Source organism: Bacillus sp. D48C, assembly GCF_053345735.1.
The window spans coordinates 57,672-115,342 of record NZ_JBKFAQ010000005.1; the positions used below are offsets into that span (position 1 = coordinate 57,672).

Sequence of the window (57,671 nt, forward strand, 5' to 3'; positions counted from 1 at the left end):
AGTAACAGTTATTGTATCGTCAGAGAAGTTCAGAATTTTAACTGAACCGACTGGAAAGATAGACTTGCCAGCATGTGATGCTGAAGCGAATTGGGTAGCTTTCCAAATATCTTGCGCAAACGTATCATCGTTAGATAACCAGGCACGAGCGCTGTATATTGTCGCATTAATGGAAAATTCTTGGTCAAGTGAGAGGGCGGGTTTCGGTTCTTTTGGTTCTTGCGGTTCATCTGGAAGCTGGGCGAGAAGGCCGGCGCACATATATTTCACCTACTTTCAATAGTAACTGTTATAGCATATTAAACATGTTGTTTATGAGACACGACGGCTACCTATTTAGGCATAGGTTTGTGCACCAAATTTGAAGATAAAATCCTCTTTCTTTACAATGGAAGTAGGTGTTATTTTTATAAAATATGGAAAACGTAAAGAGTATGTAAAAAAAGAAGGAGTGGTAAAGTGAACTATGTCATTATTGGCGGAGATGCAGCTGGTATGAGTGCAGCTATGCAAATTGTTAGAAACGATGAAAATGCAACTGTTGTAACGTTAGAAAAAGGTGAAATTTATTCATACGCTCAGTGTGGATTACCGTATGTCATTAGTGGTGCTATCGCTTCAACTGAAAAGTTAATCGCGCGCAACGTAAAGACGTTTCGTGAGAAATATGGAATTGATGCGAAAGTGCGTCATGAAGTAACGAAAGTAGATACAGAAAAGAAAATGGTGTACGCAGAGCATACGAAGACGAAAGAAGTTTTTGAATTTCCGTACGATCGTTTATTAATTGCAACTGGAGTGCGTCCTGTTATGCCAGAATGGGAAGGTCGAGATTTGCAAGGTGTTCACCTTTTAAAAACAATTCCAGATGCTGAGCGTATATTAAAAACGCTAGAAACGAATAAAGTTGAAGATGTAACCATTATTGGCGGTGGTGCGATTGGACTGGAGATGGCAGAAACATTCGTCGAACTTGGTAAGAAAGTAAGAATGATTGAGCGAAATGATCATATCGGTACGATTTATGATGCAGATATGGCTGAATATATACATAAAGAAGCAGATAAACACAATATTGAAATTTTAACGAATGAAAATGTGAAAGCATTTAAAGGAAATGAAAGAGTGGAACAAATTGAAACGGATAAAGGTACGTATAAAGCAGATCTTGTTTTAGTATCGGTTGGAGTGAAGCCGAATACTGATTTTCTTGAAGGAACAAATATACGTACAAATTATAAAGGGGCAATCGAAGTAAATGCATATATGCAAACGAATGTGCAAGACGTATATGCAGCCGGTGATTGCGCAACACATTACCACGTTATAAAGGAAATTCATGATCATATCCCGCTCGGAACGACTGCTAATAAACAAGGGCGACTTGCTGGACTGAATATGCTTGATAAACGAAGAGCATTTAAAGGTACGTTAGGCACAGGTATTATTAAATTTATGGATTTGACGCTCGCAAGAACAGGCTTAAATGAAAAAGAAGCAAAAGGGCTACATATCCCGTATAAAACGGTCAAAGTAGATTCTACAAATATGGCGGGCTATTATCCAAATGCAAAACCACTTTACTTGAAACTACTATATCGCTCTGATACGAAACAATTGTTGGGCGGGCAAGTAATTGGAGAAGAAGGCGTAGATAAACGTATTGATGTGATCGCGATGGCACTTTTCAATAAAATGAGCATTCATGATTTAGAAGATGTCGATTTAAGTTATGCACCACCATATAACAGCGTTTGGGACCCAATTCAGCAAGCGGCAAGGAGAGCAGAATAGCACTTTTTAAGTGCTATTTTTTTGCAAAGGTAGGTAAACTTTTTTAGCGAATAATAAAGAGGGAGAAACAGTTACATATAGGGAAGGGGATTATTAAAAATGTTTGTAGCACTTCAAACCGTTCAAGAATCTGAAAAAGAAATATTACGTAATTTGTACGCACTATATCTTCATAATCTCTCTACATTCACTCCTAATATAAAGATTGGGGCAAATGGATTTTTTGAATACGAAGATTTGCACATGTTTTGGGGAAATGACGGAATCACTCCGTATTTTATAAAAGCTGAAAATAGTATTGTAGGATTTTTAATATTGTTGGAACGCCCGTTTTTGAAGAAGGAAAACGACTTTGGCATAAATGACATTTTCATATTGAATCAGTACAAAGGAAAAGGAATTGGTAAACAAGTTATTGAGAATGTACTAAAAGAGAAACGAGGACAGTATTTCGTTATCGAACTTGTGAAAAATGTACCAGCTGTTTCTTTTTGGAAGAAAGTATATAGGGAGCTAAACATCGTATTTGATGAGAAAACACAGTTAATCGATGATGAAGAATGTCTCGTTCAAACGTTTAAAATATAATGAAATCGGTGCCTCTAGTAGATTACTTTGAAATTTAACTTTATTTTGAATATACCGTTCACCCTTGAAAACATAGTACTTATCGCTTATATTTTCATATAGTATTTATTTTTAAAAAAAGCAATGAACGAACCAGGGGGCACAGTATGGCAATTAACATGAAAACAATCGAAGAATGGATTGCTGAATCAAACGCAAGACAAGAAGAAGACTTTGGACACGTTGTGGAAGAGATGAAAGAAGTATGCGTCGGACTTGATAATGCGACATTAATTTATACGAAAAATGTATTTTGTTTCGGTAAAAAAGTAGAAGTGTTTTTCTTCTTCCAAGACCATGTCGTGATCGGACAAGAAAAAGACGAATATATTGAGATTGAAAAATTAAAGTATGATGATATTACAAATAGTAATTTAAAAACAAATGACAAAAATACAACGTTAGAATTAAAGTTTGCTAACGGACAATCTATTAATTTAGATAGTTTAAATGATAACTACGGTACGAAAAATTGGTTATTTGCTAGACAAATTAAGAGTATTTTTAAGTTAATCTAGTAAAAAAGCACGCCGTCCATCGGCGTGCTTTTAACTATGCAAAACCCCTTTTAACCAATTCCGCGCTCGATACGCCCCAACAGGAATTTGAATAAGAGACGTTTCATTCCCAGCATCAATACCGTACAATTGATCACATGAATTTGTATCAAAACTAAGTAATGGATGCCCGCCCATCCCCATCGCGGTCGCTGCAAAAACGAGTTTATGAACGAGTATACCAGCTTCCATTTGGTGAATACGATATCCTCTATAGCCTAATGCACGTGTATAGTAATCTTTCTTTCCGACTACATGTAAGCAAAGTGGTACTTGAAAAAGGTTTACGTTATCCATCGTCATACTAGATTGAAGAGGGTAACGAAGGTCTCCATACCGAATTGGTTGTATCGAATGTGTTTTACTATTATAAGCGTAAGCCCCGTTTTCAATATTTTTCACGTTATAAAAACATCCATATAAGAAGACGCGTGCATTTTCATTTGCATACTTACCGTCAAGGTCGTTGTAATAGGGGAAGGAGAGGCTCGCTTCTTGTAGTAAAGTAGCGAGCTCGGCTGCATCCCATTTCGTTAAAATAAAGTCCGCATCAGGAGAATATCGTTTTTTACAAAGTTGTAGGAAATCATACGATAACCGTTCTACTTTTGGTAGCTGTACAGCGTACGCATTATGTTGATAGTGCTCTTCATGATGTAGTGTTTGGAAGTGTGCTGTCGATTCGATCATAGAAGCTTCATTTATTTTTGTTATCATCGGATATTCACCTACATGTTTTGAGCGAACGAAATGTTCATGTGCTAACGGCGGAATTTGTTGCAACAACTCATGAGAAGTAACTGTTTTATTTTCACGGTAATCATTGTGAAACCAATTAGTTTCTGGCTCTGTACTTAAAGGAATAACGGCATACACACTTTCTTCACCTTCTGACAATCCGAGTAAATGGTTCAGTGCACGATCTAGAAATTGAAAGTATACGCCGTTCGTATAACCGAACTGTTTTGCACATTCTAGTAATTGCCCAATGAGAACCCCGCTATCTAATCCTTGAAGGCGATATGAAAAGTTATTGTATTTAAAGAAGTTTTTCCAAAACATAGTGGATACGAATGCGGCACCGAAACAATCATGTATATTACAGCGATTACCGAGTGCGTCTGCTAAATAAGAATCGAAATTTCCTTCGCGAAGTAAAATAAGTCGGTGATGCGCGGCGTCATAATGGTAAATGCCATCTGGATAATCGTCAATCTTTAAATAGATATACAATTCATTGGGATATAAAGCACCGCCTGAAGGAATGGATCTGCGTAATACATTTCTCTCGCTATTTAGCTGACATAATTGTGTTACACCAAATGAATACCAAAGGTAGTGACCAATCTCATTTAGAGTAGGTGTAGTAGAAGAGTTCGATAAAGATAACGGGATTTCTAAGGAGAGCGGGATGGTAGGTACATTTCGATATAATTTATAAGGAAGCGGTGCGTCTTTCCAGTCCACCTCATGATTCGGCATAATTTCATCAATAGAGAAATGGAGATGATGTAAAAAAGTATCTAGCTGCATGAAATCCCTCCTTTACTATGGAAACGGGTGCGGATGTGGATTTAATTGTTCATTTGTTAACGGTTCAGTGCTATATCCAAGTGTCATCGGTACGGTATAGACTCTATCTAATCCTGTAACACGAGTAAGGTGATGGCCGAATGTCATCGGTAACATGCCTGGAATAATGACTTTTACACAGTGTAGTCCGTTCTTTTCTATAAGGGGAACGGTTTGATCTACAACGATTATTTCAAGATTAGATTGATGCAAACGATTTAAAAGTTGGTGGAGATCGGATGTTAAATCCATATCAAATGACTGTGATACATTCATTTCTTGGAACGTTTGCACTGGTGCATCTTCTCGTAAAAGGAAGTGAAGACGTTCTTCCGTTTCTTTCAATCCATACAGCATACTGTGGTCTTCCATTTTATTAACGAAATAAGGATCTTGTAAGCATTTTTCATAGTATTCTCTTTTGTGCTCGAGTTCATCGTCTGTTATAAGTAACATGCCTGCTATTTCTTGAATGGCACTTTTTAAAGCTCGAATAGGATCTAAATGAGCGCCTCCCGCACAAACAACGTTCATTCCATTTTCACGTGTATTCTTTGCAATTACCCATAAGCTCGGGATGCCGTGTTCCATCGTCGCGTTAAAAGCGTGTAATTCATATCCAGTAATCGTACGTAACCGCTGGATCATTAATTGTAATTCTGTATCATTTGCTGAACTAAGATCAAGGCGGGGAAGAGGTAATTCGGCATACCAAGTGAGTAAGAAGGCATCACGCTCTACAATTTCTAAAATGCCGTGAAAAATCGCTTCTTCTAAACTACCGCCAATTGCACATCCATTTGATGTTTCATACACGAAAGCATCTCGATGACCAAGGCTATAATAAGCAATTGATTCAGGAACTAAAAGCGGTCTGTTTTGTGATAAAGAATATCCCCATACCCAGTTTTGCTCATAATCAGGATCAAACGGCTTAAATGGAAAATTATCACGATTGTAGTGTTCATTTGTATGCACACCGAGTGTAAGGGGATTTAGTGCATGTTCCTCTAAATCATGAAAACTACCATGCACATTTGTCTTTTTCCCGCGAGGCGACATACCGCAATATCGTTCTAAACCTTCTAAAATAGCAGTTGCTTCACTCACTGCAAATGAATGAGTTCGGCCTGCAACACCTTCATTTCCAAACATTAATGGCATGTTTATAATAACGTCAGCGAATGGCAATAAAGAATGCTGCATTTTGCCGTTCAACATACCGATCCGATAATCTAAATAGTCTTTCGTTAAAAATGTGTTTAATTCATGAATGGAACGGCAGCGATACGTTTCGGTGCTTACTTTTAAACTCGGTTGTAAAGAAACTTCCGCCGCATCCGCAGTATCATCAGGTAAACTACTACATACAGGACAGAGAGGATCTGGAAGAAAAGAATGCCGCGTACATTGTAATGTTTGTAAGTTTAGTAAAATAAGTTCATTTTCTAAAGAAGAATGGTTATGAGTTAATATTTTTTCTGTTTCTGCGCAAATAAGATGGCACATTTGTAACATGCCATTTTGGGTGGCACGTACATCACGCCTCGTTCCATTTTCGGCTTTAAAGGCATATTTCCGCTGTAGTTCCCACATTTCTTTTTGATCAAAGCCAGCGATAAAACGGCGTCCATCAGAACAATGGGAACATCCGGGCGTAAGAGGATGAATGTAAGGACCGATAATACCTTCGCCAAATGAAGTGAAACCACGAAGCCACGGAATATGATTTGAGCGAAAAATTAGCTCAGCATCATGATGAATAGTAGAAGGAGATCCATCATGTAATACGAGAGCGAGATAAATATTTTCAGGAAGTTCTTCTGTAAGGGTATGCTGACGAATGATGGAATATTGTTTGCATAATTGATCATGTACATAGTCTGCAAGAAGGCCATCCCCTATAAGCAATATATTTTGAGTCATAGACCGTCCTCCTTTGCAATTAATACCCCATACACACCGTCTAAGTTTTCTTTCAAAAATGGTTCGATTGCTAAATCAAACACGAAGGGATAAAAATTATGTTCTTCTAAATGCTGTAAGGCAAGCTGTAAAGATTGCACACTTGGAATTTCTTCTTCCGCTTGTATTTCCACCCTAAAAGAATCCGTGTCATATAAAATAATAGATGATTCAGGCAAGATATTAGCTCTGTAAGGAGTCTCTTCACTTTGAATGTGGAGCAGTGATAGTTGTAGTGCGCTCCGTAACGCTAACGTCATATTAATATTAGATGCACCGTACCATTTATCATTTATACCAACCCAAACGACTGGAAAACTGAGAATCTCTTCACTCATTGCGATTTTAGGTGTTTCATGAATTGTAGCAAGGGCATCGTAATAAAATCTACAATGTTTATCGTGAATATCAGTTAAATCAATCGTTGTAAGTTCTTCTAGCATATGTGACTGCCGTTCATACAATTTATTATTTAAATGTTGTTGTAGTGCCCGGTAAAATCCTTCTGTCATCGTTTCTCCAGCGCCAATACCGATATCGTTATGTTCAGGAATAAGGCGGTGAATGATTTCTGCTACATATGTTTCAATTCCTGTTAAACCAGCTTCTCGGCGTGCTTCATTATGAGTTAATCCACTGCGAGTCATAAGAGGCAGAAGGGGAGCTGGGCCATCTGATAATGGATTGGCTACTTGAATATAGCATTGTGATAACGGTAATTGATATGAATCTTGTTCATCCCATACATGGAATATACCGGCTTCTTTAGAAGTTAATGAGTCGAAAAAGCGGAATACATCAGTTGAAGTATGTTGGTTGGACCGATGCTCAAGTTTTTCAGAAAGATTTTCTATCGTATCAATTGTAAAACTTTCATCAGTTGCAAGAGGGTGTTTTATAAAAGGATGCCACGTTCCTTCAAGTGTTTCATAGTTTAATAAAAAGAATTGTAATTCTTTTTCACGATATAAATCATCCGCGACATGTTTAAACAATTCAAAAACGATTACATTTGCTAACATTGCAGATGTAATTGGTGAGAAGGAATCTGATGAATTTTCATTTTGCAAAGTCGTTTCATGTAGCCGATGCCATGCGGATTCCCAGCATTCATCACGATTTTCCGTTACGACAGGTCCAGCTATACCGAGTGTTGATAAACAAATAGCTGGTATAAAATTCTTTTTCGTTTCTCTACAAATAGTGTGAACTGTTTTTAAACCGTCAATGTCTCCATTTTGAGAAACATATAAAATCCAATCAAAAGGTTCGAATACTTCATGCAAGGGACGGTCAATTGTAGTATCGATTTCTTGAATGAGTACACCGTTATCAACTTCATATGCACGTTCTATTAGCTCATGTATTCTTTCATAGTTTGTTTCATCTCGATCTGTAACGAGGTAATGAAATGTAGGTAAACCAGATTCTAATAAAGAAGAAACTAAAGAAGTAAGCATATCTCCGGAGCCAAGTACAAGGACATTTGCTCCGCGGTACGTTTCAAATTTTAAAGCACCTGAATGAGAATCAGCTTCTAAAAATTCAATTTGTGAAGCATATCTGTCGAGTAATGTACTGTTTAATTCATGAGGTGCATCTTGATTTGCATCGCGAACGAAACCATTTTCATATAAAACCTCTCCAATTTCAAATACACGATTTTGATAGGGGAGAGGGAGACCATCAGTTATTTCTGCTAAAGAATGATTACCGTTAAACATTGGCATTAATTTTTCAATCCAGTCATAAATTCCATCACCGTCCATGCGAAATGAACTGGCGTTATTTCGAAAATAGACACCCCCGTTTGAATCGGGCAGGAAGAAAGTATCCTTATTTACTTTAAGTTTTGCATGAATTGGAAGGTTATTCATTTTAATCCTCCTTACGTTTAGGCATACATTATTATCTTATGTCATGAAATTTGTCCCGTATGAACGCAAAAAAAGGCTGTAGAATGATGTATTCTACAGCCTTTATATATTAGATTATTAATCTATCAACCTTCTAATAATAATGATTTTGGATCTTCAAGCATATCTTTAACAGCAACAAGGAAGCTAACTGCTTCTTTACCATCAACAATACGGTGATCGTAAGATAAAGCAATGTACATCATTGGGCGGTTTTCCATACGCTCGTTATCAATTGCAACTGGGCGTACTTGGATTTTATGCATTCCTAAAATACCAACTTGAGGGCTATTTAGGATTGGTGTTGACATTAGAGAACCGAATACACCACCGTTTGTAATTGTAAATGTACCACCTTGTAGTTCTTTTAATGAAAGTTTGTTATCGCGTGCTTTCATACCTAAATTACGAATTTCACTTTCGATTTCAGCGAAGTTTAATTGGTTAGCATCGCGTACAACTGGAACAACTAATCCATCTGGAGCTGCTACTGCAATACCGATATCATAGAATTTTTTGATGATAAGCTCGTCACCTTGAATTTCAGCATTTAATAATGGGAATTGTTTTAATGCTGCAACAACTGCTTTTGTGAAGAATGACATGAAGCCAAGACGTACATCATGTTTTTTCTCGAAAGCGTCTTTACGCTCTTTACGTAATTCCATGATCGCACTCATATCAACTTCGTTAAATGTTGTTAACATTGCAGATGTTTGTTGAACTTCTACAAGACGTTTTGCAATTGTTTGACGGCGGCGGGACATTTTCACGCGCTCAACTGGTTTTTCGAATTCCGTTTTTGCAACTGGAGCAGGAGCTGGGCTCTTTGGAGCAGCTGGTGCTTCTTTTGGTGCTGCAGCATGAGCTTGTACATCATGTGGTCTCACGCGTCCAAGTGGATCTGTGCTACGTACGTCGTTTAAGTCGATTCCTAATTCACGAGCCATTTTTCTAGCAGCTGGTGATGCGATAGGACGGTTCGTATTTGGTAAGCCTTGTAGACTCGTAGTTTGTTCAGCATTTGGAGCCGCAGCTTTCGGTGCTTCAGCTGTTTCTTGTTTTGCTTGCTCAGCAGGTGGTGCAGGTGTACTTACTGCAACTGGTGCTCCATTAGCATCTAAAATTGCGATAGTTGCGCCAACTTCAACTGTATCCCCAGGTTCGCCTAGTAACTTCGATACAATACCTGAATCTTCTGCAATGATTTCTACATTGACTTTATCAGTTTCAAGCTCAACAACGCTGCCGCCTTTCTCAACTTTGTCGCCTACGTTGATAAGCCATTGTGAAATAGTTCCTTCGGTAATAGATTCTGCAAGCTCAGGTACTTTAATTTCGATCATTTTAAATGTCCTCCCCTTATTTGCCTAACGGTGTGTTTTTTCTTCTTTTGTCTTCGGTAATCTCCATTTGTTAGCCTGGCCTTGGGCAGAATATCTGCCCAGGGAACAAGCTAGAAACCTTCATTATTACTTTTTAGTTGCTGAAAACTTCAATTTCTTGTTTATCTTGACGGAAGTTATACTTCACATCTAAAGCGTGTGCAACAATTAGTTCTTGCTCGGCTTTGTGAGCGAATGGATCGCCGCCAGATGGACTAGAGCGATCAGGACGTCCAATGTAACCTGTTTTCACTTTATCTCCAGCAAGTTCGAACAGAATTGGAGCCATGTAATGCCATGCGCCCATATTACGAGGTTCTTCTTGAACCCAAATGATTTCTTCTAAGTTTTTAAATCGTTTAATAATAGATTGAACTTTCTCAGCAGGGAATGGGTACAATTGCTCGATACGAACGACATGAACTTCGTCTAAGTTGTACTCATGTTTACCAGACTCGATTTCTGCTGCTAAGTCAATCGCCATTTTACCTGTGCTTAAAACAAGACGTTTTACTTTATTTGGTTTCGTGCCAAGGTTTTCTTGTTCTAAAGCAGGTTGGAAACGTCCTTCGCTTAACTGACTAGCAGTTGAAAGCGTAAGTGGGTGACGTAATAAACTCTTCGGCGTCATCAGTACTAATGGTCGAACAGCTTCTGTTCCTAAGATAGATGCTTGACGACGCAGGATATGGAAGTACTGTGCCGCGCTCGTTAAGTTTGCAACTGTCCAGTTATTCTCAGCAGCTAACTGTAAGAAACGCTCTGGACGTGCACTAGAGTGCTCTGGTCCTTGCCCTTCATAACCGTGTGGTAATAGAAGAACTAAACCAGATTTTTGACCCCATTTTGCTCTTCCAGCTGAAACATATTGATCAAATAATGCTTGCGCAGTATTTGAAAAGTCACCATATTGCGCTTCCCACATAACAAGAGTTTCTGGAGCGAATACGTTATAACCATATTCGTAACCAACAACAGCAGCCTCTGATAACGGACTGTTATGAACAGAGAATGATGCATTAATGTTTGGTAAGCGATGTAATGGTGAATATGTTTCATTTGTATCAGTATCGTGTAATACGATATGACGGTGCGCAAATGTACCACGCTGTGAATCTTGACCAGTTAAACGAATTGGCGTACCTTCTTGTAAAATAGAAGCGAATGCTAATGACTCAGCAAGTGCCCATTCAATTTTACCGTTCTCTTCTAAAGCATCTTTACGGCGCTCAAGAATTTTCTTCACTTTCGGATATACGTTAAAGCCTTCTGGCCAAGATAGTAGACCTTCATTAATTGCACGAAGTGAGTCAATCTCAACACCAGTATCAATTGGTTGAATGCCTTTTGCAACAACATCTGGCACTTTAACGTGAATTGTTGCATCGCTCGTATCAGCTGGCGGTACTTGTGCATAATCGGATTTTAATTGTTCTTGCGTAAACTGAGTAATTGTTTCAACCTCATCTGCATTTAGAACACCAGCAGCTTGTAATTGATCTGCATAAATTGCTCTTACAGTTGGGTGATTTTTAATTTTTTTGTACACTTGTGGTTGCGTAACCGCTGGGTCATCCATTTCGTTATGACCATATCGACGGTAACCGATTAAATCGATTAAGAAGTCTTTTTTGAACAACATGCGATATTGAATCGCAAGGTTAGCAGCTGCAAGACAAGCTTCTGGATCATCAGCGTTCACGTGAACAATCGGAATATCGAAACCTTTTGCAAGGTCACTTGAATATTTCGTAGAACGAGAATCATAGCTATCAGTTGTAAAACCAACTGCATTGTTTGCGATAACATGAATCGTTCCGCCTGTTTGATACGCGTTCAATCTGCTTAAGTTGAGCGTTTCAGATACAATACCTTGACCAGGGAATGCAGCATCACCATGAACTAAAATTACGAATGATTTTGAAATATCTTGATCTGGAAGACCAGATTTTTTACGATTCTCTTGAGCAGCACGTGCGAAACCTTCTACTACAGGATTCACGAACTCAAGATGACTCGGGTTATTTGCTAATGTCACGCGAGTGCTAACTTCTTCGTTACTAACGACTTGTTCTCTACCTAGGTGGTATTTTACGTCGCCAGTCCAGCCAGAATTGGCTACTGCGCCTTCTATTTTTGCATGTTTGAACTCAGCAAACATGTGACTATATGGTTTTTCTAATACGTGAGCAAGTACGCTTAGACGACCGCGGTGAGCCATACCAATCATGACATCCTCTACACCGTTCTTAGCACCTTCTAGAACAATTTCATCTAAAACAGGCACAAGCATATCAACGCCCTCGATAGAGAAACGTTTTTGCCCAACGAATGTTTTATGCAAGAATTGCTCGAAACCTTCAACAGCTGTTAAACGTTTTAAAAGAGCAGTTCGTTTTTTATTTGATAGTGGTTGACGCAATGAATTTGATTCCACCATTTGATGCAACCACGTGCGTTCTTCACTATCTTGTATATGAGAAAATTCATAAGCTAAAGATTTTGTATAAACGTCTTTTAATCTATGAATTACATCAAGTGCAGTGTGAATACCTTCTGGTGCATCTTGCCATACTGTTTTCGCTGGAATCGCTTTCAAGTCAGCATCGCTCAGTTCGTTCATTGCTTTCTCAAGAAGAGATTGTCCATTTGCAGCATCTTCCATCGGGTTGATGTGAGCCAACGTGTGCCCGAAAGAACGAATCTGCTCAACAAGTTGAACGACTTTAAGAATTTTTTCAATGTTACCTGTGTTTTGAGGAGAAAAATGTGTTGCTGTGTTGTCCCCTGTTACGACATCATCTTGAAACGAAGGAGCTCCAAAAATTTCAAAAAGCTCTTGTAATTCCGGATCAACAGAACCTGCTCCAGTTACGTAAAGATCATACTGTTCAATCACATAACCAAGGTTCGGACCGTGGAACTTGGCCCAAGGGTTTGTCGTTGTATTCTTCCTCGTCATTTGTTTAAACCTCCCAATGCATATAATCCTTTTCCATACAAAAGGTGCATTTTGCTCTTTTCAATAATTGATGAACCAATAATCAATGTAAATGTTTTCTTTACTCTTATGTTATTACAATAATTTACATAATACCAAACACTATTACTTATCTGTTTTGTAAAAAAACATTCACAATAACTTATCACCCAAGTTAATCTTTCACTTTATAAAGTAATTTTACAGAAAAATGGGGTGGATATATTTGGTATACCTACATTGAAAACTAGAATTGTTACATGTAAATATAAGTATAATCATTGGAATGTTTTGATAAAAGTTGATTCGAATTATGTATATTGAAATAATAAGCGCTTTCATAGATATTATACAACAATATAACGGAATATAGTATAAAAAATAAAAAATTATGAATTTACCATAAACTTTATTTCGATAGTGTTAAATATCGAAAGGAAAATGAAGGATTTCTACAAAAAAAGTGGTTAAACATAAAAAATGCTTTATAACCCGTTAGTTTCTATAAATATGCCAAAAAACACCGTAAAACAAATAACACATTGCATCTAATAAAGCAGAGAATGAAATATTTTAAAAGGATAAAACAAATATGAAGATATTAAATTTTTAAAAAAGTGAGGAGGAAATATAGTAACGATTACATACAGTGTTCCATGTTTTATTACAAAATAGACGTGCTGAAATCGAACAAGTTTCTTCTATATAAATAGAACGAAAACTGATTGAAATAAATGTAAAGGAACCTTGACGTAAAGTTTACTTTACATATATACTCGATATATGGAAGGAGGGAGAAATTTCCTTGGAAAATAAAATGGTCGAATACCGAAAGAAATTTGGACTATCTCAAGAAAAGTTGGCTGAGAAACTTGGAGTTTCCAGACAAACCATCATTTCAATTGAAAAGGGGAAATACGATCCATCACTTCCGTTAGCATTTGAAATAGCAAAAACATTTCAAACAACGATAGAACATGTATTTATTTATGAAGGAAAAGAAGAGGGGGAATAGGGATGAATTATTCACAAAAGTACTTTGTAATTATGGGGATTATTTTTCTATTTATGAGTGGATTTATGATATTAACAGGTATAATGACGCATTCTGCACCGCCAGCTATAACGTATCCATTGCTTGGGATGATGATTATGAGTTTCTGTCTAAGCTACTTGCACCCGCAATTTAAAGAAAAAGACGAGCGAATGAAACTTATTCGTTATAAAGGAATGTTTGTAACCTTTTTTGCATTAACAGCATATTATCTTCTTTTCTCTATCGGCTTAAACTTAAAAATACTTACACTATCTGCTACTGAATTATTGAATATACTTATGGCACTTACGATGAGTACCGTCTTTATCTCATTTGTTGTTTTGGCAAAAAGATATTAAGATGGAAGAGAGAAAGGAAGATTAACATATGCAAATGATGTATGCTTTTGGCATTGGGCTTGTATTATTTTTAGCCGTATTCTTATTTATTCGTAAAGATGTTCAAGGTGGGACATTAACGAAGCGAGGATTTTATAAATTAATCGGCTGTTTAGTTGTTATGCTTATAGCGATTATTGTAATGATCGTATTAATTAATCAGTCACTATAGAATGTAAAAACGGAATTTTACTTCGGTAAGGTTTTTCTTTATTATTAAACCTGAAAATTACCGCTAAATCCATTTACTGTAAATAAATTGTGTTATATAATCCAATGAACTGATAGATAAGGAGTGTAGTATATGAATAAAAAAACTATCTTCTATTTATTAACTTGTATACTACTTGTAGCTAGTACTACTTATATAATATGTAACAAAAGAGAACAAGTGCCACCTATATTAGTATGGGACGAACAAGAATACTATGTTACGAATGAACCTGCCAAAGTAGAAGAAGTTGGGCAAAAACTTGGCGAAGTAACAAAGAAAATTAAAACAAGTAAAAACCCTACTAAAAATAGAGAATCTAATACATTACAAGAGAAAACAGAAGTGTTTACAATGATTGAGGAAGAAAAAAGTGAATATCCGCCTTTAATCATAAAGGAAGCTTATAGTGATGAATATAGGGTAGTGAGGCCGATGTTGAAGCAAGTATTATGATGAAAAGGGGATTCATATGCAGAAAGAAACTGCGTATCTATGGTTGTTAAGAAAAACTTTTTCCTTTGCTTTATTTTGCCTCCTATCGGTGCATTTTACATTGTAATGAATAGAGGGGCACTACAAAAGAGAGACTTCATTTTATATTTATTATTTGCTGCTATTAATATATCACTTTGGTTATCGCTTATGATCTTTGATCGGACTATATGGATGGTAGTAGGGAACAGAAAATGTGGTTCATTTGTGCTACGGATACAGATTGATAGAAGAGAGGCCTTGTAGGAATGCTGCAAGGCTCTTTATATTTTTGGGAATTAATAGAAAATTAATCATATAAATGCTATACTAAAAAATGTTTGTAATGTCAGTTTCATAATATTGTATGATACTGACTTACTAGAAAAGATAATGAGGAGAATGAGCGTGCAAAAGATAAAGAGATTATTGCTATTAATGATGGTAGTAGGATTAACAGCGGTTGTTTTAGCAGGGTGTGCAAATCCGAAAGATACTACAGAAGAATTTTTAACAGCGATACAAAAAGGTGATGTAGAAAATGCTCGTACATTTGTTGAGAGTGACAAGGAATTTAATAAACTAAATGAAAAAACAGATGATGCTGAGGCAAAAGCAATGCTAAGTGCAATTACAAAGAACTTTAAATTTGAAAAGCTAGAAGAAGTATCGAAAAAGGATGACAAAGCAGAAGTGAAAGTGAAAATTACATCTGTTGATCTATCTGTTGCTGTAACAAAAGCAGTGGGAGAAGTTATGCCAATGGCCTTCGCTAGCGCATTTAGCGAAGACAAAGAACAATCTGAAAAAGCGATTGAAAAAACAATGACCTCAACTATCATCAAAAACTTAACGGATAAAGATGCAGCAATGGCAACTCGCGAAGTTACATTGAACTTAAAGAAAGACAAAGATGGCGACTATAAAATCGTTGCTGACGATAACTTGAAAGAAGTATTGTTTGCCAATGCAAAGTCTTTGGAGAAGATGTTTGGTGGGAAGTGATTGAATTAGATAAAAAAGAGACACCATATCACATAGAAGGTTGATATGGTGTCTCTTTTTTATGAACCTGGAGAGGTTTGAACTCACGAAATTAATTATATAAATTAGATATTATGTTTTTTTGAATTCAAGACATAAAGCTAGTTGTAACAGAGGAGGTACTGTATTCTATGTTTTCTTATGCGGATCCTGTAACGTAGAAAGGTAAAATTTCTGGACCAGATTTTAATTAGTGTTCCTTCAGCTTTAATGAGGAGGTGTACGAAGATGTTGTGACTATGCCTGCTGGATACTATTAATTGTGAAGTTAAATAAGACAACAATTTATTAGCGGAAGATTAGTTAGTTTAAGTATCAGATTTAGGTGTTTAACAGGGGTACTAATTAATTTCAGTTCTTCCATGAAAAATTATAGAAAAAGTATGGATAAACAAATTCTTGTTTTAAGTGAATTTTGTAAATGTGGGGGCTGCTTTAAATAAAGATGGTCAAACACTATGTAAATAATTGAGAGTATTAAAATATGCAGAATTGCATATTAAATATTTAAAATCTTATGCTAACCTTATAATGCGAAATATAACATTTGTTGGTAATGATTCATTTTTGAAAGATAAAAAATGAATCATTACAGTGGTATACAATTCACTGTCCTATAGCATAAACGATAATAACGAAAGCTATTTGAAGTCCTTTGAAGGAAATAAGTTATTAAAAAAGATTCCATATAGAAAATTTGTTGAAATTTCAGATGTAACAAATGTCATTTTATTTTTAATGTCTGATAAAAGCGATGCCATTAGAGGGCAAAATATTGTGGTTGACTATGGATATACAATTGTATAAATAAATCATCTTGGGATTTAAGGGTGTGGATAATGAGTTTACTAATTAAAGATTTAACAAAGAAATTTGACGAGCATGTTGCAGTGAATAATTTGAATATCGAGATACCAAAAGGTGAAATATTTGGATTCTTGGGCGGGAATGGAGCAGGTAAAACGACTACATTTCGAATGATACTTGGACTTTTATCGAAATCAAGTGGGACCATTTCATGGAATGGTAAACCTATAAATTATGGTGTTACAGATAAAATTGGGTATTTACCAGAAGAACGTGGTCTTTATGCGAAAATGACTGTCAAAGAACAAGTTAACTTTTTTGCAAAACTAAAGAACATGAAAAGTAAAGATGCAGAAAAAGAACTTCACTATTGGCTGGAGCGTTTTAATATTACTGAGCATCTGAACAAAAAGGTAGGAGAACTTTCTAAAGGGAATCAGCAAAAAATCCAGCTGATAACAGCGATTATACATAAGCCTGAACTCTTAATTTTAGATGAACCATTTAGTGGTTTAGACCCAGTAAATGTTGAAATGTTAAAAGACGCTGTTCTTGATATGCAAAAACAAGGGTCGTCAATTCTTTTTAGTTCACATCGTATGGAACATGTGGAAGAGTTATGCCAACACATTTGTATTATGCACAAAGGTGTACCTGTTGTTCAGGGTGACATTGCCAAAATTAAAAGTGATTTTGGTAAAAAGAACGTTGTAATCGTTGGCGATCATGACTTTGACCATTTGAAAGAAATAAAAGGTGTAGAAAGTATGAAGAAACGTAAAAATGCAGTTACTCTTAAAATTTCATATGAAGAAGTGTCACATGTTTTATTTAAAGAGATAACAAAATTAGGGTATGTTAAAAAGTTTGCAGTAGAAGAGCCTACATTAAATGATATCTTTATTGCGAAAGTAGGTGCACAAAATGAGTAGTTTCTGGACAATTTTTTTACAAAACTATAAATCTAAAGTGAAATCAAAATCATATTTTGCTATTACAATAATAGTTTCTATGTTAATTATAGGATTGATGAATTTTGACAAGATTTATAACTTGTTTGTAGGTAACGAGGACGATCAAGTTGTTGTTGTAACAGAAAAAGAAGAATTATATTCAACCATTCATCAAGTGTTTAAAAATGTCGATAGTAAGATACAAGTTAAACGTAGCACGGATAAACAAAAAGCAGAATCAGGTGTTAAAAATGGTGATTATACATATGCAATCGTTGTAGAGGAATTGAATAATAAACAATTAAAGGCTACGTATATAACTGAGACGGATGTAAATCAGCAAGATGTTAGCAAGGTTCAAACGATTTTATCTCAAATACAATCTTCTAACTTCGCCCAGCAATTGAATCTATCGCAAGATGAATTAAAGGTGTTAACAACGCCAGTAGAAATTCATACCAAAACGGTTTCAGATAAGGTTAAAGATGGAGAACATACTGAGGGTGTAGGGATTTTAATTAATGTCTTTATCATGCTAAATTATCTAATGATATTAATGTATGCTGCACAATTAGCAACAGATGTTGCAACAGAGAAATCTTCTCGTGTTATGGAGTTAGTTGTTTCAAGTATTTCGCCTACCAAACATTTATATGCGAAGCTATTCTCGACATTATTGGCTGGTATTACGCAAATCATAATTTGGGGCTTGGTCGCAACTGTTGGATATAAAACAGCAATTAATGATTCGAAAAATGATATTTTAAATAGTATTGATTTAAATTCTGTTGCTCCAACTCTAGTGTTTTATGGGATTCTATTCTTCACATTAGGATTCTTATTATATGGCTCATTATCTTGTCTATTTGGCTCTATCATTACGCGTATAGAGGAATCTTCTCAAGCTGTTATGCCGCTGATGTTTATGTTACTTGCTGCTTTGTATATTGCAATTTATGGAATGTCAAATCCAAGCAGCATGGTTGTTACCATTACTAGTTATGTACCTTTCTTTACTCCTATAGTTATGCTTGTACGAATTGGATTCCTTAATATCCCAGTATGGGAGATTGCGCTAGCATTAGGGATTCTAATCGCAACAATATGTATAATGATTGGTTTAACGAGTCGTGTTTACCGCGGTGGCGTATTAATATATGGTAAAGGTGCATTTAGTAATATCAAAAAGGCAATCAAGTTAGGGCAAAAATAGGATTCGTCTATTCATTTTTAAACTTAAATTTACAAAGATCTGCATAGTTAAACTGTGTAGATCTTTTTTGTTGAGAAATTTATATAAATAAATATAAAAATTGCCGTATTAGGCTATTTTTCAAAGAGAATTTTAAAAAGCTCTCAAAAGAGAGTAAAGAATCGAGTTCTAGCGAACAACGCAGAGCGATGATTAATATAATTTATGTCTTTCTCCAAAATGGAGAAAAGAAGTAGGGAAAAAATTTAGTTTTAATAATAATCATTTATTTGCTACATAAAGAAAACCCCTTGACTATCAAGGGGTTTTTCATATGATCCCGGAGAGGATCGAACTCACGACCTCCACCCTGTCAAGGTGGCGCTCTCCCTGCTGAGCTACGGGAGAAACGTTGATTTAAAGGTATTTTTACGGGTTTGTATAAACGGAATTCTATTAAAAAAGCAGTGATTTTTGCAAGTTCTGTGACCATTTGTGACCACAAAATTATGTGCTTAGCTGTCTGTATAATGGTAAGGGGAATGAGGAGACTCATTCCTTTTTGATGTAGAGGGGGGAGAATTTCCACAATTAGAGGAGGACTTGTGGAGAGAATAGGCATAGGGTGGTTCAGACACAGGGTATGGAAATGTTGAGTGTCCGAGAAGGAAATATGAGAGCGTGGAAGCTGAAAAAGAAACTTGACAATAGAAGGACAGAAGTCGAAGAGATTTTAAATCTTGTTGATAATAAGAATCAATTAACATCAAAAGTTGATAAGCTAGGAAAAGATGTTGGGGCTAAGAAAGTCAAGATTGATATGATTTACATTCTAATAAAAAACATTTAAACTGTATAAATGAATTAATTAATAATAGATGCAAAAAGGAGAATTATCGTGAAAACAAAAAAATGGACAATTTGGGGAATTATCTTTTACATCCATTCAGCAGTATTACTTTTCTTAGGATTTGATAGACTCGGAGGATATCAAAATTCTGAAACATATACCGATTCGAATAAATATGCCTACGTAGGTGGAGATGCGTATAATTATATTATCAATACAAATGTACTTACAGGTTTCTTTGTACTTAGTGCGTCATTCTTTGTAGCAGGTACAATGTTAATCGCAACTGGTTCAATTCTAAGAGCTATCAAGGCAAAGTAAGTGGAGAACAAATACTTGAACCGCCAATAACACCATATAATTAAAAATGGATTTCCTTCGGGAGGTCTTTTTCTATCTCTACCTTTGTTTCTACGAAGCAGGACATGACTTACGGGATAGTACAGATTCAACTCTCTGCTCATTATAAGGAGAAGAATGAAGCCTCTAGAATTGTCTGCTAAAGGGTTTTTCCAACGAGAGATTATTGAAAATGTAAGTAGAGGTTAGTAAGAAGGAATGGTTATGTGACCATTTGTTGCCACAAAATTATGTGCTTAGCTGTCTGTATAATTGTAAGAGAAAGTTGTTTTGCTATCGGGAACTATACTAATTTTCGATGGAACTTTTGCTTTAGTAAGGATTGTTACAGTAGAACTTGAGAAAAGAAAAAGAACCACGATGCCGACCAAGCTGATGGTTCTTCTTCTGATTCCAAATAATTGAATTAGATAAACTACCACAATGCTGTAAATAGTTGTACGCAGAACTCGATGTTAGCGCATCGAGTTCTTTTTATTATGTGCCAATTGTATCATTAATATAATATTCTTAAAAGAAGGTGGGAAAATCAATCTTCTTTGTTGATATAGGATAGTATACTGCTACATTATTGCGTCTCTCTTACTTATGAAAAGAGGGAGGCTCTTATCACACAACATTTAATGAAATATTGCTTTTATTAGTTACTGGGATTAGGAAATCTCACAGCACTTTTTAGTATCTGGTTCAGTAGCCATATGCTTAGATATAGACAGGAAGAAGCTAGTTGTAAGGGGGTTATTTTGTTATAGTAGAAGATAGACAGCCTATTCAATAACATGCATGGATATAGATGTAATTCAAACGGAGGAAAGAACATGGAGAAATTAACATTACAACAATTGGAATCTCATTTATGGGAATCTGCGAACATATTGCGAGGAAGTATTGATTCCTCTGATTATAAAAATTACATATTTGGTTTACTGTTCCTAAAGCGCTTAAATGATGTATTTGTAGAAACAGCAAAACGTATTGAAGAAGAGGAACAAGATGACTACGGATGGTATGACCGTGATGAGCATCAGTTCTTCGTTCCAGAAGGTGCAAGGTGGGAAGATATTCGTTCAAAAACGCAAGACATTGGTAACTCTATTAACAAAGCATTCGAACAACTAGAAGAAGAGAACGTATCGTTACAAGGGGTACTAGCAACAATCGATTTTAACGATAAAGAGAAGCTATCTGACAACCTTTTACTGCAATTGATGCAGCACTTTTCCAAAATTGATTTGAGCAATGCAAGTTTGTCCGAGCCTGACATGCTTGGTCGTGCATATGAGTATCTGATTAAGAAGTTCGCAGATGATGCAGGTAAAAAAGGTGGAGAGTTCTATACACCTAGTAAGGTAGTAGAACTTATTGTAAAGCTAATTAAGCCAGAAGAAGGCATGCGTGTATGTGACCCTACTGCAGGTTCTGGTGGTATGCTTATCCAAGCGGTTGACTGCATCAAAGAAAAAGATGGAAACCCACGAAATCTGGTCCTACATGGGCAGGAAAGAAATCTTAATACATGGGCAATTTGTAAAATGAATCTCTTGTTACATGGATTAAGTGACCATCGTATTGAAAAGGGAGATACGATTCGTGACCCGAAACTCACGGAAGAAGGTGAACTTATTTTATATGACCGTGTTATTGCCAACCCTCCATTCAGCTTAAAGAATTGGGGACGTGAAGAGGCGGAAAGTGATGAATATGGTCGTTTTCGCTTTGGCTTACCACCAAAAACAGCGGGAGACTATGCGTTTATTCAGCACATGATTGCAACATTAAATCATGAAGGAAAAGCTGGAGTTGTTATGCCTCACGGTGTTCTATTCCGTGGAGGAGCAGAGGGGAAAATTCGTAAGGGAATTATTGAGGAGGACCTAATCGAAGCAGTTATTGGATTACCTTCAAACTTGTTTTATGGTACAGGTATTCCAGCGAGCATCCTTATTCTGAACCGTAATAAGACGGAAGAGCGTAAAAATAAAATCTTCTTCCTAGACAGTTCTCAGGACTATCAAGAAGATAAGAATCAAAATACATTACGTGACCAAGATATTGAAAAACTTGTAGCGGCATATGACAAATACGAAGAGGTAGAGAAGTATTGTCGTGCTGTAAACATCGAAGAAATTCGTGAAAATGACTATAACCTAAACATTACTCGTTATATTGATACAACAGAGGAAGAAGAACAAATTGATGTAGCTGTCGCATTAGCAACACTTTGTAAGTTGGAGAAAGAGCGTGAAGAGATTGAAGAGGTAATGTATAGGTATTTAAAGGAGTTGGGGTATGGTGAGTGATTACAAAAAAACACCTATAGGCTTGTTCCCAAACAATTGGACAGTAAAGAAGAATGGTGAATTATTTGACAATAAAAGTATAAAAAACTTTCCCGATGAACCTGTGTTATCGGTAACTCAAGACAAAGGGGTACTACCAAGAAATCTGTTAGAAAAAAGAATTACTATGGAAAATAGTAATTCAGCAACTTTTAAATTGGTAGATAAAGGGGATTTTATTATAAGTCTTAGGTCATTTCAAGGTGGTCTCGAGGTTTCAGAGTATCGTGGTATTGTGAGTCCTGCTTACACTGTTATCAAACCTAAATTGCCTATTGTAACAGATTTTTTTAAGTATTATTTCAAATCTAATAAATTTATTAATATCTTAGACAAGGCGGTCATTGGTATCCGTGATGGAAAGCAAATTAGCTTCTCGGTATTTTCAGAGTTGTTTACCCCGTATCCACCGCTTCAAGAGCAGTCAAAAATCGCAAAAATCCTTTCATCTATTGATGAAGCAATTGAAAAAACAAAAGATATTATTGAACAAACAGAACAAGTGAAAAAAGGATTAATGCAGCAATTTTTTGCAAAAGGAATTGGACATACAAAGTTTAAGAAAACAGAGATTGGGGAGATTCCTGAGGAGTGGGAGGTGGTAAAGGTAGGGGAATTGTGTGAGAGTATAGTTCCAGGGAGAAACAAACCTAAGGAGTTTAATGGTAGTATACCGTGGATTACTGTTTCAGATATTGATGGACCTTACATTACTACTTCGAAATCGGGGAATTTTGTTAGTAGAGAAGAATTAGAAAGAGTCGGAGGGAAAATTATTCCGCCAAACAGTGTTATTATGACTTGTGTTGGAACATTTGGAATAACAGCCGTTGTTAAAACGGCAATCACAATTAACCAACAATTACATGCATTTGTATGCCCACCAAGTGTAAATCCCTTATTTTTGTCAAAGGTACTAGAATTAAAGGAAAGCTATATGAAAAAATTAGCAACACAGACCACGATACCTTATTTAAATAAAAGCAATTGTAACAGTATACCAGTACCTCTACCAAGTTTAGAGGAACAAAATACAATCTCTCACATATTAGGAATGCAAGATGCCAAATTAAACAATGAATTAAAAAAGCTAGAGACTCTAAAATTTTTGAAACAAGGTCTCATGCAATCTCTTCTTACAGGAAAAGTTCGTGTAAAAGGCGATGAAGCTGAGGTGACGAACGTATAACGTTATCTACAGACAAGAATAAAAATACCTTGTAGGAACACGACAGTATTTAAGGAGATGTCTTTATGAAGAATTATGGGGAAGAACTTGCGTATTGGTATTTACGTTTGAATGGTTTCTTTGTATTAGATAACTTTGTCTATCATCAAACAAAACATAATCGGAATGGGGACGCCGATATACTTGCAGTACGTTTACCATATGTGAAAGAGGAAATTGGTGGTAATGAAAATGATTGGGATGAAAAATTATTTAGTTACTTAGAGGAATACGACGTAGCAGGTGTGTTATGTGAAGTGAAAACAGGACCTAGAGCCAACCTTGAGAGCGCTTTTGAAAGCCATAAAGTAAAATATGCTCTTAATAGAGTAGGATTTTCTGAACTTGAAATAAAAAAAATGCTCTTTGAACAAGAAAATCATTTTGTACTACGATGTGACGGAAAAAAATTTATGAAGCTAGTGGTTTCTGAATACGAAGTTACAAGTACAATATCTTCCTTAAATTTCGCTTTAGAGTATATTGAAGAGTTTATTTATAAGAGAATAGATACATATAGACGTCAAAAGTATACTGCTAGGCATTTTTTTCCTTCTTCTTTACTGCAATACATGATGTATAGAAAAGAAACAAGTTATCGGAGAGATGACTATGCGTAATCAAAAGTGGAACGAAAAAGAATTAGTGGAAGACCGTATGATTGCACAATTACAAGAACTGGGCTATGAACATCCTCATGGTCCTTCTCTTGACTCAGAACGAGAATCAAGAGGTGAATTTATTTTAAAAGAGCGCCTAAGCAAAGCTATCCTACGTTTAAATCCTTGGCTTTCAGACATAAACCTAGCAAAGGTTATGCGTTCTATTACACATATTGAATCAATAAGTTTAATGGAAGCAAACCAAAAATTTCATGAAATGATAGTCAACATGATTTCTGTTCAACAAGACCTTGGCAAAGGGAAGAAGAATCAAACGGTAAAACTCATTGATTTCGAAGGACCTAAGAACAATGAGTTTCTTGTCGTAAACCAGTTTACCGTTAGTAATGCTCAAAGCAATATTCGCCCTGACCTTATCATTTTCATAAATGGGTTACCACTTGTCATCATAGAATGTAAAAGTCCTATGCTGCCTCCAGATGAGCAAATTGGTGAAGGCGTACGTCAGTTACATAGATATCAAAACACACATGAGCAGCTATTTCATTACAACCAATTTATGATTGTTACGAGTAATGACCGTGCCAAAGTAGGGACAATTGGAGCAAAAGCGCAGCACTATGGGGAGTGGAAAGACCCATACCCAAGAACAGTTGCAGAACTTGTGGTTTCTCCAACACCACAGGATATTTTAACGGTGGGAATGTTAACAAAAGAGAATCTACTAGATTTAATTCGTAATTTCATTGTGTATGAGCCAGTAGAAGGTCGTATAATCAAAAAACTTGCTCGTTACCAGCAGTTTCGTGCGGTAAATAAAGCAATTGACCGTATTTTACGTACAGAGGAACAAACGCAACGTGGTGGTGTTGTATGGCATACACAAGGAAGTGGAAAATCTTTAACAATGGTGTATCTTGCTGTTAAGCTGCGACGGATTGAAGAACTGAAGAACCCTACTATCGTTGTAGTGACAGACCGTAAAGACTTAGATGACCAAATTACAAATACGTTTCGTCGTTGTGGCTTCCCAAATCCACAGCAGGCAGATTCAGTTTCACAATTACGGCAGCTGCTTCAACAAGGCGTAGGTTCTACTATTATGACATTGGTACAGAAGTTCCAAGAGGATGCAGAGACAAAGGAATTTAAGAACCTATCTACTGCTGAGAATATCTTTGTCATGATTGATGAATCTCACCGTTCACAATATGGTGGATTAGCAACCATAATGAAAAGTGCTATGCCAAATGCTTGTTACTTAGCATTTACAGGTACACCAATCGATAAGGAAGATAAAAGTACAAAGCGTACATTCGGACCATACATTGACAAATATACGATTGAACAAGCAGTAGAAGATGGGGCAACAGTACCTATTTTTTATGAAGCAAGAATGGCTGACTTACATGTACAAGGAGATTCGTTAGACGAACTGTTTGAGCGACAATTCCGTGAGTACAGTGAGGAGGACCGAGAACGTATTAAGAAGAAGTATGCGACAGAACAAGCAATTATTTCTTCTCGCAAGCGGATTAAACGTATTGTATTAGATATGATTGAACATTATGAAACACATATTCAGCCAAATGGATTCAAGGCACAAATTGTAGCAATTAGTCGTGAAGCAGCAGTTATGTATAAAGAGATGTTGGACGAGTTGAGTAATTATGAATCCAAGGTTATTATGTCAGCGGGTCATAACGATAAGGAACATCTTCAAAAAAATCATTTGTCAAAAGATGAAGAAAAAGATGTGATTGCTCGTTTCAAGAAGCCGATGTCAGAGGATAAGTTATGTTTCTTAATCGTGTGTGACAAGCTACTGACAGGCTTTGATGCTCCAATCGAACAGGTTATGTATTTAGACAAGCCAATTAAAGAACATAATCTTCTACAAGCCATCGCTCGTACAAATCGTACATATGATAAAAAGACTTATGGTTTGATTGTCGATTATTACGGTGTTTCTAGATTCCTAGAGCAAGCACTTAATATTTTCAATAAAGAAGATGTACAAGGGGCATTGCAAAATATTGATACTGAAATACCAAGATTACAGTCTCGTCATCGTTCTGCGATACGTTTTTTCAACTATATCTCGACAGATAATCTAGAGGCATGCTTACAAGTGTTAGAGCCAGAAGACGTACGAAATGAATTTGATACAGCGTTTAAACGTTTCTCAGAAAGCATGGATATGGTAATGCCTAGTTCTAAAGCACATGATTACATAGCAGATTTGAAATTTTTAGGTAAAGTACGGCAAGCAGCAAAGTCTCGATATCGTGTAGATGGGATGGATATTAGTGACTGCGGAGAAAAGGTAAAACAGCTTATAGAGGAGCATCTTGCAGCAGTAGGTATTGATGTTGTTCACGAACCAATTGATATTCTTTCGAATCGATTTGAAAAACAGATAGATGAAACGAAGATACCAGAAGGTAAAGCGGCTGAAATGGAACATGCCATTCGACATGAAATACGAGTCAAGTTGGAAGAGAATCCAGTCTACTATACATCTTTAAAGGAACGACTTGAAGAACTCCTTCAACGGCGTAGAGACCGTCAGATGGATATCGACGAGTTGCTGGAAGAATATCGTAATATGGTGAATGATATGCGGAATACAGCGCAAAAAGGTGAAGAACAAGGCTTTACTCGTGAGCAATATCCGTTTTATCAAATGCTGGAGAAAGAAATGCCTCCATATGATGATGTAGAGGATGTGAAAGCATTGACGCATCTTATAACGGACATTATTCAGCAGGAAGCAGATATAGTAGAATGGACGACTAAAGAAGACGTAAAACGTGAAATGCGGAAGAAGATTAAGAAGCAACTCCGTGTAAGTCCTTGTCCAAAAGAAAAATTGGAGAGTTTAACACAGCAATTGATTGACTTAGCAACAGTACATTATAAGAAATAAAAATGATAATGAAAAAAGCCATCTTTCTTGAGATGGCTTTCCTTCTATTCCAGTGTTAAAGTAGGTCCGTTTACACGTAACCAATCTTTACGTTGTTCATAGTCGGGGAGGATAGAGCGCACAAAGTTCCAGTAGTCATTACTGTGATTCATATATCTTAAATGTGCCAATTCATGCACGAGTACGTAGTCTATAATAGACATTGGTGACATGATAATTCTCCAGTTTAAATAAATGTTACCTTCAGATGTACAAGAACCCCAACGCATTCTTTGCTCCTTTAGTTGCACATCATTAGGTGTAACACCCATCTTAGCACAATATAGCTTTAAACGTGACTGTACTTTCGCTTTACCGTGTTCAAGATACCAAGTTTTGAACAACTCCAGCAATTGCTTCCTCTTCTCATCTTCGTCTATTCCATATGGAACAGTTGCGATGAATCTTCCTCTTACAAAGTTTAACTGCGCTTTCTGTAGTTCTTTTTCTCTATATACTTTTAATCGATAGTTTCGTCCTAGATAAGCAAATTTTTCACCACTGACAAATTCCTTGAGCAAAGGTGGTTCAGTTATCTCATTGACCTCTTTTAGCTTTTGAAGGATAGTAGGTGCTTTCTTGCGCACAACCTCCTCAATTTGCATATTAGTAATGCCTGTAGGAGCGATGAGCCGAATGCCTTCCATCCATTCAACAATAATAGATACGTCTTTCTTATCGTCGGCATATTCGATGTCATATTCAATAGCTGTAGTTCCATATTGAAAAGTCGGCATATTATAACTCCTTCCCATGTATATCATTATTTTACGGACAGGAATACATTGTGGCAACTGTAATAACAATTGTAATTTTTGCTAGGCGTTGTTGTGTATGTATCAGCGCAATTGAGGGCGTTATAAGCGATGGGTGTGTCATATAAGAGTTGAACAGAGGAGGGGGTGTTTTCCACATTTTATAGTAGTCTTTTTAGGGAAAGGGGGGGGAGCACCTACATACACACCAATACGATGTGAAAAATCTCCGATACGATATGGATAGGTTAAGCTACTTCTGTAATAGTTTACATTTAGTTTCCTTAGTTATTTCCTATACAACACTCAAAACATGCTTAAATGCTCTCTATATCTCCTTACGAAAATTACCTTTGTAGACACTAGTTTTTGTCCGATAATAATTCCATTGAAAATAAAAAGTAAAAAAGTTCTTGACACGATATTTTTGACTTTATGTAAAGATTCAATAGCTTTTTCTTAATGAATCTAGATACCAAAGTACAAATTCTTGATTTGGTATAATAAGAGTACAGCGCTGATAAAAATTTTATAGTTAGGAAGAAGAGGAATATCATAGGAATAATCAGTGGTTTTTACTTTCGTAATTGTTGTGGAGAACTATTGAATCTGCATTAAATAATATATGGGTCTAAAAAACAAACTGATTTTCTTTGTTTTTAGGAAACTGAGTTCTAATTTTGAACTTACAAATAAAAAAATGAAACTAAAATATAGAATCGGTTTGGTACTGTAATAAGAGAGAATTTTAAGAAGAGATAAAAATCTAAATAAGAAAGAAATATAACGTCCCCCACGAGGGGAGACATTAATTGATATGAATATCGAAATTTTAAATAGAAAGAGGTATCTTGAAATTGAAAAAAGAATTGACGCCTAGAGAATTGGAAAGTAAGGAAGCATTCGTAGAAGTTTCCAAAATATTTTTAAATGCGGATTATACAGATTATGAAATATTTACCTATACAATTATTGAAGGATTATCAAGGAATCCTATAGGTGCAGCACATACTGGAGTAAATCAATTAATTATGTTGATGGGAATGTTTGCTAATACAAGTTTAAAATCAAAAGTAAAAGAGACTTTAGAAGGTTTACGTGAATATGATTTAATTGAAATTTATGAGGATAATATGTTAACTAAAAAAGTTAACGAAATAAAACAAGCAAATTCTTATTTTATAAAAATAAAAGAAAAAGAAAGAAATTTAGGTTTTACAAAAGTTTTTTACTCAGATTTGCACAAAATCTTAGCTTTGGATAACACATATAGGGTGAAAATATATAGAGTATATTATGAAATTATGTCTCATATTTTTTACAACGATTCAAGTTCTAGAATTGCATTTCCGAATATAGATACTATTTCTGAAATTACTGGTATTGATAGAAAATCTGTTATGAAATATACAAAAATTTTAATGGAAAACAAGATACTAATTTGCCTTAAAATTAGAAAAGATAAAAAGAAAGACAAAAATTATTACTCACGATGGATTCATAAAGATGAAATAACAGGTACAATTCAGCAAGATAATAATGAGCATGGCGGAACAGTTTGTCCTATTTGGGCGGAGCAGGAAGTAGCTTGATATTATTTATAAATATGGTATTTCTATATGAAGAGAAGAGGAGAAACTAAGTGTTTGCTGCTCTTTTCGTATGTAAGAAGTGGCTTGTAAACACTTCTGTGATATTTCTTAATAATTCTGTATATAAGAATAAAATTATATCTAGGTAAAACCTTTTATGGTACGATTTACCTGTATTGACAATTGGATGTATCAATATTAAAGGAGGAAAAAGATTTGTCTTCATTAAAATCAGAGCCAAGAGAACTATTTTACTTAAGACATCGTTGGTCACAAGTAATGTGCGCTTGGACAAATTTTTATGCTTTATGCAATAAGGAAATTTTTGTTGGTGAGAATTGTGTTATAAAAAGTGATGAAGTATTAGATGAACTAGTAAAAAATCAACGAACAACTTGTTATTCATATTTAGCTAGTTTGTTTGATAATAGGAGCAGATATGACATGCCTGTGAATTTTATTAATATAACAGAAAGGCTAGAATTAGATAAGAAAACTGAATTGCTGCGTAAAAGGGTAATTGGAGTATGGGGAGTTCTTAAGGAGGAATTGAAACAAATTCGCAACAAGGTTGGTTTTCATCAAGATACAGATGATAGTAAAGTAAAAGATACCTATAATAAGTTAGATAACGAAACATTATCATTGGTGGATGCATTAATAATTTATTTAAAACATTTTTTTGATAGCTTAGACAATCTTTATGAACAATCGAACCCGTCCATACCTCTTGGAGCAATAAAAAAACTTTTACCATTACAATACAGTGTTATAACTATTGACCCAATGCATAAAGTGAAAAATAAAGGTTATAGTATATGAAATATTTTTGTATTATTAATATATAACGAAGTAACATCGGTATAGGTATAAAATGTTCTAAATAATATTACATAGAAGTAGACAACTATTAATGGAAATTATGTTTGCTGTGAATGCTAGTCTGCAAAAGCTATAAATATAAAAAGTTAAATTTGAAAAATTAAATTTAAATGAGGAGATTAACTTATATATATATATATATTTATTGTAATTTATACAATTGAATTAGTAGTGAGGGAAGTATAATCTGAGTTATATATGTTTATGAAGTTTTGCATCAAATATTTTATGATAGAGAAAATAATCAAGAGTATTTCCATTAGTGGTTGAGTTATAAAGTAGCAAAGGTTAAGATGTATCTCTGTAAATGGGACGATAAAAGGAATTTAATCAATTCCTACGAGATGAAATAGATTAAAAAAGCTTTTTATTTTCTGATGTGATTAATTCAACTATAGGGAAATTTATTTTCGGTTTAAAATATGTTAATGAAATTTTGATTGTATTAGTTGCTTTAATTGTGTAACTGATTTGGTATAATTTGTGTTAGTATCTTTTAAGAAAAGGGGATTTGTGATTATGGGTTTCTTGGGATTAATAGAAAGTGATATAGAACAACTTCAGTATGAAGTGATTTCAGATAAGGCTCGATTAAAGTTAACTCGTCTTATCCGAAATCTTTCTAACAGTGAAGATAACAATGATAAATTAATCAGGCAGAATCGTTTCGTAAATATAGCTAATAATGCCATTGGTAAACCTATTTATGTGTTGGAATCTGATTATATAGGAGAGTATCAATCGGCTGAACATGCTTGGCATAACGGGGAAATTGAGCTTATTATGAGACGACCAAACACTACAGAGATGACTGAAATACTTGCAGATATGATTCAAGAAGGGTTGTTAGAAATTGATGATGTTAATGAAATCCTATGTGAGGATGGAAGTTCAGTACAATTTGAAATGAATAACACTGATACTGTGTTAGTACATGTTATTCCTATTGAACAAATTGAGGCAGTTGAAGATTCACATGAGCATCCTAATATTAGGATGCTAATTCAAAGAATGGAAAATGCTCTTTCTACTGAAGATTATTCAAGTGTTTTACATGCTAGTGCTTCAGTATTTGAAACTTTAGCAAAAGATGTAGTTGGTTTAGCAACTGTGGAAAATCAGACCCTTGGAAGTTTCTTTGGAGGTTACCGTAACCGCTCAAATCTTCCAGAGCCTGTGTTAGATTATGTGCTTGAAATATACAATAGAAGAAACGCAGAACCGTTGGCTGGTCATGGGAGTACGTTACCACCTAGTATTGAACGAGAAGAAGCAATTGTTTTGACCGAAATGACAAAAACATTTGTACGCCTCGAAAGGAAGCTGGCAATGCCACAAGCGAACAATAGATAAATCAATATTTTAAATTGAGTATCATGGTGTTTATTTTGAAGTCACAATATAATGTGAACCTGTTTGGTGATTAATAATGAAATAGGGCAGCGAGTAAGGTGTACTCGCTGTCTTTTGTTTAGCCAAGTAAATTGATTATCTTTTGTTACTAATAGAGTGCATTTGTATGGTGATATTTTACAGTGAATTATAAATGGAGTGGCAGAGATGGCTTGAGGCTATCCACTTTGTTATTGTTTGAACGTTATCGAAATGATTGGTATTATTAGAATACAATAACGGTAAAGTGAGCGAATAAACAAATTGCCTTTATGTTTTCTGGTTATTTGGAAACTCATATTTTTTACTGTTTTCTTTTCCGATAAGCTGATTTATTGAGAAGATAATGCTGAATTTTCTTGTAAGTTTGGTACTTTCTATCTAGATATACGGTTGAATTGTTGTACAAGTACTCTAGTATAGAGAGCAATTGTTTTTGATTCGCTGTATCGACAGAGAAACTGCTTTTGTCCTTGTACAACACTAGTTCTGTCTCTAAGTTTAGTTCATTTTCAAGGAATTTTTTTAGTCCAATTGTAAATTTCTCTGAGTAACAAGTAAATCCAAATCTGGTTTCATATCCGTAACCATTTCCTGACGTTCGTTTTCCGAATCGTATATATCCATCTCCATCAATATAGCCACGGATAAAATGTCTCATAAGTTCTTTTGGCATAAAGTTGGGGAAATCTAGAACGTAAGTTTTGTTTAATACAACACCGTTTTCAATTAAGTGTGATACAAATCTTTGTGAGTAAATTCTTATTGAGCATATGTCTACTACACTAGTATATTTACTGAATTTATGCTCCCTCGTTCTATAGGATAGTTCAAGATTACCATTTATGCTACGATTGAATTTCTTAAGATGTTCATCATCACTAGCTTTAAGTTCAATTCCAAACTCATGATTTCTCCCATTATTATAAATTGAGACATATCCATCAGCATAGATGAATCCCAACCAGTAAGCCTTTTCCTCACAATCTATAATTTTGAAGTAGTCTTTATCGTACTCGTACTTTGTAGGGTGTTTTAAGCCTATCCTATTGGCTTTCAACTGAACCGCATTTTCAGTTCTACCAAGACTATTAGCTATGTCATAGATGGTCATATTTTTAAAATTATTTCTTAAGAACTCAAGTTCATTTTTAGTCCAAGCATTTTTAAAAAAACCTTTTAAATTTAACTGTTTAGCCTTTCCTGTTATGCTATCATAGGTTCTGTTTAGTCTTTTTGATATCTCTTCTACTCTCATGATACCGTATAAGCTTTTTAATAATTTAATTTCTTCCTCTGACCAAGATTTTTTTTTTATTTCTCTTGATAGTCCCAACGCTATGACCTTCTTTTGAATACTATTTACATTTCTCCCTAATATAACGGATATTTCTTGATACCCTTTTTGCCCTAAAGATGATTTCAATACTTCAATTTCTTTATTTGACCAAACTCCATTTACCATAATATCCACATCCTTCTTAAAGTAACTAGTTATATAGTAGCCATAGATTCCAGTTGGTATACCTCGTGATAAATCAGTGATTGTAACTGCGGTGTTACAGATTTTGTTACACTAATGAGAAATGAATCTAAGTGACAAAACTTAATAGTATTGTCACTTGTTCTTTGATGCAGTAAAATCAGGGTATAGAGTGGTGACATAACATAGTGACATAAACTAAGGGGGGAAATGGTTTGAAATATGGTTATGCGAGGGTTTCGACAGTGGCGCAGGAATTGGAAGTACAAACAGGGGTGCTGAAGCAGGAAGGGTGCGAGGTCATATACGAAGAGACGTTCACTGGTACAAAGACAGACCGTCCAAAATTTATACAGCTGCTCGAAGAACTACAAGAGGGTGACACCTTGGTAGTGACAAAACTAGACCGTCTGGCTCGTAATACAAAAGAGGGCATTGAAGTAATTGAGGGTCTGTTTCAGAAGGGTGTAAGGGTGCATGTGCTGAATGTAGGACTTCTAGAAGACACGACAATGGGGCGGTTCTTTCTCACTACGCTGCTTGCTGTGGCTGAAATGGAGAGAAACCTTATTGTAGAGAGAACACAGGAAGGTAAGGCTCTTGCAAAGCAGAAAGATGACTTTAGAGAAGGCAGACCAAGAAAGCACTCTAAGCAACAAGTAGAGCATGCCTTGAAGCTGTTAAAGAACCATACGTATAAGGAAGTTGAAGCCATGACAGGTATTACGAAAAGAACCCTTATTCGTAGGAAGAATGAACAGGAAGCAAGAGTTAAAGACTGATTTTCATCAATCTTTTTGTGTGGTGTGCATATTTTAACTCTTCAATTAAAGAGAGTTAGGTATATTAAAGGGGGCAGAATTTGATAGAATATTAATGTAGGAAAAGTTTGATTAACCCCGAAGGGTAATTACAGAATGAACAAAAAACATGGATAGGACGGCAGGAATATTGTATTTTGATATGCGTTAGACTATCCATTCATCTTAAATTTATTAGCAATAATGTAATTGGTGAAAGGAGTGTTGGTTTGAAATTATTAACTTGGAATATAAGACAAGGTGGTTCAGTGAAGCGCATCCCAAGGATTGTAGAGCAACTAAGTAAACATTCACCAGAGGTACTCTTATTAACAGAATACTGGGAAGAAGAAAAGGGGGAAGAGATTAAGCGGTTACTAAGAGAAAATGGGTATGAATATATGCTTTCTAGTAATGGAGCTATTAAGCAAAATAGTTTACTATTTGCTTCTCGTTATCCTTTTGAAGTTGTTCCATCTTTTCACAAAAAAAACAGAAATAGACAGCGCTGGTTAGAGATTAGAATACCCCAATATGAATTGCATATTATTGGAGTCCATATTCCAACTAATAACAATAATGTACAAGAGAAGTTGGAATTTTGGCGAGAATTAAATACCTTTGCAAAAGAACATTGTAACTCTAGGGTCGTGATAATGGGGGATTACAATACAGGACTGGCAGAGGATACACAAGGAACTCCGTTTATCGGACCACAGTATATGCAGGAACTAGTTGGTTTAGGGTGGATTGATGCTTGGAGATATACACATGGTTCTTTTTCTGGTTACTCATGGTACAGTACAAAGGGGAATGGATTCCGAATTGACCATGCTTTTATTTCACCAGTTTTAAAAGGAAACATACTTGAATCATATTTTTCACATCAAGAGCGTTTAAATGGTTTGTCAGACCATTCTATTTTAGTGGTAGAACTACAAATATAGTTATTCATTATATATGAATGAAGAGGGAGATACATAAATGACGAAGTGGTGGATGGTTCGAGCAGGTAGTAGTAACAATCTAGTTCCTGTTTGGAGACAAAAGGGAGTAGCTTCGATTGGATGGGCAGAGTTAGGAAATCCCAAAGGCTATTCAACTCGAGAAGCATTAATACAAAAAGCACATGAGGTATATGAAGAAAAAAAGCCACCTACTCGTCTCAATTGGGGAAGCCAAGTTTGGCGTTTTAGTCATGAGATAGAATTAGGTGACCATGTAATTACATTTACAAAGGATAAAAGGGAATATCTAATTGGAACAGTTATATCAACACATAAACATGATATAGGTGTAGTTAGTAACCACTACCCTAATGTTATTGGTGTAAAATGGGAAACTAAACAAATTCCAAGGGACGATTTGTCTCAAGGTGCAAAGAACTCACTAGGTTCAACGTTGACTGTATTCCGAGTGGACGATTGGGGTACTGAATTGGAAGGTCTATTAAAAGGGAATGTACCAACAAAATCCAATGAAGTTGAAGCGGAGGAAGAAGAAATTATTAAAGAAGACCTTGTACAAAAAGCATTAACAATGATACAGGATAAAGTGGATAAGTTAGACCCTTGGCAAATGCAAGATTTAGTCGCAGGCTTACTGCAAGCTATGGGATATAACGTAAAAGTTAGCAAAAAAGGACCAGACGGTGGAGTGGATATATTGGCACATAAAGATGCCTTTGGTTTTGAAAAGCCGATAATAAAGGTGCAAGTAAAACATCGTAAATCAACGTCTGGAGGACCAGAAGTCCAACAACTGTTAGGGGCACACCCAATAGATGCTAATTCGCTATTTGTATCTACAGGAGGGTTTACATCACAAGCAGAATCAATTGCGAGAAACAATAATGTAAAGTTGCTTGATTTAGAAGAATTGGTAAATTCAATAGTGTATTGGTATGACAAAATGCCAAATGAAACTCGTTCATTATTGCCGCTACAGAAGATGTATGTTCCAGAATGATACAGAGACAAAGGTTTGTAGAATGAATTGAACAAGTGAAGACTTTCTGTAGAATAGAGTACATACCAAAAGACAAAGAACAATGTATAATTCTCTGTCTTTTTTGATTTAGAGATTTAAGTTACAGTTAAGGGAAATTCACTCACAGCTTTTAGGTGATATTTTTGGTTGAATTTTGATTTAGATGTTAAAGAACGTAATTTATATTGCTTGCTGCAATTACATTGCGCTAAGGATAAGTTAGATGATATATTTTTTATGGGAAATATTACATTTGATAACTAGGTAGGTGAGCTAATGAGTACTATTAATGAAAGGCAAAACGATGAGAGGAATTTTCGACTGAAGATATGTTTTAGACATTTATATGATAGAGCTAAAGTTATTTATAATGTACATCTAGCAGTAAGTTTAATAATTCCAATCATTGCTCTGTCTGCTAAAACATTAGAATTAGAGTATAAGGATATTATTCTTTCTATAAGCTCATGTTGGATAATTATAGCTATGCTTTTAACTATATGGGAGCAGAAAATACGATTAAAAGCTGTTACGCTTCAAGAGAGATATGATATTAATGTTTTAGGTTTAAAAGAAAATGAGACGATAATGTATAAGAAGGTTTCAATTGAAGAAATATCGCTAATAGTGAAAAAAATGAAGCAAGGAAAAAATATTGATAGAATTTATTATGATGGGATTGAATGTAGTAATAATACCAAAGCATTGTTACTTGCCCAAAGGCAAAATGTTCTTTCTGACAAAATTTTAAGAGGGAAGTATTGCTTGTTTTTTTGGGTATTATTGATTTCAATAGTATTATTCAGTATAGTAGTTGGAATAATGTTAAATCAAACTGTTAAAGGGTTTTTAATAGAAATTTTAATTCCTTTGATATCATTGATTTCATTTATTATACAGCAGATTAAGAAGTTGTCAGAAGAGGTAAAGAGAAATGAGCAAATAGGTGGATTGATTGAGAGAGATATCCGAGAGCTAAATGGGTCGGAAAAAGAAATAGAGATAAGCTATTTAATCAAGTGTAGAGAATATCAGAATTATATTTTTACTAAAAGGCTTAATGGAGCTTTAATCCCTAACTTTATATACCGTATGTTTAAAAATAATCATGTTAATGGTAAAGAAATTAATCAAAGCTTAACTTCCGAAGCAGGGAATATTCAATGAAAAACATCTTTCAAGTTCAAAAAGAATTAAAAATAGAGGCAATAAGTATCGTTGATGAACTTGGTATTTTAGAACTATTGAATAAATTTGGGGAGGCTAAGATTGTTGGTAGTGTTGCACATGAATTAATTGTTAAAAAGGATATTGATATTCACCTTCTTACTAAATATGATTTATTAGAAATCACATTTTTCACATTAGATTTTTTAAGAGATAAAAATGACAAATTAGAAATTTACTGTGAGGACTTTAGAAATCAAAAAAGTTCAATGTTTATTGGAATTAAAGATTACCCTGGAACTACTTATAAGTGGTATATTGATATTTGGATTACAAGTAAGAGAGAATATACTGGTTTTGACCAAGTTAAATATTTTAAAAATGTTCTAACCAGGCAACAGCGAAAGTCTATATTGCAGATAAAGAAGTATTACGATGGTCTCGATATGTTGAATAATGGATTTAGCTCGATTATTTATGAAGCAGTTTTATATAAAAATGTAACAAATCAGATACAGTTTGAGCAATATTTGCACGATAAGTTTAGTTGAACTTTGTTGAGTTAACTATTTGATTTATGTTAGATGCATGTAAGGTAGTGTGATATTTTTACAAGGGAAATATATTTTTCTAAAACTATATAACTTAGTAAGAATGAGTTAAGACTATAAGCACTTGTGGCTATGGTCTTTTTTAGTTTGACTTTTTATTTGCTTTTTGTATGAATTTCTTTTATCAAGTAATTTTCCCATAGGATTTGTCGTATTGTGCAGTTCACTGAATTTAGTTCTTGTATATTGGAAGTATAGATTATTCATTGTAATATCAGTGTGGTTAAAAATTTTAATTAAGGTACTCCTTGAAGGAGGTGAAAATTTAACTAAGAAAAATGTGGGGAAGAATAAAAGCAGTTTAGCTAGAGAAAAATATGGGAATTTATTGTGTGAGAATAGCGTGCGTATTCGTTATAATAGAGATACCATAACAGAGCAGTTAAGGACTCCAAGGAGGCTCTTAACGATGAATGGAAGCGTCAAAAAAGATAAGAAAACAGGAAAGTATTTTTATATTGTAGATATTGGTATCGACTCATTAACAGGTAAAAGAAAGCAAAAGAAGAAAAGAGGATTTGCTACCAAAAAGGAAGCAGAAAATGCTTTAACTATGCTGCTCTCAGAAGTTCATACTGGAACATATGTAGAACCTAGCAAACTTCTCTATGGTGAATATCTGGAAAGTTGGTTTAATACCAAGAAGCACAGTGTTGGTATCCAAACAGTGAAAGTACTGAAAGGGTACTTAAACAGTCGTATCATCCCTTCTCTAGGCAATATCAAACTAGCTAAGTTAACATCATTGCATATGCAAAACTACGTTAATTCACTGCGAGACGAAGGTTTAAAGCGAGGAACAATTGAGAAGATAATCAAAATCATTCGGAACTCTCTTGAACATGCAATAGATTTGGAGTTAATCACTAAAAATGTTGCAGCTAAAACGAAGTTACCTAAAGGTGATAAGGAAGAGTTAACGGTATGGAACGAGCAGGAAGTACAATTATTCTTGAAAACTGCACAGGATAGCAGTTATTCTATTGTCTTTCATATGGCTCTTGTAACTGGAATGCGGCAAGGTGAATTGCTAGGGGTTCGGTGGAAAGATGTTGATTTAGAAAAAGGGCATTTAACTATTAGTCAAACGCTAAGTCATGATGGGAAGACGTTCTTACTTGGAGGAAAGACAAAATCAAGTTTAAGAAAGATACTATTGCCTGCATCAACAGTAGCAAAGCTAAAGAAGCATAGAGCAACCGTATTGAAAGAGAAGCTGAGTCAAGGTGAGGAATACCAAGACAATGACTTGGTGATGTGTACTCCTTCTGGAACGCCAATTAATCCTGCTAATGTTAGACGAAGTCTAAACACTTTGATTAAGAAAGCGGCTGTGCCAAAGATTCGATTTCATGATTTACGTCATACACATGCAACTCTGTTATTGGCTAAAGGTGTGAATGTGAAAGTGATTTCCGAGCGGTTAGGGCATAGTAATATCAAAATCACATTAGACACTTATTCACATGTACTGCCAACGATGCAAGAAGATGCAGTGAATAAAATAGAAGAGATTTTGTAGGTAATGTGACCAATTCTGTGACCACTGGTGTTGTTGAGTATGCAAGTAAATAAATAAAAACCGCATCAAACATTAATTTGACACGGTTTCTACAAATATGACCCCGGAGAGGTTCGAACTCACGACCTCCACCCTGTCAAGGTGGCGCTCTCCCTGCTGAGCTACGGGATCCCAACTATAAATATTACCACCAGCAATGTGTTTTCATTTCATTCGTGTAATCGGAGGATTTGTATAATCTGTTGAATATTGTAACATTTGATGTATTCCTATAATAGCAACAAACTTTAATAGTGTAAAGATGTAATTTTCTGAATATTATCATTCCAATTTTTATATAAAAAAATAAGCTCCGAAGAGCTTATTTTAATAATAATATTACCGCAATTATCAATGATATTATCAAAAATAAAATCATAAATAATGGAACTCAGTCATGAGCTATCGCCCTGTAACTGTCATTCCTGCTGTGTAAATTGTATCAATAGAACCGTCAGCGTCTTTTATTTCGACTTTATAACGATATGTTCCATCCTCATAAATATCATCGCCATATCCTGTGAAAGTTGCAATTTCATCATTGCTTCCAGCTGGGACCCATTGATTTTGCCAACGGAAGTTGGTTTCAAATTCTCCCCATCTATCGCCATATTTCTTTTCAAGGCTGACATTGTAATGAATTTCTTCCGCTCGGTCATTTGTAATTCTTGCAATTACGCTGTTACCAAAAGTAACTTGTGTAGAGTGTACCTGAACTGTAACACCGTTCACCGTTTCGCTAGGACCACAAATATAACGACAGAACTCGCTTGCTCCGTCAGCATGTGCCTTCGGTGTATCAATGTTCATAGCTGTTAAACCACCTAAAGCTAAAGCTCCTGTTAATAATACTTTACCAAATGTTTTCACTTGAAATTCCCCCTAAGTATATTCTCAATTCGTTCCATAGATACCACATTAAGTAGTTTTATAACATTAATCTAATCGAACGCTTTTTTCCTCGAGTGTATTCGCTATGAATCTTTCATCTTGTAGTAATCTAACCTCTACATATAATTTCATAGTTTTGATTCCATATATGTATCATGATTTACATAGAGCAAATCTGTTAATACGTTTTGGTTATTTACTTATCACACTGCTTTTTATTACCTTTTATTGGTAAAACGTTGATTTTATTATATACCATTATTATCTATTTACAAGAGAAAATCATACTGTATGCAAAAATGCATAATAAAAAACACTGCTTGTATTCTGAATTACAGAATACAAGCGGTGCTGAGTTTCAATTAATATTTGATTGGAACCTAATGCTAATTTTTTATGTTTAACAGTATACATATATCACTGTTTTTTAGTCATAATTGATAAACCTTGTTCAGAGGACGCTATTCCTGCTGGGCTACGGAATCTTCAAAAGGGAAAGTATAAGCGATTATGCTAGTAATGTATGAAGGGATAATGATAAGAAGAAAATTCAGTGAAAAGTAGTTTTTGAATGTAGCCGTTATATTATTTCCGGTATTTATCTAAAGGATTTTCATCGCTTAAATCAACAATTAAAGGGCATAAAAATAACAGTGGTAAAGCGGCGTTAGCTTGATGAAAAGTATCATTAGACATATATTGTCTTCCAAAACAATACGGACAATCTTTTTCAAATGTTATGAGAAGCGACCATACGTCTTTTACTTTCCACTTCGTTTTACAATACGTACAACGCGCCATTGAGTTCCTCCTCATTTTAAGGTGTTTTCTAATATATTCTACTTTATTGTACGAAAGTCATTTGAATTTGATGTGGCAAATTTCTGCGTTCTCTTTAATAAGTGGACTAGTTAAATCTCTACTATTCCAAACAAGAGCAACGTTTGCTTTTTGTTTTAAAATTCGTTGGCATTCAATTTTGAAAGCCTCTTTATCAAACCAATGAAATGCTTGGGCAACAGTTACTAAATCTACACTATTTTCTTTTAAAGTGGTATTTTCAGCAGTTGCTTTTATGGATTGAAAACGAGAATATAGTTTTGACGATTGCTCAGCCATCTTCCTCATATCATTATTTGGCTCAACTCCAATAACATGTAAACCACTTTCAAGCAGCTGGCGGCTAAATATCCCCGTACCCGTACCTGAACCAATATCAGCTACAATCGGATTTCCTTTCAGTTGGTTAGCTGAAAGTAAGTAATCAATATATTCATTAGGATAACTAGGACGATATTGTGCATATATATCGGCCCTGTCAGTAAAATTTTCTGTTGTTTTCACAGTACTACCTTCTTTCTTACAATATTATGTACAGAAATAGAAATTAAATATGAATTTCGGCATCAGTCTCTAAGTCTACCACTTAAGAGTCCAGCTAAATAGAAAGCCTCAGTTTCTGTATTCAAATATCCTTCATCCGTTTAGTATACTATTTTAGATAATATCTTCCAAAAGGCTATAATGGCTTACTTAAATAAATCCACATAACTGTATGTTTTTATGAATTTATTTAATAATTTATGAGCAGTTATATGTCGTATTACGTTTACGTAGGTAAGAGATTTTCATTTTTGCTATTTAAATTGGCCAATATATCCTTTTTACAATTTACTGAAAATCATGTATAACAGAGATACAAGATTATTTTATAAATATTCAGGAGTAGAGGGAGAAAAGTTATAATGGTAAGAAAAACGTTCAAGATGCGCGTGTCTAGAAATAGAACGATTTCGATTAATGGATCGATTCTTGATGTGGATGTTACACATGATGAATTTTTACAAGAGTTTGTTGAGTGGGTTGATTCTAAAGGTTGGTCGTTTATGGGGATAACGGATGAGATTACGCCCGAGGAAGCTAGTCAAAAGTTAATAGATTCGTTGATTGATGAGAAGGATAAGAAAGAGTAATTCCTTCTTATTTTTATTGTATATTTATGTTCTTTATCGTAAAAATATGATATAGTAAAAAATAGTGAAAATTCTTCCAGTTTAATACAAATTACATATGATTGGTAGATATATTATTTTGTTAAGGGATTAAATGGAAAAGGGAGAGTCATATGGTAAATTTTAAGAAAATTTTGGTTTTTATTACAGTTATTTGTTTGTTTTTGTTGACACCTATGACATTGCGTGCTGAGACGAATATTGGAGTAAATCCAGAACAAGTTGCACCACCACCTGCGGAAGGACCAAATGTTTTTAGTCAGTTTGCAACGACAATTGATGCGAAAACAGGAGATGTTTTGTATGACAAAAACGCATATCACCGCGCATATCCTGCTAGTACGACGAAAGTGTTAACAGCGATTCTACTCATGGAGCATACAAAGCCAGAGGATCAATTTACATTTTCACAATTAGCATTAGATCAAGAGAAGAGTAATTATCAAATTGAGTTTCAACCTGGAGAGACAATTAATAGAAATACTGCGCTTATGATTTTAATGGTGCTGAGTGCGAATGATGTGTCGTATGCGATTGCGGAGCGGATTGGCGGGAGTGTTGAAAATTTCGCCAATATGATGAATGAGAAAGCGAAGCAATTAGGAGCGAGAGATAGTCACTTTGTAACACCGAATGGATTGCATGATCCGAATCATTATACGACGCCATATGATATGGCTATGATTACGAAAGGTGTGCAAAATTATCCTGAAATTTTACAAGCGATGAATACGAAAAGAACGACAGTTACGACGTCTAGGCAGACGGTGTCTATTTTTAATAAATCTAATTTTTTTGAAAATCCATATAGCATTGGCGGTAAGACAGGGTTTACGAATGAAGCGCGTAATACACTTGTTTTATTAAATGAGAAAGATGGAAATTGTATTATAAATGTAGTAATGGCTTCTCAAAGACCTGAAATTTATGAAGATTTGAAGCAGATGGCGGACTATTCTTTTGGTCAATTTGTGAAGCAAACTGTACTAGATAAACATAGTTGGCATCAAAAAACAACATATTTAAATAAAGATATTAATAGTGAACTTGAAAAAAGTGCAGAACTTATGCTTAAGAAAGATGAAGGGAAAAATGTGAAAACTATTTTCCGGGCAGCTTCATTAGATAAAGAATCTTTGTATCATAAAGGAATTCATCGTGGTGAGGTAGTTGGTGCAGTTGATATTACGAAAAATAATCAAACAATTGCGACGGTAAATGTTCTTTCAACAGAAGATGTCACTTTTGCGATGCCTAAAAAAGATACAATTGTATCAGAAGAAAAAGAGTCAAATGTGAAAGTAATAAGTTTTGGGGTAGGCGCACTTGTACTATTTGGAGCCATTTTATATGTAGTGCTACGCCGAAATACAAAAGGAATGAAAACAGAAGAAAAATAACGTATTAGTAAAAAAGGCTGTGGAGATTTTATCACAGTCTTTTTCTATGCTAAAAATACTTTTAACTAATAATTGTAAATTTTCTTATTGCAATAACCTAAAGTTCGTTATATCATTTACTTGTGTTCTTGTTAAAGAACAAAATGAACATTGCATACTTCAAATAATATAAAACAACGGAGAGGGAGAGAGACGATGAAATTAATTTGGAAGGTAATTAGCAACGCGATCTCATTTGTTTTATTTGCATTGATGGTTTTTTTAGCTTTTGTAGTTATTTCTTCAAAAGCGAGCGGTGGTGATCCGACAGTGATGGGATATCAATTTAAGAGCGTTCTTTCAGGATCAATGGAGCCGACGTTTTTAACAGGATCAATCATTGCAATAGAACCAAACAAAGATGGTTCTAAATATCAAAAAGGTGATGTTATTACCTTTAAAGAGAAAGATCAAAAAATTATCACTCACCGTATTATCGGTGTGAAAGATACAAATGGAAAAGTAATGTATGAAACAAAAGGGGATAACAACAACGGACCAGATTTAGAGCCAGTACTTGCAGAAAATGTAGTTGGAAAGTATGCAGATATTACAGTTCCGTACGTTGGTTATTTACTGAATTATGCGAATTCAAAAGCGGGAGCAGCATTACTTCTTATTATTCCAGGAGTCTTTTTACTTGGATATTCCGCGATTTCTATTTTTGGCGCTATTCGTAGCATTGACGGAGAAAAGAAAGATAAAAAAGTAGAACAATCCGTCTAGTTCGTTTGGTTATACTTTCCGTTTAGGAAGTTAACAAATATATATTAAGGGGATATGGACATGACTTTAAAGAAAAAATTAGGAATGGGTATTACATCAGCAGTACTAGGAGCAGCGTTAGTTGGTGGAGGAACATTTGCGTTTTTCAGTGATAAAGAAGTGTCAAACAATACATTTGCGGCTGGGACACTGGATTTAGCATTAAATCCATCAACAGTTGTTAACGTATCGAATTTAAAACCTGGGGATACAATTGAAAAAGAATTTAAACTAGAAAATAAAGGCTCTTTAGATATTAAAAAGGTTCTACTGAAAACAGATTATAATGTAGAAGATGTAAAGAAAGATAATAAAGATGATTTTGGTAAACATATTAAAGTAACATTCTTAAAAAATGTAGATAAGCATGAGACAATTGTGAAACAAACTACTTTAGATAAATTAAAAGGTGACACACTTACAGCTGTAGATAATGATTTATCGGCTTGGTTCTGGGATGAAAAAGGTATTTCAGCAGGTAAATCTGATAAATTCAAAGTGAAATTTGAGTTCGTTGATAATGGAAAAGATCAAAATCAATTCCAAGGCGATAAGTTACAATTAAATTGGACGTTTGATGCACAACAAACAGCAGGTGAAGAAAGATAATAACAAAAAGGGCTATCACATGGATAGCCCTTTTTCTATTTTTCTAGTATTTGTCTATCAATTTTAATAGTTCTTTACTATAATATAGATAATGTTCTGTATAAAGAACGTAATGTTCGATGGGGGAGATTAAGATGCTGAAAAGACCGCGGAATTTTAAAAAGATGCTTATATTGCCGTGTATGTGTTCTATTACGTTTTATTTAGGATCTCAAATTATGACGTATACAGAAGCGGCGTTCATTCATGAAACGAAAGTGGAAGCGACGCTTTCTACAGCAATTATATTTCCGAAAACAGTTAATACGTTAAAAGAGCAATCTGAGAAACATAAACAGTTTATTGAGCGTGAGTATGGAACGATGAAGGGGAAATCGAAAGCAACTTCTATTGAAGAAATAAAACAGGCGATTTCTGTATGGCAACAAGGGCGTGAGAAAATTGTTGCTGAGAAGGAAGCTCTGCAAAATGTATATACTGAAATAGAGGCTCCTTACAATCAAATACAAGAAGAATTAAAGGTAAATAAAGATGAGTCGATGCAGCAAGTGTCCGTATATGTAAATGAAGGCTTTCGCAGTATCAAAGAGAAACATGACTATATTGAGAAAGAAATTAGCTTGAAAGCTATTGATGAGCAAATTCAGGCTCTTCAGCAACAATTAAACGTTGCAATTGAAGCGGAAGGACAAAAGAAAGCAGAAGAACAAAAGAAAGTAGAAGAACAGAAGAAAGCGGAAGAACAGAAGAAAGTAGAAGAACAGAAGAAAGCAGAAGAACAAAAGAAAGCCGAAGAACAAAAGAAAGTAGAAGAACAGAAGAAAGCCGAAGAACAAAAGAAAGTAGAAGAACAAAAGAAAGTAGAAGAACAGAAGAAAGTAGAAGAACAGAAGAAAGTAGAAGAACAAAAGAAAGCCGAAGAACAGAAGAAAGTAGAAGAACAGAAGAAAGTAGAAGAGCAAAAGAAAGCAGAAGAACAGAAAAAAGCGGAGTAACTGCTGTAGTGAAACGGCTGGAAAACAAGAATGTGGTGCAAGAGATAATGAACGAATAAGCAAAACTAGTAATATTTATATGAGTGTGAGGGAACGTTAGCCCTCACCTCTTTGTTTTTCTTTTTTCTTATAGTATTAAATGCATTTGAGTGTGAAAAAAGTTATAAATCATCATTGTTTTTTCTGAAAAATCTAAATAATATTGAGAAATAAAAATAATTGAAAATATTAATAAATATGTGTTGTGTTTATATAGGGTTGTTCGTTATAATGAACATAAGGTTTTTAAAAAAGAACACATATTAGCTAAGCTAATATAGTTTTCTTTACATCTCTTATTGAAAAATAAGTGATAAAAATATAAAAAAAAGCTAGGGGGAATTGATTGTGAGTCTGAAAAAGAAATTAGGTATGGGAGTTGCATCAGCAGCATTGGGGTTAGCTTTAATTGGTGGAGGAACATTTGCATTCTTTAGCGATAAAGAAGTATCAAACAATACATTTGCAGCTGGGACGTTAGACCTTACATTAAACCCTAAGACGCTTGTAGATATTAAAGATTTAAAACCAGGGGATTCTGTTAAGAAAGAGTTCTTATTACAAAACAGCGGTTCGTTAACTATTAAAGACGTTAAATTAGCAACAAAGTATACTGTTAAAGATGCAAAAGGTGATAATGCTGGTGAAGACTTTGGTAAGCACGTTAAAGTAAAATTCCTTTGGAACTGGGATAAACAAAGTGAGCCTGTATACGAAACAACTTTAGCAGACTTACAAAAAGTTGATCCAGATCTTTTAGCTAAAGACATCTTTGCTCCTGAGTGGGGAGAAAAGGGTGGATTAGCAGCTGGTACAGAGGATTATCTATGGGTACAATTTGAATTTGTAGATGATGGAAAAGACCAAAATATCTTCCAAGGTGATACATTGAATTTAGAATGGACATTCAATGCTAACCAAGAAGCTGGGGAAGAAAAATAATAAAAAAGCGGGTATTCCCGCTTTTTTTTATAAAGAAAAAGAAGTGCTGGTTGTAAGCACTTCTTTCTATTATTATTTTTGATTTTGCTTCCACTTTGTAAATTCAAGAAATTCACGAAATTGTTCTTTGGAGACACCAGAGTTCATTGCATCTTTAACGAGTTGTGTCCATTCGGAGTCTAGGTTAGTTGCCTTTGTTGTTTCATCATGAAGTAAAGTATCAACTGGAATTTGTAGAACTGCTGCGATCTTTTCAAGAAACTGAATGGAAGGGTTTTTTTGTAAATTTCGTTCTATAGAACTAATGTAAGATTTAGCAACGCCAGCTTTTTCGGCAAGTTCAGTTAATGAAATACCTTTTTGTAAACGAAGGCGTTTTATACGTTCTCCAATCATATTTGCGCACCTTTCTATCAATATGTAGTTGTCTTATGATGTCATTATTATAACATAAACTTCGTTAAAAAGAACAAACCTATTGAGCCTGACTGGATGGCTTCATACGTTGGAAAAATTGTTCGATGTCTTGCATGGCGATACCAGCATCTAGAGCTTCAAGTATTAAATCAATCCATTCTTGATCCAGTGCGTCTGTCTTATCTTTGTACAAATGTAATTCCTCCCTAATTATCGGTCATAATTGCTGCTACAGAATACATGATAATGCAATCGGACTTTGTGTTTTATATAGTGAATTATCAAATACTTTGTAGATGAAACAAAGATAAAATCCCCATTAAACTCCCTCTATGGAAATTATAAATTGTTCGATAAAAACTTTCAATATTTTCAGAAAACATTGTTGAATTGTGATATATCCGTATGCTAACTATGAAATTTTTACAAATATATTAAAAACATTACATAATATGACTAAATATTGAAAAAATATTGAATTTTTAATAAAATTTAATTTGTAATACATATTATTTATTAGGGGAGGAAATAAGGGATGAACAAGAAACCGTTCAAAGTTTTGTCATCAATCGCTTTGACAGCTGTATTAGGCCTTTCATTCGGAGCTGGCACTCAATCGGCATATGCTGAAACACCTGTGAATAAAACAGCTACGAGCCCAGTGGATGATCATTTAATTCCAGAAGAGCGTTTAGCAGATGCACTGAAAAAACGTGGGGTAATTGATTCTTCAGCTTCAGAGAAAGAAACAAAGAAAGCTGTTGAAAAGTATGTAGAGGACAAAAAGGGTGAAAATCCTGGGAAAGAAGCAACAAATGGGGATCAACTTACGAAAGAAGCATCTGACTTTTTAAAGAAAGTGAAAGATGCGAAAGCAGATACGAAAGAAAAACTAAATCAGCCAGCAACAGGGACACCTGCAGCGACAGGACCAGTTAAAGGCGGACTAAATGGTAAAGTACCAACTTCTCCAGCAAAACAAAAAGCATATAACGGCGATGTTCGTAAAGATAAGGTACTTGTTTTACTTGTAGAGTACGCTGATTTTAAACATAACAACATCGATAAAGAACCTGGTTATATGTATTCGGAAGACTTTAACAAAGAACACTATGAAAAAATGTTATTCGGTGATGAGCCATTCGCGTTAGAGGATGGAAGCAAAATCGAAACATTTAAACAATATTACGAAGAGCAATCCGGTGGTAGTTACACAGTGGACGGAACAGTTACAAAATGGTTAACAGTTCCTGGTAAAGCTGCTGATTATGGTGCAGATGCTGCTACAGGTCATGATAATAAAGGACCAAAAGGACCACGTGATCTAGTAAAAGATGCATTAAAAGCAGCTGTAGATAGCGGTCTTGATTTATCACAGTTTGATCAGTTCGATCAATACGATGTAAATGGTGATGGAAATCAAAATCAACCAGACGGTTTAATCGATCACTTAATGATTATTCATGCGGGTGTTGGACAAGAAGCTGGCGGTGGTAAATTAGGTGATGATGCAATTTGGTCACATCGCTGGACAGTTGGACCAAAACCATTCGCAATTGAAGGCACACAAGCGAAAGTTCCATATTGGGGCGGAAAGATGGCAGCATTCGACTATACAATTGAACCAGAAGATGGCGCAGTTGGTGTATTCGCGCATGAATATGGCCATGATTTAGGTTTACCAGATGAGTATGATACAGACTATACGGGTCATGGTGAGCCAATTCAAGCTTGGTCTGTTATGAGTGGCGGCAGCTGGGCTGGTAAAATCGCTGGAACAACACCAACGAGTTTCTCACCACAAAATAAAGAGTTTTTCCAAAAAACAATTGGTGGTAACTGGGCAAATATCGTAGAAGTAGATTACGAGAAATTAAATAAAGGTATCGGTCTAGCAACATATTTAGACCAAAGTGTTACGAAATCTAACCGTCCAGGTATGATTCGTGTTAACTTACCAGATAAAGATGTAAAAACAATTGCACCAGCATTTGGTAAGCAGTATTACTACAGCACAAAAGGTGATAATCTTCATACAACGTTAGAAACACCACTGTTCGATTTAACGAATGCAACGAATGCGAAATTTGATTTCAAATCGTTATATGAAATCGAAGCAGAGTATGATTTCCTTGAAGTACATGCTGTAACAGAAGATGGTCAAAAAACGTTAATTGAAAGACTTGGCGAGAAAGCAAATAGTGGAAATGCAGATTCGACAAATGGAAAATGGATTGACAAATCATATGATTTAAGTCAATTCAAAGGTAAAAAAGTAAAATTAACGTTTGAGTACATTACGGATGGTGGTTTAGCATTAAATGGTTTCCTACTTGATAATGCGTCATTAACAGTAGATGGTAAAGTTACATTCTCAGATGATGCTGAAGGTACACCACAATTAAAATTAGATGGTTTCGTTGTATCTAGCGGAACAGAGAAGAAAAAACATAACTACTACGTAGAGTGGAGAAACCATACTGGATCAGATAGCGCATTGAAATTTGCTCGCGGTCCAGAATATAACTCAGGTATGGTTGTATGGTATGCAGACTCAGCTTACGCAGATAACTGGGTTGGTTTACATCCAGGACATGGTTTCCTTGGTGTAGTTGATTCTCATCCAGAAGCAATTGTAGGAACTTTAAATGGTAAACCAACAATTGATAGTAGTACACGATTCCAAATCGCTGATGCGGCATTCTCATTCGATAAAACGCCAGCTTGGAAAGTTGTATCTCCAACGCGTGGAACGTATACGTATGATGGCTTAGCGGGTGTAGCGAAGTTTGATGATTCGAAAACGTATATTAATCAACAGATTCCAGATGCAGGACGTATTTTACCGAAGCTTGGTCTGAAGTTTGAAGTAGTAGGACAAGCTGATGATAATTCTGCAGGTGCTGTTCGTTTATATCGTTAATACTGTGAAACTACCGAGAGATTTTCTTTCGGTAGTTTTTTTGTGAGCAATGAATTTTATATAGTTGAAAAAGTCATATATAATGTAACTTTAAGAATAGAAATTTATTATATATGAAGTCTATATAAATAATGAAAGAACTGGATAAAAATAGTGGGAGAAGGTGAGTGAATGAGTATTTCCTCTATTGTAAGTAGGCAAAAGGAATATTTTTTAAAAGGGCATACGAGAAGCATCGAAATGAGAAAGAATAATTTGAAGAGGCTTTATGAAGGCATTCAGCGTTTTGAAGAAGAAATATTTCAGGCATTGAAATTAGATTTAAATAAGTCAGTTCACGAGTCGTTTACAACGGAAGTTGGATATGTATTAAAAGAAATTTCTTTTCAATTGAAACATATGTCATCGTGGAGTAAACCAAAGCGAGTTCGAACAGCACTGACTCATTTTGGATCAAAAGGAAAAGTAGTGCCAGAACCGTATGGTGTTACGCTTATTATTGCACCGTGGAACTATCCGTTCCAATTAGCAATTGCACCACTTGTAGGAGCACTGGCAGCTGGAAATACAATCGTTTTAAAGCCGTCAGAGTTAACGCCAAGCGTTTCAAAAGTGCTTAAGAGAATGTTAGGTGAGTTATTCCCAGAAGAGCTTGTAGCGGTAGTAGAAGGTGGCGTTGAAGAGAGTACATCTTTGCTGAGGGAACCGATTGATTATATTTTCTTTACTGGTAGTGTTGGCGTTGGAAAAGTTGTAATGGAAGCAGCAGCGAAACAGTTGACGCCGCTTACGTTAGAACTTGGCGGGAAAAGTCCTTGTATTGTACATAAAGATGCAAAGATAGAGATGACAGCAAGAAGAATTGTTTGGGGTAAGTTTTTAAATGCAGGGCAGACGTGTGTAGCGCCTGATTATATGTACGTGCATTCTTCCGTGAAAGAAAAGCTAATTGAGGCAATGCGACATGAAATTACAGAGCAGTATAGTAAAGAACCTTTGCAAAATGAAAATTACGTGCGTATTGTAAGTGAGCGTCATTTTGAACGATTATGTCGATTTTTACAAGATGGTCAAGTCGTAATTGGTGGAAACTATAAGAAAGATACATTACATATTGAGCCGACAGTACTAGCGGATACTACATGGCAAGATGCTGTTATGGAAGATGAAATTTTTGGCCCGATTTTACCAATCATAGAGTACGACAATATAGAAGATGTAATTGGCACAATTCAGCAACATCCGAAGCCGTTAGCGTTATATGTATTTTCTGAAGATAAAGAAGTACAAAAGAAAGTGACGAGTAATATTTCATATGGTGGAGGCTGTATTAATGATGTTGTCTATCATCTTGCCACGCCATATTTACCTTTTGGGGGTGTTGGAAGTAGTGGATTAGGGGGTTATCATGGGAAAGAAAGTTTTCGGACTTTTTCACATTATAAAAGCATTTTAGCCCAATCTACAGCATTCGACATGAAAATTCGTTACTCTTCTACAAAAAGTGCTTTAAAATTCATACGAAAGTTGTTAAAATGATGATGGTGTTTATCAGTAGGCGCAGCCGTATGATAATAGCCCCTTCGCAATGGAAGGGGTTTTTCTGTTCGACGTTATGTATCATGCGAAAATGAATCAAACATACTACATAAAGAATAGAAACGAACGCTTGCTAAATAACCATTTTTGTTTGGATCGAAACAAAAAATAGTCTATAGAACATAAATATTTATTCATGAATATAAAAATTTAAAATTTAAGGTAGATAGGACGGGAAAATGAAAAAGATTATTAAAGTTGAAGCAGTTGAAAAACATTTTGGAAATCAAGTGATTATCCCACCTCTTTCTTTAGATATTAAAGAGGGAGAGTTTTTAACAATTTTAGGGCCGAGTGGCTGCGGGAAAACGACTTTACTTCGTATGATCGCAGGATTTGAAACTCCAACTAAAGGGAATCTTTTATTAGATGATGAAAGAATTAACGATTTACCGCCATATAAGCGTCATATGAACCTAGTGTTCCAACATTACGCACTATTCCCACATATGACAGTGGAGAAGAATATTTGTTTTGGTATGAAAATGCAGAAAGTATCAGCAGCAGAGCAGAAAGAGCGTGCTGAAGAGGCAATGCGTTTAACGCAGTTACTTGAGTTCCGTAATCGTAAACCTGCGAAGCTTTCTGGTGGACAACAGCAGCGTGTTGCAATTGCAAGAGCAATTGTAAATAATCCGCGTGTATTACTATTAGATGAGCCACTTGGAGCGCTTGACTTTAAGTTACGAAAAGACTTGCAACGTGAATTGAAAAACTTACAACGTAATTTAGGAATTACGTTCATATACGTAACGCACGATCAAGAAGAAGCAATGAGCATGAGCGATCGTATCGTGGTTATGAATAAAGGACATATCGAACAAATCGGAACGCCGAAAGAAATTTATAATAAGCCGAAAACGTTGTTCGTTGCGACATTCATCGGTGAAAATAATATTGTGAAAAACGGGGAAGGCTATGTAGCAATTCGCCCTGAAAATGTAAAAGTACGTTCGGTTGAAGAACCAATTTTAAAAGAATACCATCTTGGACATATTGAAGATATAGAGTTTGTCGGAAATATGGAGAAGCTTTATGTACGTGATGAGAAAACATCAGAATTACTAATGGCATATCAAACTGCTGAAGAGGCAGCGCAGTGGAGCATTGGAGATAATGTATATGTAGGCTGGGAGCAAGAGGACGAGGTGACCTTAAATTGAAAAAAGGGAAATTACTCGCACTACCTACAGTCGCGTGGTTATTAATTTTCTTCCTAATCCCGCTCGTATTCGTATTAGGATTCGCCTTCATGCAGCGCGGAGCTTACGGGACAGTAGAAATGCAATTTACGCTGGAGAATATATCCCGTGTGTTTGATCCATTGTACTTAGGGACATTATGGGAAACTGTTAAAATCGCAGTTATTACTACAGTAATATGTTTATTAATTGGTTATCCATTTGCGTATACAATTACAATTGTTGACCGCAAATATCGTTCTATTCTTTTATTATTGGCAACGATCCCGTTTTGGATTAACTTTCTTGTTCGTTCATACGCATGGATTGTTATTTTACGTTCACAAGGCCTTGTGAATACGTTGTTATTAAAGCTTGGTATTATTAGTGAACCGTTAAATTTATTATATAATACTCCTTCTGTAATACTCGGAATGGTCTATTCTTTATTACCATTTATGATCTTACCAGTGTATGCAGCAATTGAGCAGCTAGATAAGCGTAAGCTAGAAGCGGCTTATGATTTAGGAGCAACACCAATAAAGGCATTTTGGAATATAACAGTGCCGATGACAATGTCAGGAATTGCGACTGGTTCTATTTTAGTATTCGTTTCTTCTATCGGAATGTTTGTTGTATCAGACGTGATGGGCGGATCGAAAGTAGCATTAATCGGAAACGTTATTCAAAACCAATTCTTAGGTGCACGTGACTGGCCGTTTGGATCTGCGTTATCGATTATCGTTGTTCTATTCTCTGTTCTGTTAATTTACTTATATTATCGTGCAACGAAAGTATATAAATATAATGAGAACGGAGGGGAATAGGCAAAGATGAAGAAGTTTTTAGTTTCTTATTCTTGGTTAATTTTGTTATTCTTGTATTTTCCAATGATGGTTTTAATGGTCTATTCTTTCAACGACTCTCGCATTAATGCGGAGTGGGAAGGTTTTACATTCCATTGGTATACAGATTTATTTCAAAAACAAGATGTTATTGATGCATTTGTAAATAGTATTACGATTGCAGTTATAACAACGATTGTGACAACGGTACTTGGCGTATTCTTTGCGATTGCTTTACATCGTTATAAATATCGTTTCGAAGGGGCTATTAATGGCCTTGTATATTTACCAATTTTAATTCCTGATATTTTAATGGGATTATCTTTACTAATTCTTTTCAGTCAGTTAGGAATGGAACTTGGACAAACAACGATTATTATTGCACATATTACATTTAGTATTTCGTTTGTTGTTGTTATTTTAGCTGCGCGTCTTTCAAGTATGGGACGTGACTTAGAAGAAGCTGCAAATGATTTAGGAGCAACGCCTTGGCAAACGTTTCGTTATGTAACGTTCCCAGCAATTGCACCGGGAGTTATTTCGGCAGCATTATTAACATTCACATTATCAATTGATGATTTTGTAATTAGTTTCTTCGTATCAGGACCAGGATCAACAACATTGCCATTATACATTTACAGTATGGTTAAGCGCGGAGTATCACCAGAAATTAATGCTCTTTCTACAATTTTAATTGTTGCTATCGTAGGATTAATGGTTCTATCTGAAATCTTCCGTAACAAAGGTGCAGATGGTGAAGAAAACTCTGGAGGACACCTTCCTTTATAATACGAATGATATAGAAAGTACGAGGGGGTAATAAACCGATGAAATTAATGAAAAGAATAGCTGGCGCAGCAATTAGCTTTAGCCTTGTTGCTGGTGTACTTGCTGGTTGTGGTGAAAAAAAAGAAGAATTAAATATTTATAGCTGGGCTGACAATTTTGATGAGCAAGTGCTAAGAGATTTTGAAAAGAAATATAATGTGAAAATTAACTATGATAAGTACGCAAGTAACGAAGAAATGCTTGCGAAATTACAAGCTGGTGGCGCAAAGTATGATTTAATTCAGCCATCTGATTACATGGTTAAAACAATGGCGAAAATGGATTTATTAGCGCCGTTAGATAAAAAGAATATCCCAAATATCGAAAACATGGTTTCTAATTTCAAAACACCGGCGTTTGATCCAGAGAATAAATATTCTTTAGTGTACACTTGGGGTGTAACAGGGATTGCATACAATAAAAAGTATGTGAAAGAAGCACCTACAAGCTGGGCTGACTTATGGAATGAGAAATATAAAGGACATGTAACGTTACTAAACGATTCTCGTGAAGTATTAGGAATGGGTCTTAAGAAGCACGGTTTCTCAAACAGTACGAAAGAAGATGCAGAGTTAAAGACAGCAGCAGATGATTTAAAGAAGCTGCTTCCAAACTTATTAGCATTTGATACAGACAACATTAAACAAAAATTCATTACAGAAGATGCTTGGATCGGAACAGTTTGGTCTGGAGATGCAGCATTTATCGCAAAAGATAATAAAGATGTAGAATACGTTGTACCAAAAGAAGGCGGAACAATTTGGGCTGATACGTTAGCAATTCCAAAAGGTGCAAAACATAAAGAGCTTGCTGAGAAATTTATGAACTACTTACTAGATGAAAAAGTAAGTGTGAAAAACTACGAGTCAATTGGTTACAGTAATCCAAATGAAAAAGCTCATCCTCTTCATAGTAAAGAATACCGTGATAATCACATGATTTTCTTAACGAAAGAAGAGTTAGATCGTACAGAATGGCTTGTTGATGTAGATGATAAGTTAAAAGACTATGATCGTTACTGGACGGAGCTAAAAACAAAAGGTAAATAAGTAAGGAAATGCGGTTTCTAAAGTAGAAATCGCATTTTTTCATAGTAGGAGGAAATCGTTTGAAGAAGAAGTTACATCAATATGAGATAATGTGTATTGCTTTATTATTTGCTGTATTTGGTATTGTTGCTTGGCGCGTACATGCAGGTGGCGTTACCGTGATGGATACATATGTCCGTGGATTAGTAAAAGGGCTACAAACGGAGAGTTCCCTTACATTTTTCTCGTACTTTACAAAATTGGGATCAGCAATTGGGATAGTCGCTACGCTCGTTATAAGTTTGCTTGTTTTTTGGAAGAAGCGTTATTATGCTACGATGATTGTGTATCCACTGGGAATTTTAATAACACATCTTGTGAATAAAGGGATAAAAGAGATTGTACAGAGAGAACGTCCGTCATTAAATGAAGCGCTAGATGCACTTGGATATAGTTTTCCTAGTGGACATGCAATGCTATCAATTATGACATTTGGATTTCTTGCTTATATCATTGCTGCTAATTTGAAAAGCATAGCTGGGAAATGTGTCACAACGATTTTGATGGGCACAGTAATTCTATCGATTGGATTAAGTAGAGTCATTTTAAATGTACATTACCCAACTGATATTTTAGCTGGTTACTGCGTAGGTGGTATTTTGTTAGTTATCGCTATTTACTATCATCGTTTACTTACTGAGAGATTGGGGTTTAATAAAGAGAGATAGAAAAAACGCCTGGAAAAACTATCATTATAGTGTTCCTAGGCGTTTTTTGTTTGTATAAAGATATGATACAGTATAAGTGACAATTGAATTATTTAAAGTAGGTGAAAATGTGTGAAGACAAATGTTCATAAAGTTGATAAGTGGGGCAAGTTAGGAGCTTTTTTGTATCAATTTCGTTATACAGTAATTGTAGCGTTACTGTTGCTCGCAATCGCACTTGGGATTTTTGCTCCAAAGCTACCGGGAGTATTAGGTGGTGACGGTTTCCAAACGGAAGGCGACTATCAAAAAACAAAAGAAATTTTAGATAAAGATTTTAAGAGGTCTCAAGATACGCTTCTGCTCGTTTTTGAGAAAAATAAAGATGCTTCGCATGAGGAATTTAAAAAACGAATAGATGAAATTGTAAAGAATGTTCAAGAGAAAGAGAACTATGAATCTTTCCATCACCCAATCCAAAATAAAGAAATGCTACAAGGTGATATCGGTTATGCGACAATTTTATTTTCCGGGAAAACAAATAAAGAAAGAATGGAAAAGACATTACAATTTGCTGATGAGATTGAGAAAGAAAGTAATGTAGCATTAAAAGTAACACCTACAGGATTTCCGAAAATTAATCAAGAGATTAATGAAAGAACGCAAAATGATTTAAAAGTAGCAGAAATGATTGGATTACCAATTGCGTTTCTTGTATTACTATTTTCGTTTGGTAGCCTTTTGGCATCAATTTTACCGATTTTGAATGGGGCGCTTAGTGTTATTAGCACGATGGGTATATTGTATTTTATCGGTGTGGATAAAGAACTTTCTATTTTCGTGTTAAACGTTGCACCGATGATTGGACTTGCACTATCTATTGATTTTGCGCTATTATTTGTGAACCGTTTTCGAGAGGAAGTTGCTAAACGAACGGTAA

The 57,671-nt window shown here is 35.1% G+C and carries 52 protein-coding genes, 2 tRNA genes and 2 pseudogenes (2 of these 56 cut by a window edge); 41 read left to right on the top strand and 15 right to left on the bottom strand.

The window, feature by feature from the left end:
- Positions 1-261 carry the 5' portion of a hypothetical protein gene (locus tag ACLBXA_RS14435; protein ID WP_000332402.1) on the bottom strand. The gene continues 171 nt to the left of window position 1, outside the view, so only the first 261 of its 432 coding nucleotides appear in the window; its start codon is at positions 259-261; its stop codon lies off the left edge, out of view.
- Positions 262-459: 198 nt separating this feature from the next.
- Here ACLBXA_RS14435 and ACLBXA_RS14440 point away from each other — a divergent pair, with 198 nt between their 5' ends.
- The 3 genes from ACLBXA_RS14440 (at position 460) to ACLBXA_RS14450 (ending at position 2,939) form a co-directional block, all read left to right on the top strand.
- Entirely contained in the window at positions 460-1,794 is a 1,335-nt protein-coding gene (locus ACLBXA_RS14440; protein WP_150191827.1) for a CoA-disulfide reductase, read from the top strand.
- 99 nt (positions 1,795-1,893) lie between these two features.
- Entirely contained in the window at positions 1,894-2,382 is a 489-nt protein-coding gene (locus tag ACLBXA_RS14445) for a GNAT family N-acetyltransferase (protein WP_447617279.1), read from the top strand.
- A 146-nt stretch (positions 2,383-2,528) separates the two neighbouring features.
- Complete coding sequence (locus ACLBXA_RS14450; protein WP_000996793.1) at positions 2,529-2,939, top strand: DUF3908 family protein; 411 nt, start codon at positions 2,529-2,531, stop codon at positions 2,937-2,939.
- Positions 2,940-2,969: 30 nt separating this feature from the next.
- Here the strand turns inward: ACLBXA_RS14450 and ACLBXA_RS14455 are convergent, their stop codons facing one another.
- The 5 genes from ACLBXA_RS14455 to odhA all read right to left on the bottom strand — a co-directional run bounded on the left by ACLBXA_RS14455 (position 2,970) and on the right by odhA (position 12,778).
- Complete coding sequence (locus ACLBXA_RS14455) at positions 2,970-4,511, bottom strand: SagB family peptide dehydrogenase (protein WP_001175544.1); 1,542 nt, start codon at positions 4,509-4,511, stop codon at positions 2,970-2,972.
- Between the two features lie 15 nt (positions 4,512-4,526).
- On the bottom strand, positions 4,527-6,476 hold the full coding sequence (locus ACLBXA_RS14460) for a TOMM precursor leader peptide-binding protein (protein WP_447617282.1): 1,950 nt from the start codon (positions 6,474-6,476) through the stop codon (positions 4,527-4,529).
- Positions 6,473-8,392 carry a putative thiazole-containing bacteriocin maturation protein gene (locus tag ACLBXA_RS14465; protein WP_242297396.1) on the bottom strand — a complete coding sequence of 640 codons (1,920 nt, stop codon included), beginning with the start codon at positions 8,390-8,392 and terminating at the stop codon, positions 6,473-6,475. The genes ACLBXA_RS14460 and ACLBXA_RS14465 overlap by 4 nt, the downstream gene beginning before the upstream one ends.
- A gap of 125 nt (positions 8,393-8,517) precedes the next feature.
- Complete coding sequence (gene odhB / locus ACLBXA_RS14470; RefSeq protein ID WP_000569919.1) at positions 8,518-9,777, bottom strand: 2-oxoglutarate dehydrogenase complex dihydrolipoyllysine-residue succinyltransferase; 1,260 nt, start codon at positions 9,775-9,777, stop codon at positions 8,518-8,520.
- Positions 9,778-9,910: 133 nt separating this feature from the next.
- Positions 9,911-12,778: a 2-oxoglutarate dehydrogenase E1 component gene (odhA, locus tag ACLBXA_RS14475; protein ID WP_000197142.1), complete on the bottom strand. Its 2,868-nt coding sequence runs from the start codon at positions 12,776-12,778 to the stop codon at positions 9,911-9,913.
- Between the two features lie 823 nt (positions 12,779-13,601).
- Here odhA and ACLBXA_RS14480 point away from each other — a divergent pair.
- The 9 genes and pseudogenes from ACLBXA_RS14480 (at position 13,602) to ACLBXA_RS14520 (ending at position 18,932) form a co-directional block, all read left to right on the top strand.
- The gene (locus ACLBXA_RS14480; protein WP_000428506.1) at positions 13,602-13,811 is read left to right on the top strand and encodes a helix-turn-helix transcriptional regulator; all 210 of its coding nucleotides are present in this window, start codon (positions 13,602-13,604) and stop codon (positions 13,809-13,811) included.
- A gap of 2 nt (positions 13,812-13,813) precedes the next feature.
- Positions 13,814-14,191, top strand: a complete 378-nt coding sequence (locus ACLBXA_RS14485) for a hypothetical protein (protein WP_001109901.1) — start codon at positions 13,814-13,816, stop codon at positions 14,189-14,191.
- Between the two features lie 28 nt (positions 14,192-14,219).
- Positions 14,220-14,402, top strand: coding sequence for a DUF3976 domain-containing protein (locus ACLBXA_RS14490; protein ID WP_001178294.1), 183 nt, complete (start codon positions 14,220-14,222; stop codon positions 14,400-14,402).
- A 132-nt stretch (positions 14,403-14,534) separates the two neighbouring features.
- Positions 14,535-14,897: a hypothetical protein gene (locus tag ACLBXA_RS14495; RefSeq protein ID WP_001036577.1), complete on the top strand. Its 363-nt coding sequence runs from the start codon at positions 14,535-14,537 to the stop codon at positions 14,895-14,897.
- Between the two features lie 16 nt (positions 14,898-14,913).
- A pseudogene (locus ACLBXA_RS14500) lies at positions 14,914-15,182 on the top strand (hypothetical protein).
- A 141-nt stretch (positions 15,183-15,323) separates the two neighbouring features.
- Entirely contained in the window at positions 15,324-15,920 is a 597-nt protein-coding gene (locus ACLBXA_RS14505; protein WP_140153110.1) for a hypothetical protein, read from the top strand.
- Positions 15,921-16,553: 633 nt separating this feature from the next.
- Positions 16,554-16,766 (top strand): SDR family oxidoreductase, encoded by a 213-nt coding sequence (locus tag ACLBXA_RS14510; protein ID WP_003258596.1) that lies wholly within the window; start codon positions 16,554-16,556, stop codon positions 16,764-16,766.
- A 32-nt stretch (positions 16,767-16,798) separates the two neighbouring features.
- Positions 16,799-17,698 (top strand): ABC transporter ATP-binding protein, encoded by a 900-nt coding sequence (locus ACLBXA_RS14515; RefSeq protein WP_000054722.1) that lies wholly within the window; start codon positions 16,799-16,801, stop codon positions 17,696-17,698.
- Positions 17,691-18,932, top strand: a complete 1,242-nt coding sequence (locus ACLBXA_RS14520; RefSeq protein WP_000094237.1) for an ABC transporter permease — start codon at positions 17,691-17,693, stop codon at positions 18,930-18,932. The genes ACLBXA_RS14515 and ACLBXA_RS14520 overlap by 8 nt, the downstream gene beginning before the upstream one ends.
- Before the next feature lie 314 nt (positions 18,933-19,246).
- Here the strand turns inward: ACLBXA_RS14520 and ACLBXA_RS14525 are convergent.
- Positions 19,247-19,317 (bottom strand) — tRNA-Val (locus ACLBXA_RS14525).
- Positions 19,318-19,554: 237 nt separating this feature from the next.
- Between ACLBXA_RS14525 and ACLBXA_RS14530 the strand changes: the two genes are divergently transcribed.
- The 6 genes from ACLBXA_RS14530 to ACLBXA_RS14555 all read left to right on the top strand — a co-directional run bounded on the left by ACLBXA_RS14530 (position 19,555) and on the right by ACLBXA_RS14555 (position 27,240).
- Positions 19,555-19,761: a hypothetical protein gene (locus ACLBXA_RS14530; protein WP_447617285.1), complete on the top strand. Its 207-nt coding sequence runs from the start codon at positions 19,555-19,557 to the stop codon at positions 19,759-19,761.
- Between the two features lie 48 nt (positions 19,762-19,809).
- Positions 19,810-20,082 carry a hypothetical protein gene (locus ACLBXA_RS14535; protein ID WP_447617286.1) on the top strand — a complete coding sequence of 91 codons (273 nt, stop codon included), beginning with the start codon at positions 19,810-19,812 and terminating at the stop codon, positions 20,080-20,082.
- A gap of 857 nt (positions 20,083-20,939) precedes the next feature.
- Positions 20,940-22,421, top strand: coding sequence for a type I restriction-modification system subunit M (locus ACLBXA_RS14540; protein WP_447617287.1), 1,482 nt, complete (start codon positions 20,940-20,942; stop codon positions 22,419-22,421).
- The gene (locus tag ACLBXA_RS14545; RefSeq protein ID WP_447617289.1) at positions 22,414-23,649 is read left to right on the top strand and encodes a restriction endonuclease subunit S; all 1,236 of its coding nucleotides are present in this window, start codon (positions 22,414-22,416) and stop codon (positions 23,647-23,649) included. The genes ACLBXA_RS14540 and ACLBXA_RS14545 overlap by 8 nt, the downstream gene beginning before the upstream one ends.
- Positions 23,650-23,714: 65 nt before the next feature.
- Positions 23,715-24,308, top strand: coding sequence for a hypothetical protein (locus ACLBXA_RS14550; RefSeq protein WP_447617290.1), 594 nt, complete (start codon positions 23,715-23,717; stop codon positions 24,306-24,308).
- Positions 24,301-27,240: a type I restriction endonuclease subunit R gene (locus ACLBXA_RS14555; protein WP_447617291.1), complete on the top strand. Its 2,940-nt coding sequence runs from the start codon at positions 24,301-24,303 to the stop codon at positions 27,238-27,240. Before ACLBXA_RS14550 ends, ACLBXA_RS14555 begins: the two co-directional genes overlap by 8 nt.
- A gap of 44 nt (positions 27,241-27,284) precedes the next feature.
- Here the strand turns inward: ACLBXA_RS14555 and ACLBXA_RS14560 are convergent, their stop codons facing one another.
- A complete protein-coding gene (locus ACLBXA_RS14560) occupies positions 27,285-28,016 on the bottom strand; it encodes a M48 family metallopeptidase (RefSeq protein WP_447617292.1) in 732 nt (243 codons plus the stop codon).
- Positions 28,017-28,891: 875 nt separating this feature from the next.
- On the opposite strand from ACLBXA_RS14560, the gene ACLBXA_RS14565 reads away from it, so the two are divergent.
- From ACLBXA_RS14565 to ACLBXA_RS14575, 3 genes are all read left to right on the top strand, one after another.
- The gene (locus ACLBXA_RS14565; protein ID WP_447617293.1) at positions 28,892-29,626 is read left to right on the top strand and encodes a hypothetical protein; all 735 of its coding nucleotides are present in this window, start codon (positions 28,892-28,894) and stop codon (positions 29,624-29,626) included.
- 216 nt (positions 29,627-29,842) lie between these two features.
- Positions 29,843-30,448 (top strand): hypothetical protein, encoded by a 606-nt coding sequence (locus tag ACLBXA_RS14570; RefSeq protein ID WP_447617294.1) that lies wholly within the window; start codon positions 29,843-29,845, stop codon positions 30,446-30,448.
- A 579-nt stretch (positions 30,449-31,027) separates the two neighbouring features.
- On the top strand, positions 31,028-31,861 hold the full coding sequence (locus ACLBXA_RS14575) for a hypothetical protein (protein ID WP_447617295.1): 834 nt from the start codon (positions 31,028-31,030) through the stop codon (positions 31,859-31,861).
- A gap of 343 nt (positions 31,862-32,204) precedes the next feature.
- On the opposite strand, the gene ACLBXA_RS14580 is transcribed toward ACLBXA_RS14575, so the two are convergent.
- Positions 32,205-33,365 (bottom strand): hypothetical protein, encoded by a 1,161-nt coding sequence (locus tag ACLBXA_RS14580; RefSeq protein WP_447617296.1) that lies wholly within the window; start codon positions 33,363-33,365, stop codon positions 32,205-32,207.
- A gap of 233 nt (positions 33,366-33,598) precedes the next feature.
- On the opposite strand from ACLBXA_RS14580, the gene ACLBXA_RS14585 reads away from it, so the two are divergent.
- From ACLBXA_RS14585 to ACLBXA_RS14610, 6 genes are all read left to right on the top strand, one after another.
- Positions 33,599-34,165: a recombinase family protein gene (locus tag ACLBXA_RS14585; protein ID WP_447617297.1), complete on the top strand. Its 567-nt coding sequence runs from the start codon at positions 33,599-33,601 to the stop codon at positions 34,163-34,165.
- A gap of 248 nt (positions 34,166-34,413) precedes the next feature.
- Positions 34,414-35,130, top strand: a complete 717-nt coding sequence (locus ACLBXA_RS14590) for an endonuclease/exonuclease/phosphatase family protein (RefSeq protein WP_447617298.1) — start codon at positions 34,414-34,416, stop codon at positions 35,128-35,130.
- Between the two features lie 37 nt (positions 35,131-35,167).
- A complete protein-coding gene (locus ACLBXA_RS14595) occupies positions 35,168-36,151 on the top strand; it encodes a restriction endonuclease (protein WP_447617299.1) in 984 nt (327 codons plus the stop codon).
- A gap of 297 nt (positions 36,152-36,448) precedes the next feature.
- On the top strand, positions 36,449-37,339 hold the full coding sequence (locus ACLBXA_RS14600) for an S-4TM family putative pore-forming effector (protein WP_447617300.1): 891 nt from the start codon (positions 36,449-36,451) through the stop codon (positions 37,337-37,339).
- Entirely contained in the window at positions 37,336-37,890 is a 555-nt protein-coding gene (locus tag ACLBXA_RS14605; protein ID WP_447617301.1) for a hypothetical protein, read from the top strand. The genes ACLBXA_RS14600 and ACLBXA_RS14605 overlap by 4 nt, the downstream gene beginning before the upstream one ends.
- 469 nt (positions 37,891-38,359) lie before the next feature.
- Positions 38,360-39,472 (top strand): tyrosine-type recombinase/integrase, encoded by a 1,113-nt coding sequence (locus ACLBXA_RS14610; RefSeq protein ID WP_447617302.1) that lies wholly within the window; start codon positions 38,360-38,362, stop codon positions 39,470-39,472.
- A gap of 98 nt (positions 39,473-39,570) precedes the next feature.
- Here the strand turns inward: ACLBXA_RS14610 and ACLBXA_RS14615 are convergent.
- From ACLBXA_RS14615 to ACLBXA_RS14630, 4 genes and pseudogenes are all read right to left on the bottom strand, one after another.
- A tRNA-Val gene (locus ACLBXA_RS14615) sits at positions 39,571-39,643 on the bottom strand.
- A gap of 270 nt (positions 39,644-39,913) precedes the next feature.
- Positions 39,914-40,381, bottom strand: coding sequence for a hypothetical protein (locus ACLBXA_RS14620; protein ID WP_000846651.1), 468 nt, complete (start codon positions 40,379-40,381; stop codon positions 39,914-39,916).
- 606 nt (positions 40,382-40,987) lie between these two features.
- The gene (locus ACLBXA_RS14625) at positions 40,988-41,203 is read right to left on the bottom strand and encodes a hypothetical protein (RefSeq protein WP_000090226.1); all 216 of its coding nucleotides are present in this window, start codon (positions 41,201-41,203) and stop codon (positions 40,988-40,990) included.
- Positions 41,204-41,278: 75 nt separating this feature from the next.
- Positions 41,279-41,746 (bottom strand): annotated as a pseudogene (locus tag ACLBXA_RS14630) (class I SAM-dependent methyltransferase); the annotation flags it as partial.
- A 401-nt stretch (positions 41,747-42,147) separates the two neighbouring features.
- Here ACLBXA_RS14630 and ACLBXA_RS14635 point away from each other — a divergent pair.
- The 6 genes from ACLBXA_RS14635 to calY all read left to right on the top strand — a co-directional run bounded on the left by ACLBXA_RS14635 (position 42,148) and on the right by calY (position 47,203).
- Positions 42,148-42,375, top strand: coding sequence for a hypothetical protein (locus ACLBXA_RS14635; protein ID WP_000251862.1), 228 nt, complete (start codon positions 42,148-42,150; stop codon positions 42,373-42,375).
- A 152-nt stretch (positions 42,376-42,527) separates the two neighbouring features.
- Positions 42,528-43,814 (top strand): D-alanyl-D-alanine carboxypeptidase family protein, encoded by a 1,287-nt coding sequence (locus ACLBXA_RS14640; RefSeq protein ID WP_097826435.1) that lies wholly within the window; start codon positions 42,528-42,530, stop codon positions 43,812-43,814.
- 195 nt (positions 43,815-44,009) lie between these two features.
- A complete protein-coding gene (gene sipW / locus ACLBXA_RS14645) occupies positions 44,010-44,579 on the top strand; it encodes a signal peptidase I SipW (RefSeq protein ID WP_000767802.1) in 570 nt (189 codons plus the stop codon).
- 60 nt (positions 44,580-44,639) lie between these two features.
- Entirely contained in the window at positions 44,640-45,227 is a 588-nt protein-coding gene (locus ACLBXA_RS14650) for a CalY family protein (RefSeq protein WP_000172852.1), read from the top strand.
- Positions 45,228-45,361: 134 nt separating this feature from the next.
- Positions 45,362-46,222, top strand: coding sequence for a DUF4047 domain-containing protein (locus ACLBXA_RS14655; protein ID WP_063675122.1), 861 nt, complete (start codon positions 45,362-45,364; stop codon positions 46,220-46,222).
- Between the two features lie 387 nt (positions 46,223-46,609).
- On the top strand, positions 46,610-47,203 hold the full coding sequence (gene calY / locus ACLBXA_RS14660; protein ID WP_000053713.1) for a biofilm matrix protein CalY: 594 nt from the start codon (positions 46,610-46,612) through the stop codon (positions 47,201-47,203).
- Between the two features lie 72 nt (positions 47,204-47,275).
- Here the strand turns inward: calY and ACLBXA_RS14665 are convergent, their stop codons facing one another.
- Together ACLBXA_RS14665 and ACLBXA_RS14670 are read right to left on the bottom strand one after the other, a co-directional pair.
- Complete coding sequence (locus ACLBXA_RS14665) at positions 47,276-47,599, bottom strand: helix-turn-helix domain-containing protein (RefSeq protein ID WP_000578875.1); 324 nt, start codon at positions 47,597-47,599, stop codon at positions 47,276-47,278.
- Positions 47,600-47,678: 79 nt separating this feature from the next.
- The gene (locus ACLBXA_RS14670) at positions 47,679-47,813 is read right to left on the bottom strand and encodes an anti-repressor SinI family protein (protein WP_000276219.1); all 135 of its coding nucleotides are present in this window, start codon (positions 47,811-47,813) and stop codon (positions 47,679-47,681) included.
- Positions 47,814-48,155: 342 nt separating this feature from the next.
- Here ACLBXA_RS14670 and inhA1 point away from each other — a divergent pair, with 342 nt between their 5' ends.
- From inhA1 to ACLBXA_RS14710, 8 genes are all read left to right on the top strand, one after another.
- Positions 48,156-50,543, top strand: a complete 2,388-nt coding sequence (inhA1, locus tag ACLBXA_RS14675; protein WP_001035950.1) for a M6 family metalloprotease immune inhibitor InhA1 — start codon at positions 48,156-48,158, stop codon at positions 50,541-50,543.
- 171 nt (positions 50,544-50,714) lie between these two features.
- The gene (locus ACLBXA_RS14680) at positions 50,715-52,082 is read left to right on the top strand and encodes an aldehyde dehydrogenase (RefSeq protein ID WP_000028385.1); all 1,368 of its coding nucleotides are present in this window, start codon (positions 50,715-50,717) and stop codon (positions 52,080-52,082) included.
- A gap of 239 nt (positions 52,083-52,321) precedes the next feature.
- Positions 52,322-53,305, top strand: coding sequence for a spermidine/putrescine ABC transporter ATP-binding protein PotA (potA, locus tag ACLBXA_RS14685; RefSeq protein WP_000720333.1), 984 nt, complete (start codon positions 52,322-52,324; stop codon positions 53,303-53,305).
- The gene (gene potB / locus ACLBXA_RS14690; protein WP_000715500.1) at positions 53,302-54,150 is read left to right on the top strand and encodes a spermidine/putrescine ABC transporter permease PotB; all 849 of its coding nucleotides are present in this window, start codon (positions 53,302-53,304) and stop codon (positions 54,148-54,150) included. Before potA ends, potB begins: the two co-directional genes overlap by 4 nt.
- A gap of 6 nt (positions 54,151-54,156) precedes the next feature.
- On the top strand, positions 54,157-54,957 hold the full coding sequence (potC, locus tag ACLBXA_RS14695; protein WP_000714192.1) for a spermidine/putrescine ABC transporter permease PotC: 801 nt from the start codon (positions 54,157-54,159) through the stop codon (positions 54,955-54,957).
- Positions 54,958-54,995: 38 nt separating this feature from the next.
- A complete protein-coding gene (potD, locus tag ACLBXA_RS14700) occupies positions 54,996-56,045 on the top strand; it encodes a spermidine/putrescine ABC transporter substrate-binding protein PotD (protein WP_000772489.1) in 1,050 nt (349 codons plus the stop codon).
- Between the two features lie 59 nt (positions 56,046-56,104).
- Positions 56,105-56,752 (top strand): phosphatase PAP2 family protein, encoded by a 648-nt coding sequence (locus tag ACLBXA_RS14705; protein ID WP_000727779.1) that lies wholly within the window; start codon positions 56,105-56,107, stop codon positions 56,750-56,752.
- A gap of 111 nt (positions 56,753-56,863) precedes the next feature.
- Positions 56,864-57,671, top strand: the 5' portion of a protein-coding gene (locus ACLBXA_RS14710; RefSeq protein ID WP_000856414.1) for an MMPL family transporter. 1,385 nt of this gene lie beyond the right edge of the window; only the first 808 of its 2,193 coding nucleotides appear in the window; its start codon is at positions 56,864-56,866; its stop codon lies off the right edge, out of view.

Coding starts and splice junctions, on each gene's coding strand:
- ACLBXA_RS14445 (WP_447617279.1), top strand. CDS start 1,894: ATGTTTGTAGCACTTCAAACCGTTCAAGAATCTGAAAAAGAAATATTA.
- ACLBXA_RS14450 (WP_000996793.1), top strand. CDS start 2,529: ATGGCAATTAACATGAAAACAATCGAAGAATGGATTGCTGAATCAAAC.
- ACLBXA_RS14455 (WP_001175544.1), bottom strand. CDS start 4,511: ATGCAGCTAGATACTTTTTTACATCATCTCCATTTCTCTATTGATGAA.
- ACLBXA_RS14460 (WP_447617282.1), bottom strand. CDS start 6,476: ATGACTCAAAATATATTGCTTATAGGGGATGGCCTTCTTGCAGACTAT.
- ACLBXA_RS14465 (WP_242297396.1), bottom strand. CDS start 8,392: ATGAATAACCTTCCAATTCATGCAAAACTTAAAGTAAATAAGGATACT.
- odhB (WP_000569919.1), bottom strand. CDS start 9,777: ATGATCGAAATTAAAGTACCTGAGCTTGCAGAATCTATTACCGAAGGA.
- odhA (WP_000197142.1), bottom strand. CDS start 12,778: ATGACGAGGAAGAATACAACGACAAACCCTTGGGCCAAGTTCCACGGT.
- ACLBXA_RS14485 (WP_001109901.1), top strand. CDS start 13,814: ATGAATTATTCACAAAAGTACTTTGTAATTATGGGGATTATTTTTCTA.
- ACLBXA_RS14490 (WP_001178294.1), top strand. CDS start 14,220: ATGCAAATGATGTATGCTTTTGGCATTGGGCTTGTATTATTTTTAGCC.
- ACLBXA_RS14495 (WP_001036577.1), top strand. CDS start 14,535: ATGAATAAAAAAACTATCTTCTATTTATTAACTTGTATACTACTTGTA.
- ACLBXA_RS14515 (WP_000054722.1), top strand. CDS start 16,799: ATGAGTTTACTAATTAAAGATTTAACAAAGAAATTTGACGAGCATGTT.
- ACLBXA_RS14520 (WP_000094237.1), top strand. CDS start 17,691: ATGAGTAGTTTCTGGACAATTTTTTTACAAAACTATAAATCTAAAGTG.
- ACLBXA_RS14530 (WP_447617285.1), top strand. CDS start 19,555: ATGGAAATGTTGAGTGTCCGAGAAGGAAATATGAGAGCGTGGAAGCTG.
- ACLBXA_RS14540 (WP_447617287.1), top strand. CDS start 20,940: ATGGAGAAATTAACATTACAACAATTGGAATCTCATTTATGGGAATCT.
- ACLBXA_RS14550 (WP_447617290.1), top strand. CDS start 23,715: ATGAAGAATTATGGGGAAGAACTTGCGTATTGGTATTTACGTTTGAAT.
- ACLBXA_RS14555 (WP_447617291.1), top strand. CDS start 24,301: ATGCGTAATCAAAAGTGGAACGAAAAAGAATTAGTGGAAGACCGTATG.
- ACLBXA_RS14560 (WP_447617292.1), bottom strand. CDS start 28,016: ATGCCGACTTTTCAATATGGAACTACAGCTATTGAATATGACATCGAA.
- ACLBXA_RS14575 (WP_447617295.1), top strand. CDS start 31,028: ATGGGTTTCTTGGGATTAATAGAAAGTGATATAGAACAACTTCAGTAT.
- ACLBXA_RS14580 (WP_447617296.1), bottom strand. CDS start 33,365: ATGGTAAATGGAGTTTGGTCAAATAAAGAAATTGAAGTATTGAAATCA.
- ACLBXA_RS14595 (WP_447617299.1), top strand. CDS start 35,168: ATGACGAAGTGGTGGATGGTTCGAGCAGGTAGTAGTAACAATCTAGTT.
- ACLBXA_RS14600 (WP_447617300.1), top strand. CDS start 36,449: ATGAGTACTATTAATGAAAGGCAAAACGATGAGAGGAATTTTCGACTG.
- ACLBXA_RS14605 (WP_447617301.1), top strand. CDS start 37,336: ATGAAAAACATCTTTCAAGTTCAAAAAGAATTAAAAATAGAGGCAATA.
- ACLBXA_RS14610 (WP_447617302.1), top strand. CDS start 38,360: ATGAATGGAAGCGTCAAAAAAGATAAGAAAACAGGAAAGTATTTTTAT.
- ACLBXA_RS14625 (WP_000090226.1), bottom strand. CDS start 41,203: ATGGCGCGTTGTACGTATTGTAAAACGAAGTGGAAAGTAAAAGACGTA.
- ACLBXA_RS14635 (WP_000251862.1), top strand. CDS start 42,148: ATGGTAAGAAAAACGTTCAAGATGCGCGTGTCTAGAAATAGAACGATT.
- ACLBXA_RS14640 (WP_097826435.1), top strand. CDS start 42,528: ATGGTAAATTTTAAGAAAATTTTGGTTTTTATTACAGTTATTTGTTTG.
- sipW (WP_000767802.1), top strand. CDS start 44,010: ATGAAATTAATTTGGAAGGTAATTAGCAACGCGATCTCATTTGTTTTA.
- ACLBXA_RS14650 (WP_000172852.1), top strand. CDS start 44,640: ATGACTTTAAAGAAAAAATTAGGAATGGGTATTACATCAGCAGTACTA.
- ACLBXA_RS14655 (WP_063675122.1), top strand. CDS start 45,362: ATGCTGAAAAGACCGCGGAATTTTAAAAAGATGCTTATATTGCCGTGT.
- ACLBXA_RS14665 (WP_000578875.1), bottom strand. CDS start 47,599: ATGATTGGAGAACGTATAAAACGCCTTCGTTTACAAAAAGGTATTTCA.
- inhA1 (WP_001035950.1), top strand. CDS start 48,156: ATGAACAAGAAACCGTTCAAAGTTTTGTCATCAATCGCTTTGACAGCT.
- ACLBXA_RS14680 (WP_000028385.1), top strand. CDS start 50,715: ATGAGTATTTCCTCTATTGTAAGTAGGCAAAAGGAATATTTTTTAAAA.
- potA (WP_000720333.1), top strand. CDS start 52,322: ATGAAAAAGATTATTAAAGTTGAAGCAGTTGAAAAACATTTTGGAAAT.
- potC (WP_000714192.1), top strand. CDS start 54,157: ATGAAGAAGTTTTTAGTTTCTTATTCTTGGTTAATTTTGTTATTCTTG.
- potD (WP_000772489.1), top strand. CDS start 54,996: ATGAAATTAATGAAAAGAATAGCTGGCGCAGCAATTAGCTTTAGCCTT.